Annotated in this window: 56 protein-coding genes, 1 pseudogene and 1 riboswitch (1 of these 58 cut by a window edge); of the genes and pseudogenes, 27 read left to right on the forward strand and 30 right to left on the reverse strand. The window is 61.9% G+C overall.

Annotated features, from left to right (window positions below):
- Window positions 1-186: 186 nt before the first annotated feature.
- The 7 genes from HMPREF3175_RS05960 to HMPREF3175_RS05990 all read left to right on the forward strand — a co-directional run bounded on the left by HMPREF3175_RS05960 (window position 187) and on the right by HMPREF3175_RS05990 (window position 4,418).
- Complete coding sequence (locus tag HMPREF3175_RS05960; RefSeq protein WP_070491226.1) at window positions 187-906, forward strand: DUF8175 domain-containg protein; 720 nt, start codon at window positions 187-189, stop codon at window positions 904-906.
- A 152-nt stretch (window positions 907-1,058) separates the two neighbouring features.
- On the forward strand, window positions 1,059-1,565 hold the full coding sequence (locus HMPREF3175_RS05965; RefSeq protein ID WP_370991834.1) for a recombinase family protein: 507 nt from the start codon (window positions 1,059-1,061) through the stop codon (window positions 1,563-1,565).
- Window positions 1,566-1,638: 73 nt separating this feature from the next.
- Window positions 1,639-2,097, forward strand: coding sequence for a hypothetical protein (locus HMPREF3175_RS05970; RefSeq protein ID WP_035755841.1), 459 nt, complete (start codon window positions 1,639-1,641; stop codon window positions 2,095-2,097).
- Window positions 2,098-2,145: 48 nt separating this feature from the next.
- Window positions 2,146-2,259: a helix-turn-helix domain-containing protein gene (locus HMPREF3175_RS10645; RefSeq protein ID WP_141742486.1), complete on the forward strand. Its 114-nt coding sequence runs from the start codon at window positions 2,146-2,148 to the stop codon at window positions 2,257-2,259.
- A 68-nt stretch (window positions 2,260-2,327) separates the two neighbouring features.
- Window positions 2,328-2,786, forward strand: coding sequence for a helix-turn-helix domain-containing protein (locus HMPREF3175_RS05975; protein WP_035755838.1), 459 nt, complete (start codon window positions 2,328-2,330; stop codon window positions 2,784-2,786).
- 154 nt (window positions 2,787-2,940) lie between these two features.
- Window positions 2,941-3,324 carry a helix-turn-helix domain-containing protein gene (locus HMPREF3175_RS05980; RefSeq protein WP_070491231.1) on the forward strand — a complete coding sequence of 128 codons (384 nt, stop codon included), beginning with the start codon at window positions 2,941-2,943 and terminating at the stop codon, window positions 3,322-3,324.
- A 314-nt stretch (window positions 3,325-3,638) separates the two neighbouring features.
- A complete protein-coding gene (locus HMPREF3175_RS05990; protein ID WP_070491234.1) occupies window positions 3,639-4,418 on the forward strand; it encodes an alpha/beta fold hydrolase in 780 nt (259 codons plus the stop codon).
- 45 nt (window positions 4,419-4,463) lie between these two features.
- Here the strand turns inward: HMPREF3175_RS05990 and HMPREF3175_RS05995 are convergent, their stop codons facing one another.
- Together HMPREF3175_RS05995 and HMPREF3175_RS06000 are read right to left on the reverse strand one after the other, a co-directional pair.
- A complete protein-coding gene (locus tag HMPREF3175_RS05995; protein WP_070491236.1) occupies window positions 4,464-5,369 on the reverse strand; it encodes an MBL fold metallo-hydrolase in 906 nt (301 codons plus the stop codon).
- Window positions 5,370-5,396: 27 nt separating this feature from the next.
- A complete protein-coding gene (locus HMPREF3175_RS06000; RefSeq protein WP_070491238.1) occupies window positions 5,397-6,770 on the reverse strand; it encodes an aldehyde dehydrogenase family protein in 1,374 nt (457 codons plus the stop codon).
- 247 nt (window positions 6,771-7,017) lie between these two features.
- Here HMPREF3175_RS06000 and HMPREF3175_RS06005 point away from each other — a divergent pair, with 247 nt between their 5' ends.
- Window positions 7,018-7,863, forward strand: a complete 846-nt coding sequence (locus HMPREF3175_RS06005) for an SDR family oxidoreductase (protein ID WP_070491240.1) — start codon at window positions 7,018-7,020, stop codon at window positions 7,861-7,863.
- Window positions 7,864-7,865: 2 nt separating this feature from the next.
- Window positions 7,866-8,672 carry an IclR family transcriptional regulator gene (locus HMPREF3175_RS06010; protein ID WP_052048398.1) on the forward strand — a complete coding sequence of 269 codons (807 nt, stop codon included), beginning with the start codon at window positions 7,866-7,868 and terminating at the stop codon, window positions 8,670-8,672.
- Here HMPREF3175_RS06010 and HMPREF3175_RS06015 read toward each other — a convergent pair.
- Window positions 8,669-9,841 carry an MFS transporter gene (locus tag HMPREF3175_RS06015; protein ID WP_176745140.1) on the reverse strand — a complete coding sequence of 391 codons (1,173 nt, stop codon included), beginning with the start codon at window positions 9,839-9,841 and terminating at the stop codon, window positions 8,669-8,671. The two genes, HMPREF3175_RS06010 and HMPREF3175_RS06015, sit on opposite strands and share 4 nt — an antisense overlap.
- A 349-nt stretch (window positions 9,842-10,190) precedes the next feature.
- Here HMPREF3175_RS06015 and HMPREF3175_RS06020 point away from each other — a divergent pair, with 349 nt between their 5' ends.
- The 11 genes and pseudogenes from HMPREF3175_RS06020 (at window position 10,191) to pcaC (ending at window position 21,452) form a co-directional block, all read left to right on the forward strand.
- The gene (locus tag HMPREF3175_RS06020) at window positions 10,191-11,171 is read left to right on the forward strand and encodes a PDR/VanB family oxidoreductase (RefSeq protein ID WP_070491243.1); all 981 of its coding nucleotides are present in this window, start codon (window positions 10,191-10,193) and stop codon (window positions 11,169-11,171) included.
- A 37-nt stretch (window positions 11,172-11,208) separates the two neighbouring features.
- On the forward strand, window positions 11,209-12,408 hold the full coding sequence (locus tag HMPREF3175_RS06025) for a cytochrome P450 (protein WP_070491245.1): 1,200 nt from the start codon (window positions 11,209-11,211) through the stop codon (window positions 12,406-12,408).
- 79 nt (window positions 12,409-12,487) lie between these two features.
- Window positions 12,488-13,864, forward strand: coding sequence for an MFS transporter (locus HMPREF3175_RS06030; RefSeq protein WP_070491247.1), 1,377 nt, complete (start codon window positions 12,488-12,490; stop codon window positions 13,862-13,864).
- Window positions 13,865-14,139: 275 nt separating this feature from the next.
- Complete coding sequence (locus HMPREF3175_RS06035; protein ID WP_070491249.1) at window positions 14,140-14,955, forward strand: aldo/keto reductase; 816 nt, start codon at window positions 14,140-14,142, stop codon at window positions 14,953-14,955.
- Between the two features lie 11 nt (window positions 14,956-14,966).
- Window positions 14,967-15,749 (forward strand): IclR family transcriptional regulator, encoded by a 783-nt coding sequence (locus HMPREF3175_RS06040; RefSeq protein ID WP_070491251.1) that lies wholly within the window; start codon window positions 14,967-14,969, stop codon window positions 15,747-15,749.
- Window positions 15,750-15,916: 167 nt separating this feature from the next.
- The gene (locus HMPREF3175_RS06045) at window positions 15,917-17,110 is read left to right on the forward strand and encodes a 4-hydroxybenzoate 3-monooxygenase (RefSeq protein ID WP_070491253.1); all 1,194 of its coding nucleotides are present in this window, start codon (window positions 15,917-15,919) and stop codon (window positions 17,108-17,110) included.
- A gap of 59 nt (window positions 17,111-17,169) precedes the next feature.
- Window positions 17,170-17,982, forward strand: a complete 813-nt coding sequence (gene pcaH, locus HMPREF3175_RS06050; protein WP_070491254.1) for a protocatechuate 3,4-dioxygenase subunit beta — start codon at window positions 17,170-17,172, stop codon at window positions 17,980-17,982.
- Window positions 17,975-18,583 (forward strand): protocatechuate 3,4-dioxygenase subunit alpha, encoded by a 609-nt coding sequence (gene pcaG, locus HMPREF3175_RS06055; RefSeq protein ID WP_070491256.1) that lies wholly within the window; start codon window positions 17,975-17,977, stop codon window positions 18,581-18,583. The genes pcaH and pcaG overlap by 8 nt, the downstream gene beginning before the upstream one ends.
- A 218-nt stretch (window positions 18,584-18,801) precedes the next feature.
- Window positions 18,802-20,223, forward strand: a complete 1,422-nt coding sequence (locus HMPREF3175_RS06060; protein ID WP_256276298.1) for a lyase family protein — start codon at window positions 18,802-18,804, stop codon at window positions 20,221-20,223.
- Window positions 20,220-20,966: pseudogene (locus HMPREF3175_RS10505) on the forward strand (alpha/beta fold hydrolase); the annotation flags it as partial. The gene HMPREF3175_RS06060 and the pseudogene HMPREF3175_RS10505, both read left to right, overlap by 4 nt.
- A gap of 81 nt (window positions 20,967-21,047) precedes the next feature.
- Window positions 21,048-21,452 (forward strand): 4-carboxymuconolactone decarboxylase, encoded by a 405-nt coding sequence (gene pcaC, locus HMPREF3175_RS10510; RefSeq protein ID WP_232219271.1) that lies wholly within the window; start codon window positions 21,048-21,050, stop codon window positions 21,450-21,452.
- A gap of 61 nt (window positions 21,453-21,513) precedes the next feature.
- On the opposite strand, the gene HMPREF3175_RS06070 is transcribed toward pcaC, so the two are convergent.
- The 4 genes from HMPREF3175_RS06070 to HMPREF3175_RS06085 all read right to left on the reverse strand — a co-directional run bounded on the left by HMPREF3175_RS06070 (window position 21,514) and on the right by HMPREF3175_RS06085 (window position 25,956).
- Window positions 21,514-22,044 carry a GNAT family N-acetyltransferase gene (locus tag HMPREF3175_RS06070; RefSeq protein ID WP_035755800.1) on the reverse strand — a complete coding sequence of 177 codons (531 nt, stop codon included), beginning with the start codon at window positions 22,042-22,044 and terminating at the stop codon, window positions 21,514-21,516.
- 215 nt (window positions 22,045-22,259) lie between these two features.
- A complete protein-coding gene (locus HMPREF3175_RS06075) occupies window positions 22,260-23,411 on the reverse strand; it encodes a maleylacetate reductase (RefSeq protein WP_070491260.1) in 1,152 nt (383 codons plus the stop codon).
- Between the two features lie 119 nt (window positions 23,412-23,530).
- A complete protein-coding gene (locus HMPREF3175_RS06080; protein ID WP_070491262.1) occupies window positions 23,531-24,877 on the reverse strand; it encodes a CAP domain-containing protein in 1,347 nt (448 codons plus the stop codon).
- 173 nt (window positions 24,878-25,050) lie between these two features.
- The gene (locus tag HMPREF3175_RS06085) at window positions 25,051-25,956 is read right to left on the reverse strand and encodes a DNA-methyltransferase (RefSeq protein WP_256174040.1); all 906 of its coding nucleotides are present in this window, start codon (window positions 25,954-25,956) and stop codon (window positions 25,051-25,053) included.
- A gap of 71 nt (window positions 25,957-26,027) precedes the next feature.
- Between HMPREF3175_RS06085 and glsA the strand changes: the two genes are divergently transcribed.
- From glsA to HMPREF3175_RS06100, 3 genes are all read left to right on the forward strand, one after another.
- The gene (glsA, locus tag HMPREF3175_RS06090; protein ID WP_070491263.1) at window positions 26,028-27,260 is read left to right on the forward strand and encodes a glutaminase A; all 1,233 of its coding nucleotides are present in this window, start codon (window positions 26,028-26,030) and stop codon (window positions 27,258-27,260) included.
- 122 nt (window positions 27,261-27,382) lie between these two features.
- Window positions 27,383-28,396, forward strand: a complete 1,014-nt coding sequence (gene hutG / locus HMPREF3175_RS06095) for a formimidoylglutamase (protein ID WP_070491265.1) — start codon at window positions 27,383-27,385, stop codon at window positions 28,394-28,396.
- A 70-nt stretch (window positions 28,397-28,466) separates the two neighbouring features.
- A complete protein-coding gene (locus tag HMPREF3175_RS06100) occupies window positions 28,467-29,885 on the forward strand; it encodes a S1C family serine protease (RefSeq protein ID WP_070491267.1) in 1,419 nt (472 codons plus the stop codon).
- Here the strand turns inward: HMPREF3175_RS06100 and HMPREF3175_RS06105 are convergent.
- Complete coding sequence (locus tag HMPREF3175_RS06105; RefSeq protein WP_083285456.1) at window positions 29,882-30,616, reverse strand: metal-dependent transcriptional regulator; 735 nt, start codon at window positions 30,614-30,616, stop codon at window positions 29,882-29,884. The two genes, HMPREF3175_RS06100 and HMPREF3175_RS06105, sit on opposite strands and share 4 nt — an antisense overlap.
- Window positions 30,617-30,795: 179 nt before the next feature.
- Between HMPREF3175_RS06105 and HMPREF3175_RS06110 the strand changes: the two genes are divergently transcribed.
- Window positions 30,796-31,695 carry an SseB family protein gene (locus HMPREF3175_RS06110; protein WP_070491269.1) on the forward strand — a complete coding sequence of 300 codons (900 nt, stop codon included), beginning with the start codon at window positions 30,796-30,798 and terminating at the stop codon, window positions 31,693-31,695.
- 47 nt (window positions 31,696-31,742) lie between these two features.
- On the opposite strand, the gene HMPREF3175_RS06115 is transcribed toward HMPREF3175_RS06110, so the two are convergent.
- The 7 genes from HMPREF3175_RS06115 to HMPREF3175_RS06145 are packed head-to-tail and all read right to left on the reverse strand — an operon-like array spanning window position 31,743 to window position 39,060.
- A complete protein-coding gene (locus HMPREF3175_RS06115; protein WP_218078891.1) occupies window positions 31,743-32,384 on the reverse strand; it encodes a GntR family transcriptional regulator in 642 nt (213 codons plus the stop codon).
- A gap of 2 nt (window positions 32,385-32,386) precedes the next feature.
- On the reverse strand, window positions 32,387-34,147 hold the full coding sequence (locus HMPREF3175_RS06120) for a 5-oxoprolinase subunit B/C family protein (RefSeq protein ID WP_083289452.1): 1,761 nt from the start codon (window positions 34,145-34,147) through the stop codon (window positions 32,387-32,389).
- Window positions 34,144-34,899, reverse strand: a complete 756-nt coding sequence (locus HMPREF3175_RS06125) for a LamB/YcsF family protein (protein WP_083289453.1) — start codon at window positions 34,897-34,899, stop codon at window positions 34,144-34,146. Before HMPREF3175_RS06125 ends, HMPREF3175_RS06120 begins: the two co-directional genes overlap by 4 nt.
- 21 nt (window positions 34,900-34,920) lie before the next feature.
- Entirely contained in the window at window positions 34,921-36,249 is a 1,329-nt protein-coding gene (locus HMPREF3175_RS06130) for an MATE family efflux transporter (RefSeq protein WP_070491272.1), read from the reverse strand.
- Between the two features lie 54 nt (window positions 36,250-36,303).
- Complete coding sequence (locus tag HMPREF3175_RS06135; protein WP_070491376.1) at window positions 36,304-37,539, reverse strand: MFS transporter; 1,236 nt, start codon at window positions 37,537-37,539, stop codon at window positions 36,304-36,306.
- On the reverse strand, window positions 37,536-38,513 hold the full coding sequence (locus HMPREF3175_RS06140) for a CPBP family intramembrane glutamic endopeptidase (RefSeq protein ID WP_083289454.1): 978 nt from the start codon (window positions 38,511-38,513) through the stop codon (window positions 37,536-37,538). Before HMPREF3175_RS06140 ends, HMPREF3175_RS06135 begins: the two co-directional genes overlap by 4 nt.
- 37 nt (window positions 38,514-38,550) lie before the next feature.
- Window positions 38,551-39,060: a hypothetical protein gene (locus HMPREF3175_RS06145; protein WP_141742481.1), complete on the reverse strand. Its 510-nt coding sequence runs from the start codon at window positions 39,058-39,060 to the stop codon at window positions 38,551-38,553.
- A 441-nt stretch (window positions 39,061-39,501) separates the two neighbouring features.
- Between HMPREF3175_RS06145 and HMPREF3175_RS06150 the strand changes: the two genes are divergently transcribed.
- Together HMPREF3175_RS06150 and HMPREF3175_RS06155 are read left to right on the forward strand one after the other, a co-directional pair.
- A complete protein-coding gene (locus HMPREF3175_RS06150) occupies window positions 39,502-40,287 on the forward strand; it encodes a LysE family translocator (protein WP_070491276.1) in 786 nt (261 codons plus the stop codon).
- Window positions 40,288-40,362: 75 nt separating this feature from the next.
- Complete coding sequence (locus tag HMPREF3175_RS06155) at window positions 40,363-42,396, forward strand: lamin tail domain-containing protein (RefSeq protein ID WP_070491278.1); 2,034 nt, start codon at window positions 40,363-40,365, stop codon at window positions 42,394-42,396.
- 109 nt (window positions 42,397-42,505) lie between these two features.
- Here HMPREF3175_RS06155 and HMPREF3175_RS06160 read toward each other — a convergent pair whose 3' ends face one another.
- From HMPREF3175_RS06160 to HMPREF3175_RS06190, 7 genes are all read right to left on the reverse strand, one after another.
- On the reverse strand, window positions 42,506-43,579 hold the full coding sequence (locus HMPREF3175_RS06160) for a DUF2891 family protein (RefSeq protein WP_070491280.1): 1,074 nt from the start codon (window positions 43,577-43,579) through the stop codon (window positions 42,506-42,508).
- A gap of 110 nt (window positions 43,580-43,689) precedes the next feature.
- Complete coding sequence (locus HMPREF3175_RS06165) at window positions 43,690-44,298, reverse strand: biotin transporter BioY (RefSeq protein WP_256174045.1); 609 nt, start codon at window positions 44,296-44,298, stop codon at window positions 43,690-43,692.
- A gap of 3 nt (window positions 44,299-44,301) precedes the next feature.
- Window positions 44,302-44,937, reverse strand: coding sequence for an energy-coupling factor transporter transmembrane component T family protein (locus HMPREF3175_RS06170; protein WP_083285460.1), 636 nt, complete (start codon window positions 44,935-44,937; stop codon window positions 44,302-44,304).
- Window positions 44,934-45,719 carry an energy-coupling factor ABC transporter ATP-binding protein gene (locus HMPREF3175_RS06175; protein ID WP_256174046.1) on the reverse strand — a complete coding sequence of 262 codons (786 nt, stop codon included), beginning with the start codon at window positions 45,717-45,719 and terminating at the stop codon, window positions 44,934-44,936. Before HMPREF3175_RS06175 ends, HMPREF3175_RS06170 begins: the two co-directional genes overlap by 4 nt.
- A gap of 73 nt (window positions 45,720-45,792) precedes the next feature.
- Entirely contained in the window at window positions 45,793-47,112 is a 1,320-nt protein-coding gene (locus HMPREF3175_RS06180; RefSeq protein WP_256174048.1) for an MFS transporter, read from the reverse strand.
- A gap of 64 nt (window positions 47,113-47,176) precedes the next feature.
- Window positions 47,177-47,911, reverse strand: a complete 735-nt coding sequence (locus tag HMPREF3175_RS06185) for a hypothetical protein (protein WP_070491284.1) — start codon at window positions 47,909-47,911, stop codon at window positions 47,177-47,179.
- Between the two features lie 158 nt (window positions 47,912-48,069).
- A complete protein-coding gene (locus HMPREF3175_RS06190; protein WP_141742482.1) occupies window positions 48,070-48,762 on the reverse strand; it encodes a hypothetical protein in 693 nt (230 codons plus the stop codon).
- Between the two features lie 176 nt (window positions 48,763-48,938).
- Here HMPREF3175_RS06190 and HMPREF3175_RS06195 point away from each other — a divergent pair, with 176 nt between their 5' ends.
- Window positions 48,939-50,060 (forward strand): EamA family transporter, encoded by a 1,122-nt coding sequence (locus HMPREF3175_RS06195; RefSeq protein ID WP_070491287.1) that lies wholly within the window; start codon window positions 48,939-48,941, stop codon window positions 50,058-50,060.
- A gap of 62 nt (window positions 50,061-50,122) precedes the next feature.
- Here HMPREF3175_RS06195 and dnaB read toward each other — a convergent pair whose 3' ends face one another.
- The 8 genes from dnaB to HMPREF3175_RS06235 form a co-directional block, all read right to left on the reverse strand.
- Window positions 50,123-51,526, reverse strand: a complete 1,404-nt coding sequence (gene dnaB / locus HMPREF3175_RS06200) for a replicative DNA helicase (RefSeq protein WP_070491289.1) — start codon at window positions 51,524-51,526, stop codon at window positions 50,123-50,125.
- 492 nt (window positions 51,527-52,018) lie between these two features.
- Complete coding sequence (locus HMPREF3175_RS06205) at window positions 52,019-52,651, reverse strand: PepSY domain-containing protein (RefSeq protein ID WP_070491291.1); 633 nt, start codon at window positions 52,649-52,651, stop codon at window positions 52,019-52,021.
- 118 nt (window positions 52,652-52,769) lie between these two features.
- Entirely contained in the window at window positions 52,770-53,294 is a 525-nt protein-coding gene (locus HMPREF3175_RS06210) for a flavin reductase family protein (protein ID WP_070491293.1), read from the reverse strand.
- A 40-nt stretch (window positions 53,295-53,334) separates the two neighbouring features.
- Window positions 53,335-53,448: riboswitch (SAM riboswitch) on the reverse strand.
- A 197-nt stretch (window positions 53,449-53,645) separates the two neighbouring features.
- Window positions 53,646-54,107 carry a 50S ribosomal protein L9 gene (gene rplI, locus HMPREF3175_RS06215; RefSeq protein WP_070491295.1) on the reverse strand — a complete coding sequence of 154 codons (462 nt, stop codon included), beginning with the start codon at window positions 54,105-54,107 and terminating at the stop codon, window positions 53,646-53,648.
- Between the two features lie 23 nt (window positions 54,108-54,130).
- Window positions 54,131-54,370, reverse strand: coding sequence for a 30S ribosomal protein S18 (gene rpsR, locus HMPREF3175_RS06220; RefSeq protein ID WP_035755765.1), 240 nt, complete (start codon window positions 54,368-54,370; stop codon window positions 54,131-54,133).
- Between the two features lie 70 nt (window positions 54,371-54,440).
- Window positions 54,441-55,040 carry a single-stranded DNA-binding protein gene (locus HMPREF3175_RS06225; protein ID WP_035755763.1) on the reverse strand — a complete coding sequence of 200 codons (600 nt, stop codon included), beginning with the start codon at window positions 55,038-55,040 and terminating at the stop codon, window positions 54,441-54,443.
- Between the two features lie 53 nt (window positions 55,041-55,093).
- Entirely contained in the window at window positions 55,094-55,393 is a 300-nt protein-coding gene (rpsF, locus tag HMPREF3175_RS06230) for a 30S ribosomal protein S6 (protein WP_035755761.1), read from the reverse strand.
- Between the two features lie 252 nt (window positions 55,394-55,645).
- A protein-coding gene (locus HMPREF3175_RS06235) for an acyltransferase family protein (protein ID WP_070491297.1) crosses the window boundary here: on the reverse strand, window positions 55,646-57,507 show its 3' portion. It continues 388 nt past the right edge of the window; the window shows 1,862 of its 2,250 coding nt (coding positions 389-2,250); its start codon lies beyond the right edge, outside the window; it ends in the stop codon at window positions 55,646-55,648.

Here is a 57,507-nt window from a genome sequence, read left to right on the forward strand (position 1 = left end):
AGTTCCCCGCGCCTGCGGGGATGATCCGTTTCCTGGCGTTCGCGGCCTTCACTGGACGGGAAATCAACGGATTCAAGGGACTAGTCATCTCGCTGATCGTCTGCGTCCTGGCGATTAGCGCGGGAACGATCATCAACGTCTTCGTCTAAGCACCGGTGAACCGTCTGAGAGAAAGAGAAGATCCTCATGGCTGAAACTGATCCATTAGGCAGAAGCTGGAAACTCTGGGGCGGTATCCTCGCCTTCATCGTGGTCATTGTGATCGCGGGGCTAGTCATCTTCCCCCGCGTCAACTCTGAACCAGGAACAGCTCCGACCGCTGCTGCCCCGTCGGTACCAGTTGAGTCTGTGTCCCCGCCCTCCCCTTCGAATTCGCCTTCGGCTTCGGCTTCCAAGCCGGCTTCTGGGGATTGCCCTGCGCTAAGTACCGACAATTCGTTCCCGAACGATGCCCCGGAGGCTGAATGGAAGCGGCACCCTGTGGGTATGCTGCTGCCGGTATCTGCGGAGCATGGGCCTGCGAAGATGGATGGGGATTTCTGGCGTTGTTTCAGCCACACACCATCTGGCGCAGTTTTTGCAGGATTGACTCTAAGCCTAGAGTTTTCGGGAGCCGGCATCATCGAAGCCGCAGTTGAATCACCAGAACGCGATCAACTTTTTGAGCAGCAGATGGCCCTGGAAAACGACTTCGAATACCCCGTAATCTCTGGCTACCGCATTATGCATAGCTCAAATGATGCTGCTTCTATCGAATATATCGCCCCAGTGGGCAGTCAGTATGTTTCTATTCGTATAGATCTTCTATGGGATGAAAATGCTAACGATTGGCGGGTGGATCTTTCATCCGGTGAACCGGCTTCGGCCATTGTAAACGATCCCAGCACGTTTACCGATTGGAAGTAGGTGCAATTATGGCCGATTCACAATGCGATTTCTGGGATTTTTTTGCAAAGGCGGCGAAGTAGCAAAGGACCTTGCGGATAGTGTGATTTCTGGCTTCGTGCAGTCGCTCCTTGAAGGTGCCGTGGCCTTCGGAGTTCCCCGCGCCTGCGGGGATGATCCGGCCGAGACCACCGAGAACCAGGTCACCGGCGAGAGTTCCCCGCGCCTGCGGGGATGATCCGCTGCGCGGCCGCAGAGGCTCGCATGCAAGGCACAATTGCAGCCGGGGGGATACGTTAGTCATCCGCGCCCTGGATCGCGTCGCAGGCGAAGAACGAATGACCATCGAGATTATCCGCGAGCTGGCAGAGCGCGGCGTAAGGATCAAAAGTCTTACCGAGCCATTCTTAGACGTGGACATATCTACGCCGATGGGTGAAGCCATTGTGGGCATCATGGCCGTTATGGCGCAGCTGCCCGCCTCTATGATCAGGGAGAACACCAACAGGGAATTAGCGCACGCGCACGCCCAGGGCAGAATCGGAGGGCGGCCGCCCGTCATGGATGCAGACCGCACAGCCATGGCACGGCAGCTGCGCGAGGAAGGGAAAAGCTACGCACAGATCGGCAAAATTCTTGGTGTCAGCGCAGCGAACATTCATAGAGCTTTGAACCTATAACCCTAATAATCGCCTATAACACATATTATAATTGAAGTGCATGGATTCTGATTTCCCGTCTTAGGAGGTAGTCATGAGCCAGGTTCTTGAATCGCCACGGGATAGTGAGATGGCAGCTGATTTACTGCGCGCCAGAGAGCTATCGGAGGTTGCGCTACTGGACTATAAGCGGAATCTGAAGGTGGCCGCTAAACAAATGACACAGAAACAAATTGCGGAAATCGTGCGCTTATCGCAGCCAGCAATTGCTACAGCTTTGAAGCGTGCCGCAAAGGTTCCTGATGCTATTGCGGGCTTCAAAGCCGCGTCACCGCATGAGGTGTGCCAGCGGTACGCTGCTGGGCTGATTAGCCGCAAAGAAGTTGTGCGCCAGTTGGTAGCGTGGCCGTACAACGATACGCCGAAGTTCAATGAATTTGGCGAAGTCCAGGGCGACACCTCCGGTACGTTTACGGACGTGGAGAACGCTGTCATGTTTGGTTTGATTGATGACTCAATCTATGAGGAAGTTTTCAACCAACTGGCCGACTAGTCGCGCGCCCTAAAGGAGAGTTTCCCGCGCCTGCGGGGATGATCCCGGATCGCGACGGCGCGGCAGCTGCGGCAGGAGGGCAAAAGCTATGCGCAGATGGCCAGCATTCTCGGTGTCAGCACCGCCAGCATATACCGTGCTCTGGCCCAGGAAACCCCTTGAAACCACGTGATAACACAAGTTATAATTGGCATGGAGGAAGTCTCCCTTGAGGAGTTGAGGAGGGTGTTATGAGCCAGTTGGTGGAGCGGCCGCGTCATGGTGATATGCGTGCGGAGCTGCTGCGGGTGCGGCAACGGATGGAGGTCGACACGTTGGATTACAAGCGCACGTTGAAGGCCGCTGCGAGGTGCATGTCTCAGCGGGAGATGGCCGAGGTATTGGGTATGTCTCAGCCGGCTGTGGCGAAGGCGTTGCAGCGTGCTGCGTCGGTGCCGGAGGTGTTGGCGGGCCACGAGGCGGCCAGTCCGTACGAGGTGTGCCAGCGGTACGCAGCCGGGTTTATTGATCGTACCGAGGTGGTGCGCCAGTTGGTTGCATGGCCGTATAAGCCGACTCCTTGGGCGAACGAGTACGGCGAGTATGAAGAGAGCATGGACGGAACCTGGGAAGAAGTTGTCGAAGCGGCCGATAAAGGCTTGATTGACGATGCGATCTACGATGAAGTTTTGAAGAAGACGGCCGGTTAGACGCGCGCCCTAAAGGAGAGTTCCCCGCGCCTGCGGGGATGATCCGCATTCACGGTCGTGCTCATGAAACACGTCATTAGCGGTAACGGCTAGTTGAAGCCAGCAAGGCCCCGGGGTGATCCGCTCCGGAGCCTTCGCCTATTGAGAGGAAAGCATGGATAACAGCTTGTTCACCTCAGCGGAATTCAAGACCCTGCGAACCCTCCTGGGGTACTCAATCACTGAAATCAGCCGATACCTCGATATCGGTCCCGCTACCGCCCGCAACTGGGACCGAGGCCGCTATAACCCACCCCCGGGCGTAGGCGAAGAGATGAGGGATCTAGCAGACCACACCGACGAGATCGTCGCGCGCCTGGTACGGCACTATGAGACACACCCGCGCGATTGGCCGATCCGCACGCCGAGGCGCTCCTGCGACATCGCTACCGCGTTCCCCGGTGTCGAGCTGCCACACTATGTGTCTCTTGATTGGTGTCGCATTGTTGTAGCGAGGGTTGCGCGGGAAATCCCAGGGCTTGGCGTCGATTGGTTCTAACTAACACTTGCAGAGCTCCCCGCGCATGCGGGATCTCCGGCTGAGAAACGCGGGAGCCATCAGTTCACAAGGAGCCCCCGGCCCTGTATGCCATAGCTTCCACCCAGAACCTCCCTTGTGACCCCCTGGACTATCCTGAGAGGAACAGTCCACGCATGTTTTGAGACAGTCTTTAAGGGAGCGCTTTCGTGGCCATTTTCGCGGTTGAATACACCCACATCGGCGAGCTCTAAAGCAGCAACCGCAGCGAACAACGACAACCACGCGACCCCCAAGCCGCACCGATTCAGTCGCATAACGAAAGGTAGCCAGCCGTGGTAGCCCCAGCCCTCACAACACAACGCCTCACCGAACCAGCAGCAAACAAGCCGCTGCTGCTCGTCGGTCCCGGAATCGGAACAGGCGTGCAGGAACTGTGGAACACCACCGCACAACATCTCGCCAGTGATTTCGAAGTGATCGGCTACAACCTCCCCGGCCACGCCGGAGCGCCCACCCACACAGATCCCTACAGCGTCAAGGAACTCGCAGACGCAGCCGCCGCACTCGTCGCCGACCAACCCGCGGAGAGGCGCATCTACTTCGCCGGCGTCTCCATCTCCGGCGGGGTAGCCATGGAACTCGCCCTCCACCACCCCGAGCGGTTCGCCGCGGTCGCAGTCGTGTGCTCGGCACCGAAAATCGGTGAACCCGAAGCCTGGGAAGAACGCGCCCAAGCAGCCGCCGCCAACGGAACCGAGATCATGGTCCCGTTCTGCCGCGAAGGCTGGTTCGCGCCCGGATTCATCGACGAAAACCCCGCCCAGTCAGACGCACTGCTCGATAACCTACGGCAAGCTGACCTCGCCTCCTACGTCACCATCTGCCGCGCACTCGGCACCTACGACGTCCGCGCAGATCTCGCCACCGTCACCATCCCCGTACTCACCATCAACGGCGCGCACGACCACGTCTGCCCACCGAGCGAAGGCGCCACCATCGCCGCCGGCGTACCCCACGGCAAAGCCGTTACCTTCAACCACGTGGCCCACCTCGCCCCCGTCGAAGACCCCGAACGCACAGCCGCCGAACTCCGACACTTCTTCCTCGCGTAGGGCTAGGAGACGGCGGGGAGAGTAGCGGCAGCTGGGGAAGCCGGCTCAGTTGAGCACCGGCTGCTCGGCGAGCGTGTAGCGGTTGCCTGTGCGTGCCACTGAGATGGGGCCGTGGTACTGGGTTGCGGCTTGTTCTGCCCACCACTGCTCGGTCGCGACTCCGGCGAGGTGGGACAACACCAAGCGGCCCACGCCGGCTTCCTGCGCCACCGCGCCCGCATCGGCGGGGGATGTGTGGGAGCATGCCTGGTGGTTCAGGAACGCTCCAGAGAAACCTTGTTCCTTATAGAAGTCGAGGTTCACGGCCTCGTGCACCAGAATGTCCGCGCCGCGGGCTAGCTCGACGAGGGCCTCGGATTTAGCGGTGTCTCCCGAGAACACGATGGAGCCTTCGTTTGTGTCGAAGCGGAACGCGAACGCCGGGTAGACCGGCGGGTGCTCCACGAGGGTCGCGTTCACCGTCACCGCATCATCGCGATACACCTGGAATATCGGCTCCTCAGGGACCGTGATTTCCTCGGTCTGCACCAGCTCGTGGAGGTTGGGGCGGGCCTCATCCTGGATCCGGATGTCGATGTCGTAGGAGAACCCCTCGAGGGTCTTGCCCACCAGCTCCGCGGTCCCGGCCAGGTCCTCGCCGCCCTCGCGGTGCGGGTCCTTACCTGGCCCCACAATCCGGAACGGCTCCGTGAACCCCTCGACCGGTTTACCCCAGTTCCACAGCAGGAACCCCGGTAGCTCCACCACGTGGTCGGAATGCAGGTGAGTCACGAACCCGGCCGTGAAGTGCTTGCCTTTCAACCCGGCTTCGGCGGCGGCTCGTGTGCAGCCCAGCCCGAAGTCGATCAGATAAAACCTGTCCCCTACCCGTACCGCGGAGCAAATACCGGGTTCGCTCCCGCGGATTGCCGGGCCTGCAGCCGTGCCTAGGGTGATCAGTTCAACGCTCATGTCAATGTCCTTTTAGTTATGTGCACGTTATTGATATGCACGCCAGTTGACGGTGGTCGGCTCCAGGTAGGCGTCCAAGCCCCAACGGCCGCGCTCGCGGCCAATCCCGGACTGTTTCCAGCCACCGAACGGCGCATCCAGCTCAACAACTGTGTGCTGATTAATCCAGACCGTGCCGGCCTCCAGCTCCGGCGCGAGCTGCCGTGCCCGCTCCATATCCGGCGTCCAGATCGAAGCACCCAACCCGAACTCGGAATCGTTCGCGAACTCGATGGCCTCATCAACCGAGCTGTACGTCACGATCGGCAAGGCGGCACCGAATTGTTCCTCCCGCACGATGCGCATGCCCTGTTCCGCATCCGCCACGATGGTCGGGGTCTGGAAATAGCCCGGAAGTTCGCACCGCTGTTGCCCAGCGAGCACGGTCGCGCCGTCAGCTGCGGCCGCATCGACCAGTTCCCGCACATAATCACGCTGGCTCGCGTTATGCATGGGCCCCAGCGTGGTTGCCGCATCAATTCCGTGGCCGAGCACAAACTTATTGACCTCAGCCAGCACAGCGTCAGTGAAGTCCGCGCGCAGCGCCTCCGGCACATAAACGCGCTTGACCGCCATACACACTTGTCCGGCATTTCGGAAAGCACTGCCGATGATGCCGCGTGCGGTCACCTCGATGTCGGCATCTTCCAGCACGATGGCGGCGTCATTACCGCCGAGCTCCATAGTCACGCGGGTGACATTCTCAGCGGCCTGCTGCATCAACGAGGTGCCCACCTTGGTGGAGCCGGTGTAGGAGATCTTGTTGACGAGCGGCTCGGAAGCCAACGCAACGCTCACGGCGCGGTTAGATCCGGTCAGGACCTGCACAACGTGCTCAGGCAGCACGGTGTTCATAAGCTCAATCAAAGCGATAGCTGAAGCCGGGGTGGTCGGAGCCGGTTTCGTCAGCACCGTGCAACCGGCGATCAACGCGGGCGCCAGCTTGACGCACAACAGGGAGATCGGGAAGTTCCACGGAGTGATGGTACCCACCACCCCCACCGGGCGGTTCAAGACCTCGACGTTGCGGCCATCGCGCTCCGGGAGACTGATCGCCTCATCCCAATCCAAGGTTGCGTAGTACCGGAACAGGCCGGCCGCGACCGCGAACTCCATCTTCGCCTCAGCAACCGGCTTACCCTGCTCACGCGAGAGCACCTCACCCAAAGAATCGAGGTTCGCCTCGATCTTCTCCGCGATCTTCACCAGCGCCTCAGCGCGCGCCCCACGGTCACGCCGCCAACCACGCAACGCCGTACGGGCACGGAGCGCTGCCTGCCGCGTGTCTTCGGCCGTGTTTTCCGGTACCTGCGCAACAACTTCCAATGTTGCCGGATCAAGAACCTCGTAGTGGCTGCTCACGTGTACCTACCTTCGGGGCTAGAACTGGACGGATGTAAGAAGTGGACGGATCTAGAGTTGGATGGGGCTAGAGGCGGAATTGGCGTTAGCGCCGCCAACGCCGCCATAATTTCTCTACATCATGGAAGATTCAGGGCACCCAATGGCGTTAACTTTCCAACCATTGGAAAAAACTCTGCGCTGATGAGGCAGAATGGTGACCATAGAACCAAACGCATGATCCAGCTCACATGAAAGGTTCTATCCAATGAAAAAGACCATTGTTGTCACCGGCGTTTCCTCCGGAATCGGCGCTCAGACCGCCGCGCAACTACGCGAGGCCGGACACCGCGTGATCGGCGTGGACCGCAACCCACCAACCCCCGCCGATACCGGCGCCGCAACCCAAGCCAACGCTGAGGCGGGCACTGCAGGCCAGACCAACGCCGATGCAGGCCAGGATTTTGTGCAGCTGGATCTCTCTTCAGCCGAATCCATCCAGGCGGGCGTCACGCAGATCGCCGAGCTGGCTGGCGGCCCCATCGACGGGCTCGCGAACATCGCGGGCGTCCCCGGCACCGCACCGGCCGAGGCGGTCATGGCTGTGAATGTGCTCGGCCTGCGCGACTTCACCCAGGCGCTGTTGCCACAGCTAGCAACCGGTGCCGGGATCGTGAACCTCGCCTCGTCCGTGGCCTTTGACTGGCGCAGCCACGTCGAACAAGCCAGCCGTGCCGTGCAGGCCGAAAACGTCGAGGAGCTGAAAGCCGATGAGCAGGTGTGGGCCCTGGTTCAGGATGAGTCCTACCTGTTCTCGAAACAGTGCGTCCGCCTCCTGACCGAGAAGCTCGCCACCTCCCTCCTGCCGCAGAAAGTCCGGGTCAACAGTGTGAGCCCCGGCCCCGTATCGACCCCGATCTTGGAGGACTTCAAGACCGACCACGGCCGCGAGAAAGTCGAAGGCGCCTCAAAACTGCTCGGCAAATTCGGTGAAGTAGCCGAGATCGCTGACGTCATCGAATTCCTCCTCAGCGACTCCGCCCGCTGGGTCAACGGGACCGACATCCGCGTAGACGGCGGCCTCGTGGCGTCCCGCCGGAGCGGAAACCTCTAACCATGGCTAACCGTGCACCGCAGCGGCAAGGCAACCCGGCCGGCCGTTCGACTACGCAAAAGTCGGAGGCACCGTCCATCTCGGTGACCTCGCGGGCGCTACGGATCCTCGACACCTTCGACAGCACGCAACGGGAACAATCCCTCAGCGGCATCGCCCGCCGCGCAAACCTACCGTTGGCGACCGCGCACCGGCTCGTCAACGAGCTCACGATGTGGGGCGGCCTGGAAAAGAAATCAGGCCGCTACCGCATCGGCCAAAAGCTGTGGCGTATCGGCCTGCTCGCTTCTGCCCAGCGGGATGTGGCCGAAGTCGCCTCCCCCTACATGCAGGACGTCCTGTTCGTGACCCACAACGTGGTCAACCTGTTCATCCTGGACCAGCAAGAAGTGCTACTGGTGGAACGCATCTCCGGTACCAACACGGGCGCCCCGTTCCGCAGGGTCGGCGAGCGCATGGACCTGCATTCGAGCGCGGCCGGTAAGTTGATGCTCGCCTACGGTTCCCCACACCTACTGGATGATCTACCGGCGGAGCTACCTCGGCACACGAGCCACACGATCGGCCGGAAAACCGAGCTGATCCAGCACATCGCCCGGATCCGTTCGCAAGGATTCGCGACCACGCAACGGGAAAGTGGGGAGAACAACTTCGCGATCGCGGTGCCGGTTTTCTCGCCGGCCACCGGGCACATCATCGCAGGGCTGGGGATCGTGACCCAGGATGCGATGGCGCCCATCGGCAACGTGGTGCCCGTGTTGAAGATCGCGGCGCGTGGCATCTCTCGAACACTCGAAGTCGGCGACTAGCCCTCGCGTTCAGGCTTCTCTTTCAGCAAGATCATGGTGCCCACAATGCCGAGCAGGCTGAATGTCCCTGTGAGCATCCAGGAGCTCTCCCAGCCACCGGTTTGGACCGCGAACCATGCGATCAGGAACGGGCCCAGGAAGTTTCCGAGGTTGAAGATCTGCTGCATGAGCCCCATCACCACGGCACTTGAGCCGTTTGGTTGGGCTAGCTCGCCGATCATTCGCGTCAACAGCATGGGTGCTGCGCCGCCGATCGCGGAGAACGCGACCGCGAAGAGGAACGTCGCCAACGCCGGGTGGGATGTCTGTTGCCACGGGATCGCGAAAAGCCCGAACGACGTCACCGCCATGGCACCCAAGGCCCCGACCAGCAGGTGCTTTTCCTTCACGCCCTTGTGCGCCAGCACGCCAGCCCCCAGAGCGCCGACGATGTTGACCCCACCCACGAACGCGGACATGAGCCCTGCGCCCGGTTGCTGGATCCCGTACTGCTCATAGATACGCGGCAAGAAGCCCAGAACCGCCATCCACTGGATGCTGTAGCACGCGAAAATGGCGCCGGCCAGCCACGGCCCTGGCCTGGATATGGTGACGCGCACCAGCTGCCACGTCTTGGTTGCACCGGACGCGGCCGCATCGCCGACGCTGCCCGCCGGGTCTTTCGGCACCAGGAAGATCACGAACGGGATCAAAAGCACGGTGATGCAGGCCGCGCCAATCCACATCGGCCGCCAACCGAACTCCGGAACCACGAACGTACCCACCGTGAAACCGATGAACGCCGCAAGCCCCTGAAAGGTCGCCCACGCAGTCAAAGCCCGATGCACGTGCGGCGGTTCGAACCGATCCCGAAGTAGCGCTGGCCCCAAGACCACGCAAAACAGGAAGCCGATCCCCTCGACGGCCCGCGAAATGAAGATCATCGCGGGCGAGGACGCCAGCGCGCCCAGTATGGAGCCGAAGCTCAACAGGACCATCCCTGCGAGGATGACCCTGCGTAGCCCAAGCCGCTCCCCCATCCACGCCGTTGGCAAGCCACCAATGATGCTGGCCACCTGGATGATGCCGATGAGGATTCCCGCTTGCACCAGCTCGATGCCGAGCTCTGAGCTCAGCGAATCCAGGGAAGGCGGCAACTTCCAAATGTGGACGGCACTGATGATGCCCATCAGGACTATGCACAGCCATGAAACAGTCTCACTGTGAGAAGAACTCTGCCTGCGCATCGTTGTCATGGCCCCACCTTCAATACCGCTGATTGCCTTATCTTATTCCGACAATCATGCACACCTTGACTCATCAACAGGTTAGATCTTCCATTAGCCGGAAAGCATGGCTCCAGGCGGCGAACCGCAACACCACACCGGTGTTTCCATTGGATGGAATGTTTTGTGATGCGTGACACAACTGGTCCTAGGGTTGCTTCACGAGTAACCGCCACCCCGCGTATCAAGGGGTAGCCCCGACGAATCTTGTTCCCCACTGACCCACGAGGCTTGTTCTAGGAGTGAGCTCATAGTGACACCCACAGCTACCGAAGTAACCCCAGAACTCATCGACGTTGTGGTTGACGAAGTCGATGACATTGCTGAGGGCGTTCTGTCACTCGTGCTGCGCCGCCGCGATGGCCAAGAGTTCCCGCACTGGACTCCGGGCTCCCACATCGACTTGCATCTAGGTAATGGTCTGATCCGGCAGTACTCCCTGTGGTCACCCATGGATGATTTGACCCAGCTACGCGTTGGCGTGCTGCGGACCCTCGATTCACGCGGCGGCTCCGAATGGATCCACGACAACCTGCGCGCCGGCGAGCGCCTCAGCATCTCAGCGCCGCGGAATAACTTCCCTCTGGTTGATTCCCGTAAGTACATGTTCGTGGCCGGCGGCATCGGCATCACGCCTCTGGTTTCGATGATCCAGCAGGTTGAGGAGCAGGGCCGGGAATGGCAGCTGTACTACGGCGGCCGCAGCCGGGCATCGATGGCGCTAGTTGAGCAGCTGGAGGAGCAGTACGGCACCGAGAAGGTGCATATTTTCGATGAGGATGGCCGGGGTCGCCTGGATCTGGAAAGCATCCTCGCTCTGCCGCGGGCTCACATGCTGATTTATGCGTGCGGCCCGGGCGGGATGCTGGAAGCGATCGAGGATTTCTGCATGGGTTGGCCTCCAGGCTCGTTGCACACCGAACGGTTTGTTGCCGGCACGCTGGGTGCGGCCGGAAATCAGGATCCGTTCTCTGTGGAGCTTGCCCGCAGCGGTAAAGAGTTCACTGTTCCGCCTGAGAAGTCCGTTCTCGAGGTCATGGAGGAAAACGGCACCCGGGTGCTTTCCAGTTGCCGCGCTGGCCTGTGCGGTACGTGTGAAACCCGCATCATCTCAGGTGAGGTTGAACACCGCGATGCCGCACTCACCCAGGAAGACAAGGACGCCGGCGACGTCATGATGGTGTGCGTTTCACGTGCAGCGGCCGGCTGCAACCGACTCGTTCTAGACCTGTAAACCCTGTGCTGGCTTTCTAAACCTTGGGAGTAGAGCAATGAAGACGTTAGAGAACGTACCTGTTTTCACCGAAGACCCCTACAGCGAATCAGCGCTGCTGGACCCTTACCCCTTCCTGGAACGGCTCGCAGCAGCTGGGCCGGTCAGCTACCTCGAAGCCACCGGGATCTACGCGATCACCGGTTATGAAGAGGTCTATGAGGTGCTCAAGGACTTCGAGACCTACGTTTCCTCCGGCGGCCTCGGCCCTCGCGACATCCGCAAAGACGAGGGTTGGCGCCCGCCAAGCATCCTCGAATCCGACCCACCCATCCACACGCTCATGCGGCGAGCGCTGACCGGGGTCATCAACCCTGGCACGGTACGTAAGCTGCGTGAACCGTTCACCCCGCCAGCGGCGGAACTGGTTTCCGAACTTGCGCATCGTACCCATTTCGATGCGATCAAGGACCTCGCTGAGCTCTACCCCATCCGGGTCTTCCCAGACGCGGTGGGTATTCCGGAAGGGGGACGCGAGCATCTTCTGCCGTACGGCAACATGGTTTTCAACGCTTTCGGCCCGGAGAACTACATCTACGAACAAGCCTTCGCGCACGCGGATGAACACTCCGCGGTCGTGATGAAGGCCTGCGAGCACGAGTCCCTCTCCCCCGGCGGTTTCGGCGCCAAGATTTGGGAACGCGTCGAGGATGGGCTGATTACCGAGCAGCAGGCAACCCTGCTGGTGCGTGCGTTACTGTCTGCGGGAGTGGACACCACCATCTTCGGGATCGGCAACGTTCTCTCCGTGCTCGCCGGCGAACCGGAAGCCTGGCAAGAGCTACGCAAGCAGCCGCATCTAGCGAAGTTCGCGATCGATGAGGCGCTGCGCCTGGAATCGCCGTTCCAGAAGTTCCACCGAACTGTCAGCACTGACACGACACTGGGCGGAGTGGACCTTCCGGCCGGGACTAAAGTGCTCGTGTTCTTGGGTGCCGCTAACCGTGACCCGGAGAAGTGGGGCTCAGACGCAACCAAGTTCAGCCTGGACAGAACGTCCTCTGGACACGTCGCTTTCGGTATGGGCCTGCACCAGTGCGTCGGCCAGCCGATTGCGCGACTAGAAATGGAAATCGTGTTGCAGCAAATGCTGGAACACGTCGAGACCATCTCCCTGGCAGGAGAACCACAACCGATCCTGCACAACGTACTTCGCGGTTTCGAATCGCTGCCAGTAGAGATCAGCGCCGCTAAGTAAACCTTTCCCTCACCCCATCACAGCCTGCGCGAGCCGTGCGGGTTATCACCCCCTGCCCAAAAGTAGAGATAGGAAAGACATGTCAATCGATGCGAAAAAAGTCGAGGTGAATACGCTCCCTCCTCTCGATGCCTCGGACCCTGCCAACTGGACCGCACGCAAACGCAACGCTTACGGCTGGTCCATCGCAGTCATGTTGCTGATCCTGATGATGATCAGCTGGGCTGATAAAGCGATCCTCGGCATCGTCGCGATGCCTTTGATGCGTGATCTGGGTATCACGCCGGCACAGTTCGGCCTGTTGGGTAGCGCCGTCTTCATGCTCTTCGGTGTAGCCCAGTTCGTGGCAGCACCTATCGCAAACCGGATCCAAGCCAAATGGATCCTGCTCGTGTTGTGCCTGGTTTGGTCGCTCTCCCAGGTTCCAGTCATCCTGTTCGCATCCCTACCGGCACTGTGGATCAGCCGCCTCCTGCTCGGTGCCGGCGAAGGCCCGCTGGCCCCGATCACGATGCACGCCGTCTATAAGTGGTTCCCTGCCAAGCGTTCCGCGACCCCAGCGGCACTGGCTTCGGCTGGCGTGACCCTCGGCATCGTCGCTTTCGCACCAGTCATCGCGTGGATCACCGCCGCGCACGGCTGGAAAGCAGCCTTCGTTTTCGTAGCCGTCATCGGTGTTGTCTGGGCTGTTCTCTGGCTCTTCATGGGCAAAGAAGGCCCCTACACCTCGGTTGAGGCCGAGCACCGCATCGAAGGCACCACCCCTAACGAAACCACCATCGCTACTGACTCGAAGGTCAAATACCTCAAGTCCTTCCTGACACCGAGCTGGCTGCTCGCCGTCCTGTGTTCCTTCCTGGGTTACTGGACCTTCACCGTGGCAATGACCTGGCTGCCGGCATACTTCGAAACCGTGTACGGAATGTCCACCCAGAAAGCCGGCTCGATGATCGCGCTGCCAGCGATCTGGGGAACCATCTGCACGGTCGGCTTGAGCTGGCTCACCGAATACCTCGGCAACCGCGGAATCGCCACCCGCTTCTCCCGCGGCTGGGTGCTCGGCCTTGCAGCAGCCTTCTCCGGCATCATGGTCCTGGCGGGCACGTGGGCACACAACCCGACGCTTGCGCTGGTGTTCTTCACCTTCGGGTTCGGTACCGCCCCAGCCTTGTTCGCTGTCACCTACCTCGTCGCCGCTGAGACGACGAGCATCGCCCAGCGCGGCGCCGTACTGCAGATCACTAACGCATTCCTGACCTCGGGCGGCCTGCTAGCCCCAGCGATCGTCGGGCTTCTCGTCAGCGCGGCAGCAACCGAGGCGATCGGCTACGAGAACTCGTTCCTCCTGACCGGCGCGATGATGGTCATCGCCGGCATCATCGGCTGCCTCGGCATCAACCAGCAGCGCGACCGCCGCAAGCTCGGCCTCGACGCGCCCGTACCCGCCGCTAAATAGGCCGCCGCTCAGCAGGGCCTGCTGAACTAAACCGTGCTGGGTTGAATCAAAACAACGTTGATTCAACGCTGGGCTAGATTGACGCGACGCTGCGCTAGGCATACATGCAGCGCAACCCAGCCGCACTGCCGCCGCTGACAACCATCTGGTTGTCAGCGGCGGCTTCCTCATACTTATTAATATGTCGCCCATTGAAGTGGGCACCCTGTTCTCGCTCTGGGTTCGGCCTTTATGATCGAATGTGAACCGAGACACACGCGAACGGAGGCCCTCTCATGGAATTGACCACCGCCAACGGAACATTGATCCCCGCGCTCGCGTTCGGAACGTGGCCGCTCCAAGGCGCGGAAGCCACTGAAGCGGTCCGCCACGCCCTCGAGCTCGGCTACCGGCACATCGACACCGCCGAAGCCTACGAAAACGAAGAAGCAGTAGGGGCAGGCCTGCGCGCGAGCGGCCTCGACCGGGACGAGGTCTATCTGACCACCAAATTCCAGAAGAAATGGCACGGCCGCAACGAAGTCCGCCAAGCACTCGAAGCCACCCTCTCACGCTTAGGCGTCGACACCGTCGACCTGTACCTGGTGCACTGGCCCAACCCGGACCAAGACCGCTACGTTGAAGCCTGCCAAGGCCTCGAAGACCTCCGCACGGAAGGCAAAATCCGCAACTGGGGTGTCTCCAACTTCAAGCCACACCACCTCCAGAAAGTGCTCGATGCGGGCCTGGCCCCGCAGGTCAACCAGATTTCCGTCAACCCCTACGGCGCTCAGATCGAGATCCAAGAACTCAACACCCAGCACAACGTGCTGACTGCGGCCTACTCGCCCCTCGGGCGAGGCGGCGAACTACTCGAAGACGCAACGCTGACCCGCATCGGGCAAGAACACGGCAAAACCCCCGCCCAAGTGATCCTGCGTTGGCATCTGCAGCATGGCCGCATCGCCGTCCCACGTTCATCCAACCCGGAACGCCAAGCAGAGAACCTGGCCGCCCTCAACTTTGAACTGACCCCCGCTGAGATCGAGGCGATCGACGCCCTCAACCGCAACGATCCTCCACGCCTCGACGCCGACGAGTTCGGCCACTAGGCCTACAAAGCATGGCTAATTCTCCCTCCGGGGATTCGATGCTGGAGAGGATCATCCGGATCCTCTCTGCTTTCGATGCGGACCGTTCTTTGCTCTCGGTCGCGTCCCTAGCCAGCCGCGCCGAGATCCCGCTGGCTACGTGCTACCGGCTGGTCAATCAGATGTGTGCCACGGACCTGTTGCGCAAAGACGCGGACGGCAACATCAGCCTCGGTATGCGGCTGTGGGAGCTGGCTTCCCGTTCCTCACCCGCGCGTGACTTGCGGGTTGCGGCGATGCCTTTCCTCGATGACGTCCAGGCGGTGTTCCGCCAGCACACCCAGCTAGCGGTGCTAGAGGGCGATGAGGTGCTCGTTTTGGAGCGGTTGTCCTCCCGTAACTCGGTGGTCAACCAGGCCACCATCGCGGGCCGCATGCCGATCCATCAGGTCTCGCTCGGGCTGTCGATGCTGGCATTCCAGCCTTCGGCCGTCATCGACGCCTACGTGCAACAGCATCCGGAGGCCGGAAACATCGCGTACTCGAATACCGGGAACCTGCGCAGCACGTTGGCGGCGATCCGCCAACGCGGTTACGCGCAACTGGACGGGGTCATCGATTACGACACCGCGGGCGCAGCCGTGCCCGTCTTCGCGGCGCTCACCGGGCGTGAGCGCTCCAAGGTGATCGCGTCCATCGGTGTTGTGGTTCCCATCGATTTCGAACAACGCGCCGCACTCGTACCCGTGCTTTTGGCGGCGAGCCGCGGCCTGACCCGCGCGATATCAGCGCCGGAGCCTGAAGACAACCCGTAACGACCCATAACGACCCACACGAATTTTCATTCAATGAAAACGACTATTGAAGTTTGTGTCTACTAGATCACACTAGTAGAACTACAGAAAGACACTGCCCGGCGCCACTACTTGGCCCGCGCAGATCTGACTCTCCCACTCTTCCGTTATTCCCAGGAGCTAACTTCGTGGCACCAACCATTGAGAAAACCAAAGTCGGCATCGTAGGTGGCGGCCCAGCCGGCCTCATGCTCTCCCACCTGCTCTCCCAGCAGGGCATCGAGAACATCGTGATCGAAAAACGCGATCACGAAACCATCGCCAACACCCACCGCGCCGGTATTCTCGAAACCGGTGCCGTGAAGATGCTGACCGAAACCGGCGTGGACTCCCGCGTGAAGACCCACGGCTACGAGCACGAAGGCATCGACCTGCGCTTCGGCGGGGTCTCCCACCGCATCAACTTCAAAGAACTCATCGACGCGACCGTATGGCTCTACCCGCAGAACGAGGTTTTCGTTGACCTGGCCGCAGCTCGCAAACGCGATGGCGGCGACGTCCGTTTCTCGTGCGAGGTCACCGAGGTCCTCGATCACCTGACGGACACCCCTAAGATCCGCTACACCGACACCGAGGGCGGCGAACACGAGATCCACTGCGACATCCTCGTCGGTACCGACGGCTCCCAGGGCATCTGCAAGTGGTCCATCCCACAAGAGAAACGCACCGATAACTTCATCGAGTACCCGTTCGCTTGGTTCGGCATCCTCACCGAAGCCCCACCGAGCGCACCAGAGCTGATCTACGCGAACTCCCCACACGGCTTCGCCCTGATCTCCCAGCGCAACGAAGACGTGCAGCGCATGTACTTCCAGTGCGACCCAGAAGAGAACGTGGACGAATGGGATGAGGAACGCATCTGGGCTGAACTGCAGCGCCGCGTTGACGGCCCGGACGGCTTCCAGCTCAAGCGCGGCCCGATCTTCGAAAAGGTCGTTCTGAAGTTCCGGTCCTACGTGTGCGAGCCGATGCGTTACGGCAACATGTTCCTCGCTGGCGACGCCGGGCACACCGTCCCACCAACCGGTGCGAAGGGCCTCAACCTCGCCTTCGCTGACGTCCGCGTGCTCTTCGACGCTTTGAAGGCCTACTTCATCGACGGCAACAATGAGGGCCTGGAAGGCTACTCCGAGAAGGCCCTCAAGCGCGTATGGAAGGCCCAGAACTTCTCGTTCTGGATGACCCAGATGCTGCACACCCGCAAGGACGCCAACCCGTTCGAAGCCAAGCGTGCACTCGGCGAGCTGAACACCGTCGTCAGCTGCAAGTACGGGCAGGCCTATCTCGCTGAGTCCTACACCGGCTGGCCACACGAAGACTGAATCCACGCCCCAGGCTCACCGCTTACGGTCTGGAACTAAGACGAGAGAAGGAGCAAAACATGGCAGAGGAAAACTTGCCCGTGCTTGACCCGCTGGCCTCCAGCGACTCGCAAGAGCAGATCAGCCAAGAGATGGCAGACATCCACGCCAGCTACGAGGCCGCCAAAAAGGCAGACCCAGCCAAGGAAGAAACCCAGCCACGGGTGAACTTCCCGCCGTACCGGTCCTCGCTGCTGCGCCACCCAACCAAGAACATGCACCACGCTGACCCGGAAACCATCGAACTGTGGTCCCCGGCGTTCGGCCACCGCGACGTTCACCCGCTCGAAGCCGACCTCACCATCCAGGGCAATGGCGAACCTATCGGCGAGCGCATCAAGATCCGCGGCAAGGTCCTCGATGGCGACGGCCGCCCGGTGCGTGGCCAGCTGATTGAAATCTGGCAGGCCAACGCTGCGGGCCGGTACGTGCATAAGCGGGATCAGCATCCGGCGCCGATCGACCCGAACTTCACCGGCATCGGCCGCGCCATCACCGGCCAGGACGGCTCCTACGAGTTCACGACCATCAAGCCGGCACCGTACCCGTGGAAGAACCACCACAACGCGTGGCGTCCGGCGCACGTGCACTTCTCGCTGTTCGGTACGGACTTCACGCAGCGCATGATCACCCAGATGTACTTCCCGGGGGATCCGCTGTTCTCGCTGGACCCGATCTATCAGGCGATCACTGACCAGAAGGCTCGCGACCGCCTGGTCGCTAACTATGACCACTCCGTGACCAGCCACGAATGGAACACCGGATACCAATGGGACATCATCCTTACCGGTTCCAACCGGACCTGGATGGAGGACGGAGACGACCATGCCTAAAGAGAAGCTTGTACCTACCCCCGGCCAGACGATCGGCCCGTTCTTCGGTTACGCGCACCCTCACGAGCAGGTTCACTTGCCGTGGTGGGATGGCCAGAACCTTGTTCCGCCGGGCCACGCGAAGGCTGTCCGCCTGACGGGCACGGTTTACGACGGCGCGGGCGACCCGATCCCGGACGCGATGCTGGAGATCTGGCAGGCCGACGAGGACGGCAACATCGTGCAGAAGGACGGCTCGCTGGTGCGTGATGGCTTCACGTTCACTGGTTGGGGTCGCGGAATTGTCGACAACGTCGGAACCTACACGTTCTCGACCGTGAACCCGGGCCCTACCGAAGAAGGCAAGGCCGCTTTCATTGCGGTTGTCGTGTTCGCGCGCGGGCTGCTGAACAAGCTGCACACCCGCATCTACCTGCCAGAAGATGAAGAAGCGCTCGCGAATGACCCGGTGTTGCAGTCCCTGGATGAGGAGCGCCGCAAGACGCTCATCGCCACCCGCGGTGAGGACGGGTCCCTGCACTTCGACATCCACTTGCAGGGTGAGAAGGAAACGGTGTTCTTCCAGTTCCCAGGTATCGATTACCCGGTCAACGAAAACTAGAACCCCGCTCCCCCGGTAAGAGACACTGCCGCGGTAAAAACACTGCCGCCGGTAAGTAACACTGCCTCCGGGTTCCAATAAAGCAAGGGCCATAGTAAACCGGGGCCTCGAATAAACACTAGTACTGTCCGCCTACGTCTGCCGTGGGCGGACATACTAGTGTTAGAAGTAATCAACCAGCTCACAATACGAGCTACCTGATGTGAGGAGTGATGCGCGTGCTGCACGGCGATTACGGAGTGCTCAGCCCCGCGTGGGCCGGCAGCCAGGCGGCCGCGATCACGAGTGATCACGCGTTCGTTCAGGCCCTGCTCGATGTCGAACACGCGTGGTCTGCCGTGCTGGCTGAGGCGGGGCTCATCCCGCAAGAACACCTCGGTGCGATCACCGACGCCGCTGACGCTGACGATTACGATCTAGCCGCGATCGCCGCTGAAGGTGTGGGCGGCGGCAACCCGCTCATCCCCCTGCTGGGCGCCTACCGAGCCAACGTAGCGGAAACGAACCCAGCGGCGGCATCGAGCATCCACATTGGCGCCACGAGCCAAGACATCATGGACACCGCGATGATGCTGATCATCAAGCGTGCCGGAGAGCAGACGTTGGCGACCATCAGGAGTGCGGCGGCCGCGCTCGTGGACCTGGCCCGAGAGTACCGGGACACCCCGATGGTGGCCCGCTCCCTGACCCAACACTCGCTGCCGGCCACCTTCGGGTGGCGGGTCACCCACTGGCTCCAAGCCCTCGCCCAAGCAGGCCAGAACCTCGAACAAACACTGACACAAACCGCCCTGCAATGGGGCGGTGCCGCAGGCACGCGGGCCTCCCTCCAAGACTTCCTGACCCGAACCAACACCACCGTCACCGCCGATGAGCTGGTGGCTAACCTCGCGAACAAGCTGGGTCTGCAGAACCCGCCGCCGTGGCAAGCGAACCGGATTCCGGTTCTGGTGCAGGCGGACTCGTTCGCGCAGGTGGCGGCTGCGTGCGGCAAGATCGCCAACGACGTGCTGATCAGCGTGCGTAGCGAGAACGGCGAGCTCGGCGAGCCTCTCGCCGCCGGCCGCGGGATCTCCTCAGCGATGCCGCATAAGCAGAACCCGGTTTTGTCCGTGCTCATCAAGAACGCGGCCCTCACCGCCCCGCAGCTGCTCGCCCAGGTCTATACCGGGGCGGTGGCCAACGTGGAGGAACGCGCCGATGGCGGCTGGCACACCGAATGGGAGGCGCTGCGTGGACTCGTGCGCACCAGTGGTGCGGCAGTAGAGAAGACGCACGAGCTGGTCTCTGGCCTGCGTGTTTTCCCGGACCGTATGGCACAGAACTTGGCCCGCCACGGTGAGCTGCTGGCGACCGAACGCATGGTCGCGCATCTTGCGCCGCGGCTCGAAGAGCACGGTGTTGCCGATGCGGGGCAAGGCAAGAAGTACCTGCAGGGTCTGATCTCGCGCGCGCTCACCGAAGGTGCGTCCGCGGCCGGGGAAACCCAACTGAAACCTCTCTTGCTGGCGGAGTTGCCGGCGGAAGTTGTGACCGAATCAGAACTGAACAACTTGCTGGACCCTTCGGCCTATACGGGGGATGCCGCCATGCTCGTTGACCAGATCACCTCGACCTATATTGACTGGAGTCATTCATGAGTGCACCGAACATCGTTGCCGTCCAACTCACCGAAGCCGACGAAAACAAGCCCCTCCTGTTGGTAGGGCCGGGTCTAGGTACGGGCGTCGAGGCGCTCTGGAACCTGTGTGCCGAAGAACTCGCTACCGATTTCGAAGTGATCGGCTACGATCTGCCAGGGCACGGCCGCTCACCTGCCGCATCGGACGAATTCACCCTCGAAGAACTCGGGGACGCCGCCGCTGAGATCATCGCCGAACAGGCCGCTAGCGGCCGGAAGGTTTTCTTCGCCGGGGTTTCCGTCTCCGGCGCGGTTGCGCTCGAGCTCGCCCTGAAGCACGGCGATAAGTTCGCTGCGGTCGCACCGATCTGCTCGGCAGCTAAGCTCGGCACCGCCGAAGCGTGGCAGGAACGCGCCGACCTGGTCTCTCGGGCGGGTACCCCGACGATGGTGACCGGTTCCGCGCAGCGCTGGTTCGCCCCAGGCTTCATCGAGGAGCATCCGGAGCGGACCACCAACCTGCTGCACACCCTGCAGAACGCTGACCGGTTCTCCTACGCATACACATGCCTCGGTTTGGCCGGCTACGACGTGCGTGACCGTTTGGGTCAGATCAAGATCCCGGTTCTCGCTATGGGTGGCGCGGTGGACCCGGTGTGCCCACCGGAAGACATCGAATTCATCGCCGCCAACGTCCCGAACGCTACCGCCGTGATCATCGACGACGCCGCCCACCAGGCACCACTCGAGAAGCCGGAAGAGACCGCGGCCGCCCTGCGCGAGCACTTCCTCAGCGCTGGCAAGAACGGTGCGGCATCCAACGGTGGTACGGCCCAGGATGGCGTGGCGAAGAACGGTGACGCGACGTTGCAGGAAGTTTTCGATAACGGCATGAAGGTGCGCCGCGAGGTGCTCTCCGATGCGCACGTGGACCGCGCGAACGCGAATAAGGACGAGTTCAGCGAGGACTTCCAGGACCTCATCAGCAAGTATGCGTGGGGCACCATCTGGACCCGCCCTGGCCTGGATCGGCGCATGCGTTCGGCCGTGACCCTGACCGCGATGGTCGCTGGCGGTTACTGGGAAGAGCTCGCGATGCACGTCAAGGCCGCCCGCCGCAACGGGGTCACCGTCGAGGAGATCAAGGAAATCCTGCTGCAGACCGCGATCTACTGCTCGGTACCGGCCGCCAACGTCGCTTTCAAGACCGCGAAAGAGGCCCTCGCTGAATACGACGCCGAACAGTAGGCCTGCCGGAGGCGACGGCGGCTGCTGAGTAGGCCTGCCGAAGGGGCGCAGGCCGCGGCTCTTAGGGGATCGCGGAGTACACAGCTAGGTCGCGGACCTCACCGCGCAGAACTTCGCCGTTGCGGCGAACGCCTTCGTAAGTGAATCCGGCTTTCTCTGCGACCCTGCGGGAGGCGCGGTTGCCCGGGTGAACACACAGTTCGACCCGGGCGGCCCCGCGCTCCAGAGCCCATGCCGTCACCAACCGGACAGCCTCCGTCATGAGGCCGCGTCCACGCGCCCACGGGGCGGTCATGTAGCCCAAAGAAACATGGTGTTCGTTGTGGACTCGTAGCTCGATCTGCCCCATCAACCGGCCGCACTCTGGCCCGTCGGGGACGGTGATAACCCAACGCGTTCCCGGCAACTGGGTGCACCATTCCAGCGCCATCTCGCGGGTATAGTCCAGCGGCACCCGCGTCCACTCGACCACCGCAGGGTCTTGGCATGTGGCTAAAAGATCGTCCACATCGTCAGCTCGGAAATGACGTAGCACCACACCACCGCCGGACAGCTCGGCAGATTCGGGAAGAAAACCCTCAGTACGTTCCATGAGCCACTAGTTTAGAGACCTTGAACACGCGTACGTCGCGAAAACGGTTGTGCCCGGGGCGTAGCTCACATACGCCCCGGGCACACACCGTCAGCTAGCGCGCATCACGTGATCCTGCACGTGCGCCGGCGTTGCACTTGCCGCGGCGCCGCCCCTAGTCGCCATCCCCCGTGCTTTCCGCAAGCATGATGTCGAAACGGGCCTTCGTCCAGGTCTTATCGCCTAGGTCGCGGCCGTTCGGCGTCGGGGTTCCGGCTGGCTGTTCTTCCCTGCTCGGCTGCCTCACTCTGGGTGTGGTCGCCGTTCAGGGCCGCGGTCAGAAGCTCGGTCATGTTCTGTTCGGTTACAGCCACAGGGTTCGATGCCGGGGCCGCCTTGAGCACGCGCTCCACGGCCTCCGGAATGCCTTGGGCTGTGAAGCCGTAGTCAGCCAAACGGGACGGCGCATCCACTGCCTCATACAACTCACGCAGAGCATTCACCGCGGCGGCTGCCGGGTCACCCGACACTTCTCCGCCGAGTGCCGCCGCCAAGCGGCCGGCAAGCTCCGGCACCGCTGGGGCGTTGAGCTCCAAAACATAAGACAACACGGTCGCGTGGGTTTGGGCGTGCGGCAGATCGAACGTTCCACCCAGCACGTGGCAGATCTTGTGATGCAGACCAGAGCCCGCGCCAGCGAAAGACACCGCCGCCAAATAACAGCCGTAGAGGGCCTGCTCGCGCGCATCCATGTCATCGGCATCGGCCACAATCCCACGCAGAGCCAACGCCAACGCACGCGCACCCTCAAGCGCAAGCGCCTGGTTGATCGGGTCAGTGCGCGGAGCCCACAGTGAATCCACGCAGTGCGCCATACCGTTCAAACCAGACGCGACCGACATCTCCACCGGCAGGGTCTTAGACAGCTCGGCGTCATAGATGACCGTGAGCGGCAGAACCTTATCGTCCACACCCGTGGTCTTGGTGCGGTCCTCGGTCAGCCCCCACACGTTGGTCGCCTCAGAACCTGCATACGTGGTCGGGATCGCGATCACAGGGATCCCGGTCGTCAACGCGACAGCCTTCGCAAGCCCGGTCGTGGAGCCGCCACCCACCGAAACCAGAACATCCGCATCCGCCTCATCGGCCGCGGCGCGTGCACGTTCAGCAACCTCAACCGGAACGTGCATCACCACCTCATCCCACCACACGGCGGGGGTGACCTTAGCGGTTGCTGCCTTAGCGAGTTCGGTTTCGAATTCGCCGGCGATCACCATAGGACGGGACGCGCCCAGCTGTTCAAGCTCGGCCGCCAAGTGTTCGGCGGCCTGGCCTGTACCGAACAGCACACGCTGCCCCAAGGTGGTGTGTTCAAAACTCATAGACATGCTGGAAGCCCTCTCGAAACCCTACATATAGGTCTTCAATATTCCAGCAGACTCTGCGCTTATCTGGCACCCCTCGAAATCTTTAGCGCTCTCAGAACCGCTAGCAGCCCTCGGAACCTCTAGCAGTCCTTCGAAGCCGCTGCCTTGGCCGCCTTGAGGGACTTCTCTGCGGCAGCCACATCGGCCTGAGCCGCGCTCAGCGCCTTCTGAGCTTCAGCGACCTTGCCCTTGCCGCTCACAAGATAGTTCTCGTACGCGGAGATCAACGCGGCGTACTCGCCCGTGGTGTAGGACGGTGCGTTGCGGTCAGCGTTCATGTAGTTCTTGGTATCGAAAACCTGGCCATGCGCGATGCGGTAGGTGGTTCCCGGCTTATCGACAACCGCGAAGCCCGTCACCGTGTACCGGCGGTCCGTGAGGTTCAGGTAGTGCCCGACGTCGTGGAACGCAGCCTTCTTATTCTTCTTGTACAGCTCTTTTTCCTTGCTGTACCAGCCCTTGAACGGGTCACTGCTTCCCCACGAGAGGTTCTCGGCAGGGACAATGTGGCCCCGGTGGCCCATATGCGCGTGGGAGGCGTTGGTCTGAACCTGGGAACCCGCCATCAGTAGTGAGTTGATCTTCAGGCTACCCCCGCCCGGGAAGACCTCGTCGCTACTGCGCAAAGCGTTACCACGGTCGATGTGCCGCAACGTGGCCTTGAGGTTCTTCAAGGTCGTGGCGTCACCCGGCTTGTTCAGTTCGGTCTTTGCGAGGAACTTGCCCGCTTGGTCGGTCTTGTTGTTGAAGTTGTGCTTCTTGCCTTTGGCGTCCGTGTACCCGCCGGTGGTCAGCAACTGGTAGGCGCGATTCGCATCAGCATCGTTCTTTTGAGCGCCAAGCCAACGGAAGAAACCGGCGGTACCCAGCTTCTCGTCCTGGATGGCCTGCTGCGCGCTCTTCTGCGCGGCACCCACAGAAGCCTGGCGCGAGTTCTGCGCCGCACGTGCGTTATCGAGCTTCTTCTGCGCGGCAGCTACCGCAGACTTACCCTCAGCCGCATCGCATGTAGCGCCACGCTGGGCCTTCGGCTTGCTCGTAGACTGCTGGGTTGTACCGGCACTCGACTGCGGTTCATCAGACTTCTTCGCAGCGTTGCCCTCAGACTTTTTCTCAGCCTTTTCCCCAGTGGCCTTCTCAGAACCCTCCGCCGCGTCGCCGTCCTTGGCATCATCGGCGGCATCCGGGCTCTTCTTCGCCTCGGTGCGCTGAGCCTGGGCCTCGGAGGCTTCCTCAGCGGAAGTCTCCTCCGCCAGTGTTTCCTTGGCCTCAACCAGATCATTCTCCGACGGCTGAGCGTCAGCCTTCTGCGTGTTCGCAGCAGGCGAGTTCCCATTCGAAACGGCAATGGCGATTCCGCCGAATGCCACCCCACCAATCAATACGCCAGCGGTAATCGCGCCAGCAAGGCGTTTAGAGATCGCCACAGTTGTTCCCCTTCACAAAAGTTCGCAGCACAGCCATCATCTATAGCACCCGAAACAGGCATAACGCCAGGCGTGTCCGTGATCTCGGACAGGGGCGAAAATCTGGGGATATTTGTAAGTTCAGACCTATCTTCAGCTCAGCAAACGGCCATACTTCTTGGGGTGCGCATAGCTTAAAAATCGTCCAGGGTCACGATGCGTACCGCGCCTTCCTCAGCGGTGTCCACGAGCCGCTTGCGCATCACTTCGATCGCTTCCGGATTCTGGTCAACCAACAAGAACTTCCGGCCCAACTCCCGCGCCGCAGCGCCCGTCGTTCCGGAACCGCCAAAGAAATCCAGAACCGTATCGCCCGGCTTGGAGCTCGCCGCGACAATACGCCGCAAAACACCCAACGGCTTCTGCGTGGGATACCCCGTTTTCTCTTTACCCATCGGAGAGACGATCGTGTGCCACCACACGTCGGTAGGTAGCTTCCCGCGTTCCCGCTTCTCCTGAGTCACCAACCCAGGCGCCATATACGGTTCACGGTCAACCTCATCGGAATCAAACCAGTACCGCGCCGGATCCTTGACATACACCAGGATGTTGTCGTGCTTAGCGGGCCATCGTTTAGTGGTGCGCGCCCCATAGTCATAAGCCCAAATGATCTCGTTCAGGAACCCCTCACGCCCGAACAAGCCATCCAATAAAACCTTCGCGTAATGCACCTCCCGGTAATCCAGGTGCACATACAACGTCCCGTCCGGGCTCAACAACCGGTACGCTTCCGCGAGCCGCGGGCCCAGAAAATCCCAATACTGTGCAAACGCATCGTCATAAGCCAACGCCGCCCCGCGTAAGGTCACATACGAATGCCCTCCAAAACCGACGCGGTCCCCCACCTCATCCGCACCCGCTCGCTGAGTACGCAGCGACTGCCTGGTCTGCTTACGGCCCGTATTGAACGGCGGGTCCACATAGATCAGCCGGAAACTCTCATCCGGTAGCTGCCGCAAGACCTCGAGGTTATCCCCCAATACGATCGTGTCTGGATCCCCCGGCTCCCACACCGCGCCGCCATCAACTTGTTCCGTCACCTACACGCCCTTCGCCGCCGCACACGCCACTGCAGATCCGCTGACACTGCACAACTGCTAGCTTAGACACCATGCGTACCCCCGTACCGGATTACCTCCACGACATCATGGAGTCCTGCATCGACGACGGCGAAGTCGCCGGCTACATCCCCGAACTCGCCAACGCGAACCCCAACACGTTCGGTATCGCGTTGTGCATGGATGACGGCACCGTGTATGAGGTCGGCGATTATCAGCATGAATTCTCGCTGCAATCCGCCGCTAAACCTTTCGCTTACGCGCTCGCTGTTGAACACCTCGGGCCCGATGGGGTCGAAGAGCACGTGGGCGTGGAGCCGTCCGGTGACGCGTTCAACTCCGCTTCGGTTGACGCTAAAACGGGTAAGCCCAGCAACCCGATGATTAACATCGGCGCGATCACCACCTACGCGCTGACTGGGCCAATCAGCCTCACACCTGAGGAACGCTACGAGAACGTGCGCCTCGGGATGTCCCGCTTTGCAGGGCGTGAACTCGAACCGGACATACCCGTCTATGAATCGGAGATGGCCAACGCGTGGCGCAACCTCTCGCTCGCCTATCTTGTGCGTTCAACCGGGCACTTCACGCTGCCACCGCACGATGTTGTGGACGGCTACACCAAAGTCTGCTCCCTTAAAGTCACCCCGCACGACCTCGCCGTGATGGGCATGACGCTTGGCAACGGCGGGATCAACCCCATAACCCAAGAACGCGTGGTCAGCGAAGACACCGCCCAACGCGTGCTGTCCGTGATGTCGACCTGCGGAATGTATGACGCCTCAGGCGACTGGATGACCGACGTCGGCATCCCCGCTAAATCCGGGGTCTCCGGCGGCATCGTCGGCGTGCTGCCGGGCCAGGCATCGCTCGCGACGTTCTCGCCGCGGCTAGACACCTACGGCAACTCCGTGCGCGGCCTGCAAGCGTTCACGCGCTTGTCTCAAGATCTGGGCCTGCACATCATGTCGCTACCACCCACCGGCGAATCCACGGTCCGTTCCGTGGCCCGCCACGACCAAGGCGACGGCCCCGAACTGCATGTTGACATCCAAGGCCCGCTGCGGTTCTCGTCTGCCGAACGCGTCATGCGTACCCTTGCGGCCCTCCCGGTCGGTGAGGAACCCGTGGTCCTCGATGTCTCCCGCGTCGGTTCCGCCGACCGCATCAGTGTGCGCATGATCCACGAATCCATGCACCGCCTCCACACCGACGGCCACCAAGTTATGGTCCGCGACCCCAACGGCGTACTGCGCGACCGCTGGGACTACAACTGGGAAGAATAAACCGCCCACCCATCAACCGTCCGCCTACAAGCAGGCCGTCCACTGAGTCAACCAGCCAGTGAGTCAGCCAACCGCTGAGTCAGCCAACCCACTGTGTCGGTCAATACAGAGAGCAGGTCACGATGTTCCACATCCCTCCGCAGCCGTGGACCGGCCGCATCGACGGTGACGGCCCCGAACACGCCCGCTGGCACTCCACCATCCAGCCGCTCCACATGCACGATGTGCCGTGCACCTCGGAACCTGGCTTGGTAGAGCCCGGCGTGGTAGAACCCGGCACCGTGTTGCTGGGGTTCGCATCGGATGAGGGGGTGAGGCGTAATCAGGGCCGCGTGGGTGCCGCGGAAGGACCGCAGAAACTCCGCGAGATGCTCGCCTCGATGGCGGTGCACCCTAAGTCCGGCCAACCGAACTACCCGAGATACGACGCCGGGAACATCAACGTCACTAACAGCGACCTTGAGAGCGGTCAGGCGGCTTTCGGCGAGCGCGTCACGGAGCTTCTGGACGCTGGCCATTTCACGGTGGGGTTGGGTGGCGGTCACGAGATCGCGTACGCGAGCTATCTGGGGGTGGCTGACCACCTGGCCCGGGTGCATGGCGGGGAGCCGTTCACGCTCGGGGTGCTCAACCTGGATGCCCATTTCGACCTGCGGGAGGCTGAGCAGCCCACGTCGGGGACGGGTTTCCTCCAGATGTATCAAGCGGAAGCCGCTGCGGGTAGGGCGCTGCACTACGGCGTCGTAGGTATCAGCCCCGCGTCCAACACCACTACTTTGTTCCGGCAGGCTAAAGCGATGGGTGCTGAGTTCCTGCTCGATACCGAATGCGCCCATCGTGAGGAAGTCACCGGTTTCATCCGCGATTTCAGCAGTAGCGTCGATTACCTCTATCTCACAATCGACCTCGATGTGTTGCCTGCCGCGACCGCTCCCGGGGTTTCAGCGCCGGCCGCCTACGGCGTTGATCTGCCCACGATCCACGCCGCGGCCCTCACTGCGGCGCGCACCAAGAAACTCGTGCACCTCGATGTAGCCGAACTCAACCCGAGCCTGGATGTGGATAACCGCACCGCCCGCACGGCAGCGCGCCTCATCGACGAAATTGTGCGTGCCCACGAAAGCACCCGCAAGTAGGCTTTAACCCAAACAGGCACGCTCGCGCCAACACGCACATAAACGTAAGCGACAATGTAGGAGGGCCAGCATGCACCCGGTCTTTGGGAACGCACCGCCACCTGGTGGCGCCCCGCAGCTCGCCCCTTATATGCGCGCGCCGCAGCACCCTGCCTATTCTCGCAACGCCGCTTACGGTCACAGCCCTGCTTATCCGCACGGTTCTGCTTACGGCCAGCGTCCAGGCTTCCCCGGGCCCCACCGTGGGCGTCCGGCGCGCAGGCGAGGCCGTGTCGGAAGCAACATCGCGGCCCTCTTGGTGGTCATGCTGGCGATCACCGCGTGGCTGGTGCCCAGCATCGTGCTGGACCCATCCACCATCAGTAACCCCGGGCCTGACACCACACAGCAACAGCCAGGGCAACAAAAGCCTGATCCGGGGGCGCAAGGCGAAGCCGCCGTCCCCGCTCAGCCGGGGAACCTCGCGAAAAGCCTCAGCGAGGCCAAGCTGCCCACGGTTCGTTTCCCACCCGAACCTAAAGGCCCAGAACCCCGTGAAACCGGCCCCATCAAAGAAGGCACGGTACTGAATAAGGGCGTACCGGGGCTCGTCATCGTTGAATCCACCATGCCCGGCTATCTCGCCGGCGGCGGGACTGGGCTCATCGCGACACCGGACGGCTACGTCATCACCAACTACCACGTGGTGCAAGGCTCCAGCGGGATCACAGTCCAAGACACCGACACAAAGAAACGCTACGAAGCCACGCTCGTGGGGCATAACGCGCTCAAAGACATCGCGGTCCTCAAACTCAACAACGCCTCCAACCTGCGCACCATCGCAACCCGCTACGACGAAAAAGTCACGCTCGGTATGCGCGTCACCGTGATCGGTAACGGCGGAGCCAAAGGCGTGCTTCAGCAGCTCTACGGCAGGATCACGGACCTCAGCGTCAACATCAGCACCCGTGCCCAAGGCTCAGTGCCGGGTGGTTCCCTCAAGAACCTGCTGGCCACCAGCGCCGACGTGGTCCAGGGCTATTCGGGTGGGGCGATGATGAACCGCGATGGCCGCGTGGTTGGTATGACCGTCGCCGCTTCCGAAGGCCCCAACGCTCGCATGGTTTATGGTTACGCGATCCCTATCAACACCGTGATCGATGAAACCCAGCGCATCCTCGACGGAAACGGCGGAGACGGCACCGTGATCGGCCGGCCGGCTGCCTTCGGCATCACGATCCGCACCGACGAAAAACCCAATCCCCGCGCACCCGGGCTCATCATCGAAAGTTTCCTCGAAGATTCGCCGCTACCGGCGCTCGGCATCAAAAAAGGCGACCGGATCACGAAGCTCAACGGCAAAACCATCGAAAGCTACACCGACCTCAAACGCGCCTTAGCGCCGCTGGAACCCGGCCAGAAAGTCAGCATCGCCTGGAGCGGCAAAGGCGGCGGGAAAGACGGGGCCGGGCAAGGAACCGTAACCCTCATCCGCTCGAGTGTGAACTAGTGTGCGGCGGGCAGCGGGCGCGCATACATCGCCGTGAGCTCTGCCTCCGACAATGTGGAACCGTCTGCGGCGATGCCGGCTCCCGCATCGTTGATCTCGACGCGGGCACCCGGCTGGACACCCACCGATTCCAGCCTGCGCAGAACCTGCGGGTCATCGTCAGCGATGCGCACCACCTCATACATGCCCGGGCCCAGCTCAGCGAGCGCTGCGACGTCATCCATGGGCGGCATCGTGAGGTCCGCGCCGGGGATCGGGTCCCCGTGAGGGTCCATGCGTGGATGCCCGAGTAGGGCGTCGATCCGGTCCACGAACCGCGCCGATGCTGCGTGTTCGAGGCGTTCGGCATCCTCGTGCACTTCGTCCCACGTGTAGCCGAGCGATTCAACGAGGTAGGTTTCGATGAGGCGGTGGCGGCGCACCATCATGAGCGCAACCGCACGCCCCTTCTGTGTGAGAACCACAGGCTTATACGGCTCGTACGTGATAAGGCCCTGCCGCGCCAAACGGCGCAACGTCTCAGACACATTAGGCGCAGAGGTTTGGAAACGCGAAGCCAACATGGACGTGGAGATCGGTTCCCCACCCCACTCGATGGATGCCCAAATCTCCTTGACATAGTCCTGGGCGACCGGTGAAATCTGATCCAGCTCAGCCGGGGACAGCCCGTTTGGCGGCCGTTCAGCCGTAGCTCGCTCAGGTGAGGGCACAGCGTTCTCGCCAGAACTCATGAGTTGCACTCCCCTCGCCCCAAACATCTAAGCCAGCCACACCACCGACGCGGCATCACGGCCACGGCACTACTGCTACGTGCAACCCTATCGTTCCTGCCGCCCCGGAACCCACCGCCAGCAATGCAAGATGCTACAAGCTATGCGAGATGCTGCCACCCGTGCGAGATACTAGGGACATGAGCCACACGCACGATCACGAGCACAGCCATCAGAACCCCGGCCATCAGAACCCCGGCGAGAACAACCCGAGCCAGCCGCGGATGAGCGATACCCGCAGCGAGGCCGCGATCGCGCATCAAGAGAAGTTCCCGCGCCCGGAGAAGGACCAGCCGGGCGGGGCGCTGTTGCGTTCCTATATCGCCTACGATCAGGGCCCCAACGGGGACACTCTGCTCGCGTTCGGTTCCGACTTTTTTGGCACCAAGCTCTACGTTCCGGTGGCGGCCCGTAGCGCATCGGGGGCTGTGACCCAGCTGGTTGCGCACGGCTTCGAGGAGCTGCGGGTGGTGGAGGCCGCGTTCTCCGAAGAGGAGGCACGCAGCCTGTGGACGCAGATCCGCCCCGACGACGAGGTGCCCGAGTTCGCGGGCCTGTACGGGGATGAGCTCGCCGAGATCGCGTTCAAAGACACCAGCTTTGGCGCAAGCGGAATCACCGGGATTGTGGTGGACCCGATGGACACGGGGATGCTGATCCGTCCCGAAGACGAAACCATGCAGTTCCCTCTACGCAACGGCCGTCTGCGTGCCGCGGTGCTTGCAGGCCACGACGATGCAGTCCAGGCCCTCATGGGTGAGGGCGAGGTGGTCTTGATAACGCAGAAAACCGGTGAGGATGAACGCGAGGGCGTTGCGTTCATGAAGAATAAAGAGACCGGCGAGATGATCCTGCCGGTGTTCTCCTCAACGCTTGAGGTGTTCCGGCACAACCCTGACGCCGGCTCCGTGATGGTGCCGCTCACCAGCCTGCGCACCACCGTGAAACCTGGGATGGGCATGGTCATCGACCCAGCCAGCCCCGAAGCCGTCGAACTGCCGAGCGCCGAGCTGGAAGAGGTCGGCTACTACCAAAGCTAGGCTCGCGTGGCCGGGCGCCGGCGGTCGCACGACGCTCAAGTGGTCAGCTAGGCGGTGAGGTGCTTGAGGAGTTCTGCTTCTGCGTTCGCAAGCACTTCACGCCACGCTTGGGCCGCACCGAAAGGCTCCCCCGCATCGAGTAGCTCGGCTACTTTTCGGTGCCCTTGAACATACAAGGCATGGAAGGCCGGGACGGCGGACATCGAATCGAAAAGCAACCGCATCGCCGCCTGGATCCGCCCCATGAGGCCATTCAGAATATCTGAGCCGCCAGCGAGCATCAGCACCGTCTGGAACGCCTGGTTTTCGGCCGCCATCCCGTCCAGGTCCCCCCAGCGTTGGGCAAGTTCCGCGCGTTCGGCATGCATGCGTAGCGTATCCAGCTGCCCGGAATCGAACTCGCCCCACGCGAGCGCGGCAGGCTCCATGAGCCTGCGGGCGGCGAAGATGCGGCGCACATCGTCGGCTTTCGGGACCGCAACGAACACGCCGCGGTTCCGTATCCGTTCAACAAGGCCCTCCCCGGCGAGCGCGGTGAACGCTTCACGCAGCGTGTTGCGTGAAACATCGAGTTCGGCCGCCAACGCGACCTCCCGCAGCTGATGCCCCGGCGGCATCTGCCCGGCGGCGATCAACTCCCGCAAGCGCGCGGCCGCGGACGCCGCCGCTGAAACGCCGTATCCAGCCACTGTCAAACCCTCTCGAATTGAACTACCCGTTCGAACTGCACCCTGGCGCCAGGCGGTAGTTGGGCGGCGAGGCGGATATCGGCCTCGATCACCACGCCGATCACCGGATAGCCGCCCGTGACCGGGTGGTCGGGCAGGAACAGCACCGGCTCACCATTCGGTGGCACCTGGAGCGCGCCCGTGATCATGCCTTCGGTCGCCAGCTCGCCTGAACGCACGCGCTTGAGCGGCTGGGCATCCTCAGCCGGTTTCAGGCGCGCTCCCACACGGTTCGAATCCGTGGAAACCTCCCACACAGTCTCTTCTAGATGCTCAAGCCCCTCGGGCCCGAACCAATCATCGCGTGGGCCCGGCGAAAACCGCAGAACCGCGACCTCGCCGGCGACCGGATAATCGATCGGCTCGATCACCTCAACGGTGTGGACTGCTGTGGCGGCGGGGTCTGGTGCTGGGTCTGCATTCGGCCCGCCGTCGCCTTCTCCCGCGAGCACACCGAGCACATCGCCTGCGGCGAGTGGGGCGGGGCCTAGCCCCGAAAGCGTGTCAGTCGAGCGCGATCCCAGAACCTCTTCGGCCGCGAAGCCGCCCTTGACCGCGAGGTAGCCGCGCACCCCTTCTGGAGTGAAGCCGATGTGCAGGCTCTCCCCCGCCGCGAGCTCAAACGCCTCCCCCACAGGCGCCTCTGTCGCCGGTTGGCCCATCGATGCGCCGCCCCGCACTATCTGCGCGGGGCCAACGGCTCCACCGAGGGCGATCGTCACGTCGTCCCGGGCCGTGAACCGTGCGTTACCGAGCAGGAACTCGATCGCGGCGGCGCCCGCGTAGTTGCCCACCGCGTTATTCGCCTCCGCAAGCCCCCACACGTCAGCCGCGCCGGCCTGCCCCACACCCAGCGAACCGACCGCTGGCCGGCCCACGTCCTGAACCAAAGCCTGCGGACCCGGGGCATCCACCACGATGCGCGCCACCACAGCGTCAGCACCCCTGCCAGCGTCGGCACCGGCGTCAGCGTCGGCCCCGGCGTCCACGCGAGCAGCCGCGTCGGCCCCGGTATCAAGGTCGGCACCGGCTTCAGCGCCGCGCGTTTCGCTCGCGGATATGTGTTCGCGGACGGCCGCGAACCGGACCGTGTCGCCGGGGACCAGCAGCGAGGGCTGCTCACGCGAAACATCCCACATGCGTTCGGTAGTGGACCCGATGAGTTGCCAGCCGCCGGGTGTCGGTTGCGGATAGACCGCGCTCTGTTGCCCGGCCAACGCGACTGAGCCTTCCGGGACGCGGGTCCGTGGGGAATCTCGGCGTGGAACCTCGATCACGGGTGCGCCGTTGAGTTCGCGCGGCTTGAGATACATGAATCCCGGCGCGAATCCGGCAAAATCGGCGAGCCAATCAATGCGGGTGTGCGCGTCGATCAACGCATCCACGCTCATACCGGCAAGTTCGGCGGCGTGGGCGAGGTCCTCGCCGTCATAGACCACCGGGATCGTCACCAGCCGCGCGGCATCCGCTTCCAAGGGCTCCGGTTCCCGGCCCTGCAAACTCACCCCGGCGAGCATCAACGAAACCGGGTCAACAAACGTCAACAGGATCGACTCAGCCGCCATGACCGCATCCACCATGCCGTGCACGGGCTCGCGCTGGATCTCGCGGTTCCACGCCATCCGCGAGGCCGTGTCATCAAACTCCAGCAGCAAGCCCGAGAACCCCATCCGCAGCATCCGCGGGCGGGCCACAGCGTCTGGGCTAGCACCGGAGCTAGTCATGCGAACGCCTCGATCTTCACGCCGGCCTCGGTGAGCCCGGCCCGGACTTTCGCCGCGATCTCGACAGCGCCCGGGGTATCGCCGTGCAGGCACAGCGACTCCGCCGCAACCTGAACCCGCGAACCATCCACGGCAGTGAATTCGCCCGTGCGTGCCCAATCCACCACCCGCTCAACAACGGCCTGCGCATCATGGATCACAGCACCAGGCTCCCGGCGGGACACCAGCCGGCCCTCCGGCGTATAGCCGCGGTCAGCGAAGGCCTCCCCCACGCCACGCACACCCTTCTGCGCGGCAATATCCAACGCGACCGAACCCGGCAACAACAAAACCGCCAAGTCAGCGGAGAAAGCGCGCACCCCATCGATCACTGCACGCGCCTGCTGCTCATGATGCGCAATCGTGTTATACAGCGCGCCGTGCGGCTTCACATACGTGAGCTTCCCGCCAGCGGCACGCACCATCGCATCCAACGCACCGATCTGATACAAAACATCATCCGCGAGTTCCCCCGGGGAAACATCCATGAACCGGCGGCCAAAACCAGCCAAATCCCGGTACGCGACATGCGCACCCACCGCAACGCCGGCTTCAACCGCGGCGCGGGCCGTGGCGCGCATATGCGACGGGTCCCCCGCGTGGAAACCGCACGCAATATTGGCCGAACTCACGTGCTGCAGTAGCGCGGCATCGTCCCCCATCGACCACGAGCCGAAAGACTCGCCCATGTCACCATTCAAATCAACACGCACGCCACTGCCTCCTTCACACCGTCAGCCGCTCACGAGCCACGCACCTGAACGTGACCGCACTTCCAACGTAACCCACCGCGCCACCATATAGATGCCAAACGCAACCCAAATCCACGCCAAAACCACCCCCGGCAGCGAAACCAACGCCGCAACCGCCAGAAACGGCACGTACACGGCCAGTTGAATGCACGATGCGATCGCAAGGTAGCGGTGGTCCCCCGCCCCGATCAGCACCCCGTCCAGAACGAACACGATCCCGGCTATCGGCTGCATCACCGCAAGAATCACGAGCGCGATCGTTGCGGCGTGTGCGACCTCACTTGAGGGGGTGAACGCTCGCGGCAGCCACACGGCTGTTGCGGCAAGCACTGCGCCGACGATGGCGCCGAACCAGAAACCCCACCGCACCATCGTGGTGGTCAACGCCTGCGCCCGGTCCGTGTTGCCTGCACCGAGTTCTTTACCGATGAGTGACTGCGCGGCGATCGCGATCGCATCCAACGCGAACGCAAGCGTTGAGAAGAACGTGAACGCGAGCTGATGCGCGGCCAGCGTCACGGCGCCGTGGGCAGTGGCGGCCCACACCGTTAGCAACAGGGCGATCCGCAACGCCGCGGTACGGATCATGAGCCATCCGCCCGCCTGGGCTGAGGCCCGCAAACCTGCCCGAGATGGAGCCAGCCCCACCCCGCCTGCACGGATCCGCGGAACCAGCAGCACGAGGTAGACGCCCGCCATGATCCATTGAGCGATCGAAGTCCCCAGCGCAGCGCCCGCAACCGACATGCCCGCCAGATACACGAGCGAAAAATTCAGGACAATATTCAAGCCGAAGCCCGCGCTCGCAACGATCAGCGGGGTCTTGCCGTCCTGCAGGCCACGTAAAACACCGGTCGCAGCCAGCACCAGCAGCATCGCCGGGACGCCCGGCATGGACCAGCGCACATAATCGATCGCGAACGCGTGCGTGGCCTGATCCGGGCCGAACATCCCCGTGAGCCACGGCGCCGAAACATAACCCAGGAGTGCAAGCCCTACACCTAAGAACAGCCCGAGCCACATCCCGTCACGGCCCGCGGCGAGCGCCTTCGGCATATTCCGTGCGCCGTATGCTCGGGCGACGGCGGGGGTGGTCGCGTACGCGAGGATAATCATGAGCCCCACCGCGGTGTGCAGGATCGTGTTGCCCAAACCTGCGCCGGCGAGTTCCCCCACCCCGAGGTGCCCGATGATCGCGGTATCAGCCAGAAGAAACAGCGGCTCCGCGATCAACGCACCCAACGCAGGCAGCGCGAGCGCGATAATCTGCCGCGCCAAGCCGGGGAACTCAGCTGTTTTCTTCACGGGCACGGCCTCCTTCACGGGCACAGTTTAGTTGGCGGCGGCTGAGTCGCTAGCGCCGCGTCAGGCGACAGTGGCGCCGTCGCGTGGCGGTAGATCGCGTGGCAGGAGCTTGACGGCGGCGAACACGGCAACGCAGATGAGCACGCCCACGAAGATCACGACCCCGCCCCAGTTGGCGGCTTGGAACGCGAACCCGACGGCCCACCCGAACAGGGATGAGCCGGTGTAGTAGACGAGGTTGTAGAGGCTTGAGGCTTGAGCTCGGCCGCGTGTTGCGATCGCCGGAACCCAGCTGGATGCGACTGCGTGTGCGCCGAAGAACCCGCCGGTGAAGATCGCAAGCCCCACGATGATGCCCGGGATCCACGGAATCAGGGTGATCAACAGCCCCGTGAACATCACGAGTGCCGCACCGACCAGCACCACGAACCTGCCTTTGCGGCTCGCAAGCCGCCCCGCCCACGCGGAGGTGTATGTTCCGGCGAGGTAGGTCAGGAACACGAGGGAAGCCAACGATGTGGGAACCAGGTACGGCGGGGCCTCGAGCCGGAAGCCCATGTAGTTATAGACGGCGACGAACCCGCCCATAAGCAAGCCACTTTGAACGAAGAGCGCTAGGAGGTGTGGGTTCTTCAAACCCCAACCGAGTTTGGTGATGAGCCGGATATCGCGCGCAGATTTACGTTGCACGGGCTCGAAACCGCGGGGTTCCGGCGCAGTCAGGAAGAACACGAGCCCCGCAACAGCGGCACTCAACGCAACGGAGAAGCTACCTGCCCGCCAACCGAAGATTTCGCCCAGCGGCCCGGCGAGCATCCGTCCGAACAGGCCGCCCAACGTCGTGCCTGCAATATATGTTCCGGCAGCCACCGAGGCGACGGCCGCCTCAACCTCATCGGCAAGATACGTCAACGCGACCGCGGGGATACCACCCAACGCGAGACCTTCAAGGAACCGCAAACCCAACAGGACCTCGAAAGACGGAGACCACGGAACCAACAGACCCAACGCAACGGCCGCGACGATCGCCACACGCATCGTCGCGCGCCGTCCACGCCTATCCGCCACGATCGACCACGGCAACACCGCCACAGCCAAACCGAGTGTGGCAAGCGAAACCGTCAGAGCCGCGCTCGCCTCGGAAGCGTTCTGCTCTTGAGAGATCTGCGGAAGAACACCCTGGAAGGAATACAGTTGCGAAAACGTCGCGACACCGGCGGCGAACAGCGCGATGATCATCCGCCGGTACCCGGAAGAACCGCGGCGATGTCCATTAAAGGCGGCAGATGCGCTCATGCGTGCATCAGCCAACCCATCCACAGCGTGCTCGGGGGAACATCTGTGAGGCCGCTGGGCTCCACGAGGTATATGACCGCTAAAGAAACCGCGTTATTGAGCGTGTGCAAAACCCACGAATACGCGATCGATTTACCGCTCAAAATATATGCGGTGCCGAAAACCAGGCCCATCACCAGGTACGGCGCACCTGTGGAAACGGTCGGGACCTCGCCGGCACCCACAAAGTGCAAACCCATGAACAGTACGGAGGAGCCCACCAGCAGAACCCACTGGTTGACCCAGCGGGATAGTTTGCCGATCATCAGGTGCCGGAAGAAATACTCTTCAACGAGCGGGCCCAACGGAACGATCGCAAGCCCGATGAGCCACCACGGAACCGCGGAAGCGAGGCCTTCAGCGATCTGCTGATTCTGCGACTGTGTGGGCATCTCGCCCGAGATGTGGTTCCACACCGCCTGGATCATGACGTTCACCAACTGGGTCCCCAGCCACAAACCCGGGATGCACAAGTACTTAACGAGCGGATACCACCGGAACGTCTTGAAGGACTTCCACAGCTCGTTGCCCAACGCGATCATCGCGAGCACCGCAACCACCGCGTACGTGAACAGCAAAACCACAACGTTCGCTAACGCCTCGTTGCCGTTGAACAGCGGCGCGACACCCGGAATGAACAGGATCAACGCGCCCAGACCAATAAACAGCAGGAGGACGTAGGCGATAGCTGCCCCGAGGTCCCACCACGTGAACCCATCCAGTTGCGCTACAGGATGCGGGAAACGCTTACGCTTACCCTGCGGCTGTTGATGTGCCGGGTGGGGTTGTTGCGGCTGCTGTTGCGGTTGTTGCGGCGGCTGACCGCCCGCCTGCTGGTATGCAGGCCCAGGTTGATAAGCGGGGCCGGGTTGATAGGCAGGGTGGTACTGCGGTTGACCGTGCGGCGGTGGGCCTTGCGGTGGGGTTGAAGACATACCTTTAACCCTAAACCCCGTCCTCTCAAGCCCGTCCCTAGGAGATGCTGACCTCCGCGACTTCTTCCCAGCCTGCCTCGGCGAGCGCTTCTTTCTCGCTGGTTTTCACGACTGTATAGACTTCGTCTGCGCCGGCGTTCCACGCTTCATCCGCGGCCGCGAACCGCAGTTGCTGCACCACGGCCTGCATCTGTTGCCGCGCGGCTTCCGCGCCGTCAGCGCTCTCCGCCGCGTCGCTCGCGTTGCCTGTCCTGAAGTGATTGCCGGGCAGGGCTTTGACGGCGCCGATCATGCCGGCGCCCTCGTCGGGGTCGGCTACCCAACGGATGCGGGCGGCGGGCTGGTCGAAGATCGCGACCTCCACGACGTCGTAGTCCCCCATGGGTGCGTGTGTGATCACGCTGTTCGATACCGCGGCAGGCTCGGCAAGCTCCTGCGGCAAAACCTTCATCACAACGTGGCTCGCGCCAGAGGATGCTTCCTCGATGCTCTCCGGCTTAGCGCCGTTCAACACCGCCCACGCGTTCTTCCAATACTCGCTACTCACGCTCATCACCTCACCCATACCTAGTCACTACGCCACACCAGCACTGGGCCACATCACATCAACACAGAACTGCGCCATACCAAAACAGAACTGCGCCATATCAACAGAGTTCTGTGTGTGCACTATGCGCCAGTTTGACGACTCATGCCCCACACCGCCTAAGCTAAGGGGGCACCTTCTAACAATAGACGCCCGCTTGGAGCGCCGAATCAGGCAGCACCCACGAATGCGTGGCGTCACCATAGAATCAGTGCATCGTCATCACTTTCACGGCCGGCCCCGCGTCCCTCGAGAGCGGGGCCGCTGCCCTTAACCCCGAGTTCACCTTTGCGGGGACGATGGCGGGCGTGCGGCGACGCTGGACCTGGTCGCGAGGCTTGGTCGCGGGGCTGGACCTGGTTTCGAGGCTGGACATGGTTGCGAGGATCTAGACTTGCTCAAGTGGAAACTACGGCATTTCTCGCTTCTTTGCTCCCGTTACTTGTGACGTGGGCGGCCGGACTCATGTCCCCTGGGCCGGATCTGTTCGTGGTTCTGTACCGTTCCTTGGCGGGCTCGCGGCGTGAAGGTATCGCCGCGGCACTCGGTATCACTACGTCCGTTGGGTTCTATCTCGCGTTAGCGTTCGCGGGCCTCGGTCTATTGATGCGCACCGTCCCGTGGCTCGGATCCGCGCTACAGATCGCCGGTGGCGCCGTTCTCATCTGGATGGGCTGGGGCGCCCTACGCGGCTGGTATGCAGCCCGCAACAACCCGGCCATCATCAACGCCGGCGGCGACTGGGAAAAGCGAGCCAAGGAACAACAGGACGCCGCGGATCAAGCATCGAACGCCGCCCCGTCCGCTAACCCAGCGCACTCTTCCAGTACGGCGCAACCGTCTCGTACAGCGCCCCAGGGTGGGCCGGCCGTACTGGGTTTCTGGGGTTCGTGGTGGCGCGGCTGTGTCACTAACCTCGCCAACCCTAAGTTCCTGATCTACATCACCGCGATGTTCGCGCCCTTCATCGCCATCGAGCGGCCGCTGTGGCAGGTCAGCGCACTACTCGTGTTGTTGCTTGCGTGCACGTTCGGTTGGTTCGCACTCATCGCGTTCATCGCTGGCGCCCCGGCCCTGCGTACGCGCATGGAACGATGGTTGCAACACCTCGACCTGTTCGCTGGCCTGGTCTTTTGCGCGCTGGGGCTGTGGTTCATGATCCACGGGATCATCGAGGTTTTCTCCTAACGTTTTCTAGCCGCTCCAACGCTTAGAAACCCAGCGTTAACCCGCAGTTTCCGCCGCTACAGCATCCTGGGTGGCATGGCTACGTCTCACACCTCTGAAGCATTCACCAGAAAGCGGGCGTTCGCGCGGAAGCTGACCGCGGCATCGTTCGCAACGGCTCTGGCAACCACCCTCACGCTCTCGCTCAGCGGCGGCTTCTCCCCTGCGTACGCAACCGCCGCGCCGGAAGCCCCAGCGTCGGAATCCGCGGCAGCAGAGTCTGCCGCCCCGGAAACAGGTGCGGCTGAAGCCGCTGAGCTTGCCGTGGTTGTCAATGAGGTTGAGTCCAACGGGGATGACACGGACTGGGTTGAGTTCGGCAACCCGAGCGGCCAAGCTGTGGACCTCACCGGCTACATCTTCACCGATAATGAACCCACGAAGGCCGGCCACACCTATGTTCTGCCGGAAGGCTCCGTGGTCCCAAGCAACGGATTCTTTGTGCTTGACCAAGCGCAGGGTTCCACCCCAGGGTTTGATTTCGGGCTCGGTAAAGACGATTCCGTGAACCTCTACGCCCCACCCGCTGAGGGTGAATCGGTCGAGGACGCGATCGCGAAAGACCCTGTCCTGACCTACAGCTGGACCAGCCACGCCGCGATCACCTACGGCCGCTGCCCAGACTTCACCGGCGAGATGATCGATACCTTCGCATCCACCAAGGGTGCCGCGAACCAGTGCGAAGAACCCCCGGCAGAGCCAAGCGAGTCGGCTGACCCATCGGACCCATCCACCCCTGCCCCGCTGAGCCCGTCGGCGTGGCCGGGCGGGCAGACCGTCAAGCCACTGCACGATGCCGATGAGGCCCGCGGCGACTGGTCCGGCCTGTTCTGGGAAGCGGCCGGCGCGTTCGGTAGCGACAAGCCATACCTGTGGGTTGCCGAAAACGGCAACGGAACGCTGCTGCGCCTGGACGGCACCGAAGCTAACCGCGGGGCTGAACTGCAGACGTTCACCCTCAAGTACGCTGACGGCACCGGAACCCCGGATGCCGAGGCCGTGACCCGCGCAGCCGGCGCCCCGAACAGCATCTTCGTGGGCACCGAACGCGACAACTCCAAGAAGGGCACCTCCCGCCCGTCCGTGCTCGCGTTCACCACGCCATCCATCGACGATGCCGACGGTGAGCTGAAAGCCGCGAAAGAGTGGAACCTCGCACCCGACTTCCCGGGCCTGGGCGCTAACTCCGGCATCGAAGGCCTCACCTGGGTTCCGGACTCCTGGCTCGTTGAGAACAAGATCCACGACGATTCCACTGGCAAGCCATACGACCCATCCGCTTACCCCGCCCACCACGGCGGTGTGTTCGCGGTCGGCATCGAAGGCACGGGCCACGTCTACCTCTACGTCCTGAACGAAGACGGCGGCTTCCAGCGGATCGCTGACATCGAAACCGGCCTCGACGTGGTCGCCGAAGTCCTCTTCGATGCGCACCGCAGCCAACTGTGGGCTATCTGCGATGACGCATGCGAAGGCCGCATTGCCGTCCTCACCCCGGAAGCGGGCGCTGACACCGCAAGCGAGACTCACGCCGCAACAGACGCTGACAAGAAGGTGAGCGCTCGCTCGGCCACCACACAGTCCGCTGACGATGCGGCGGTAGAGCTCGCTGTGAGCCAGGTTCTGAACCGTCCAAGCGAAACCCAGAACTACGCTAATGAAGGCTTCGCGATCGCTGACATGAGCCAGTGCAAAGACGGCGCGCTCCCGGTGTTCTACGCTGACGACAACAACACCGACGACGTCTCGCTGCGCGAAGGCACCCTCACCACGAAATGCCCAACCGAGCAGCCACCAGTAGAGGAAGCTCCGAGCGAAGACGCGCCGAGCGAGGCTCCATCGAACCCGGCACCATCCTCGCCAGCACCTAGCACTCCGGTTCCAGATAACGCTGCCGTAACCACCCCAGGTAGCGGTTCCACGGATGCCGGCGCCAACACCGGTGGCGGTGACCTGGCTCGAACGGGTGCTGATGTGAACTCGTGGATGATGTTAGCCGCCGCGGCGATGCTGGTCGGCGGAGCGCTCACCCTGGCCCTGCGCCGTAAGCACGGCCGAGCTACGCGGTAGGCACGCACCTCGTGGAACCAAGCAACGATGAGCTTGCCGCGAGCCTGCGCGCCAACGGGTTACTCACCGACTCAGCGACGTCCGGCTGAGTTTCCGCCCGGCGCAGTTTTCACCGACTCAGCTCGGTGAGGGCCTCCCACCCGAAGGTTGCGAGCCAGTGGGAGGCCATGAACTCGTCCGTGGTTGCCGCGGCCAGGCCGTTGCGCATGAGCCGCGGGGCGGCGGTACGCAACGTGTCCGCTAGCTCGGGTTCGGCATCGAGGGCATCCAGCGTCCGCGCTACGCGCAGTCCCGATGCGGCGAGCGTGAGCCCTAGCCCGTCCAGGTGGGATTGGTGGCCGTCGCTCGCATCGATCGGCGCGACCGCCTGCAGAACCCGCGGCAACTTACCCTTACCGGCTTCAAGCGAGCCGGCATCAAGCGAGCGGGCGTCCTCAGCAAGCTCCGCCATGAACCCAGGCAACCAGCCGGCAAGGTCGGCTGTGTTCGGCGCCAGTACCTCGCACATGAGGTCGGCTTCGCACATCCCGGCGGAGAGGAAGTCGTGCCCAGAACGTTCGAAAGAGAACGGCCACCGGGTATCTGCGCTGTAGAAACGCCGAGCATGCTCGACAATCAGGTCCGCGACATCCGCATAGCCGCACCTCCGGCCAACCAACAGGAGCCGCCGCAAACCGAACGCCGTATTCGAGTGCACGCCGTGGCGGACCGGCTCCGGCATCGCCGGCAACCACGCCCGCACCGCGTCCATGACCGCATCCAGTAGCGGCCGGGCGCCCTCGGCGAGCGCGTTGACCTCCGGCACGCGACTGTCATGGAGCGCATCGACCAGTTGCGCGGCCCACGCCCACCCGTAAGGGCGCTCCCACGAGGGGTTCGCGGCCACATATTCGGCCTCAGCGCGCATGTTGTCGGCGCTGAGATGCTGTTGCAGCACATCCACGATGCGGCCGGAGGTCTCCGCCTCCACATGCTCGATGAGCTGCGTGCCAAGCCAGTGCATGTGCACGCTTGAATGCCAGTCGAACGAGTTCGCGAACGCGGGATGCATCTGCCGGGGCTGCAACAGGTCCGCTGAGTCGCGTTGCACGTGATGCGCGGCGTAGGGGAACTCGGTTGTGAGGTTATCGATCACAACCTGAGCGAACGGTTCGGCATAGTTTGGCAACGCGAATTCAGGCATACAACAATTCTTGCACTGGCGGCGGCGAGGCAAGAAGCAGGGTTGCCCGCGCCGGACTCACCGGCCTGGCTTGCCCCGCCAGGACTTCCGCCAGGCCAGGCCCTGCCTCTCTATTTGGCGAGGAGGCCGCGATAGGAGCGGTGCACCAGCAGCGCTACTGCGGTGGCGATCACGGCTTTAGCGGTATCACCCGGGATGAACACGACGTTGCCTTTCAGAGCGGTACCGATGTCCATGCCGGTGGTCATGCTGAGCCACCCCGAACCCATCAGGTAGACGACCAGCACGCCACCTACGATGCATGCCGCGAACAGGATCACGGCGTTGATCCAAGCGGTCCGGGCACGGTCGTAGAACGTTACCGTGATCAAACCGATCACGAGCGCGCCGAGGACCCAACCGAAAATGTAGCCGCCCGTCGGGCCCAATAGGGCACCCATACCGCCGCGGCCACCGGCCAGCAGCGGCAGTCCAGCTGCGACCAGTGCGATCAGCAGGACCTGCGAAAGCGCGCCGCGCCAGGGGCCTAAGAGCGCGCCTGCGAGCATGACCGCGAGGGTCTGCAACGTGATCGGGACAGGCAAAATACCGACCGTGATCGGCGGAATGAGCCCCATGACGGCGGTGAGTGCGGCGAACATCGCCACCAAAACCAGGTCCAGCGTCGGGTTAGAGCGGCGAACGTTACGTACAGGCTCACCTGTTGCAGTGGTCATCATCGGTTACCGGTTCCTCTCTCGGGTGTTGAACGAGCGGGCATCAAGGGCTTGAGCCACCTGTTCAGATGTTTTCAACGTGCGGAAAATCATGGGAACAATCAGCGCGAGCGGTCTGCGTTCCAGGCCGCGGGCGATCTGCGCTTCGCGGACCTCCTGGTACATCCCCATCAGGTGCGGGACAAAGCGGATGGTCAACGCCATCGCCATCGAAATGTTCTCCGTGTTGACCCCAACCCACCGCAGCGGAGACACGATCTTCTCGAAGACCCGCAGCATCTGCGGGAACGTGGTCGATGCGGTCACAGCGAACGCGAGCAAAACCAGCGTCAACAGCCGCATACCGAAATGCACGCCGCGGGCGAGGTCCTGTTGCCACGCCATGATCGCCACCACGAGCCCCACAATGACCACCGAAAACAGCAGCGACTTCACGAGGCGCATCAACGGGACCCGCGGCAGCAACGCGATCACGAACGCTGCGATCAACAGGCCCAGTTGCACGCTCATCCACGGGATCAGGTAGGTCACGATGCTCAAAACGAACAGTGCCGCGAATTTGAAGCCGGCCGGGAGCCGCTCCAGCACTCCGGGGTTGTGCGGTGCCGCGCCCGTCTGGATCAAGGAATAGGAACTGTTCACAGCTCACACATCCTGCGGTAGGCCGCAATGCTGTCAGCGGGCGTCCCGTCCTCAACGATCCGGCCCTCATGCACCACCAGAACCCGTTGCGCATCCGCTGCAAGCTCCAGATCGTGCGTCACCACGATGCTGCGCTGGCTAAGGCCCGCGATCACCGAACGCATCCGGTGTCGGTTCAGTAGGTCCAGCATCGTGGTCGGTTCATCCAAAATGATGGTTTCGGGGCGCATGGTCAGCACGGAAGCCAACGCGATCATCTGCTGCTCGCCGCCAGAGAGCGCATGCGTTTCACGCTCGTAGAACTCCCCCATCCCCAGCTGTTCCAGAGTCTCGCGGGCTCTCTCAACGCGCTCACCCCGAGGGATTCCGATGTTCTTCAACCCGAACAGCATGTCTTCGCCCACGGTGGGCATGATGATCTGGTTCGCGGGATTCTGGAACACGAAACCGACTTTGCGGCGTACCCTCTTGGTTTCTTTCATCGTGCACGCCCCACCCACCGTGACGCGGCCGTAGGTGGGCATCACGAGGCCGTTGATGAGGCGCACGAGCGTGGATTTACCGGAGCCGTTGAGCCCGATGATCGCGATCCGCTGCTCATCCAAGGTGAGCGAAATATCGTCAAGGACCCGCCGGTCATCGTATTCGACAGAGACGCGCTCCATCTCGATGCGGTTGTCGGCTGTGCTGTCCGCGAGGCTGCGCTGTGCGGGAACGCTCGCTGACAGATCACTCGCTGGCAGATCGCTCGGCGATGGCTCGCTGGTTGGTGGGTTGTTCACTCGGTTCGGCTCACTCGGGTTGGGTTACCCACCTATAGTGCCCCAGATTGTTCAACAATGTCTACATGGGTATCTATCTGCGCTTTTTGAGCGCGGGATCGCGGTCCACTTCCTCCAGCGATTTACCCGCCATATCCCGCATGAGCCACAGCAACACGGCACCGAACAGCACCACGACCGCCGTGGCATAGTACGCCGGGGCATACAGGTTGCCGGTCGCCTCGATCAACGCTGTAGCGATCATCGGAGAGAACCCACCGAAAACCGCGGCAGCGATGTTGTAGCCGATCGCCATCCCTGCGAAACGCCCCAGCGCACTGAACTGTTCTGGGATCGCTGCCGCCGCGACCGCGGACCATCCCGCCGCCGGCACCGCAAGCAAGGCAACACCTGTAGCGGCACCCGCGTTGCCGGAGCCGGCCAACAGCAGGTATGCCGGCAACGTCGTGACCACAAGCACGAGCCCGAGCGTGAGCATCATCGCGCGCCGCCCAAACCTATCTGAAAGCAGGCCTATGAACGGGGTCGCGATAATCGCAGCGACCATCGCAATAGCGCCCAGGTTCAGCGCGAGCTGATTGGAAACCTCCGCCGTGGACTCAAGATAGGTGGGGATGTTGGTGATGTTGAGGAAATACGTGACCGAACCGATCGAGGAAAACAGGAAAGCGACCAGCACCGCTTTGGGTTGGTGCTTCAAAACGTCGATGAGGGGCGATCCTTTGCGCCGCTGTGTAACCCCGGCTTCCTGGAGTTTTTCGAAGGTCTGCGTCTCATCCATGAACCGCCGCAACGGAATCATGACGGCCGCTAACAGCCCGCCCACCACGAACAGGATCCGCCAACCCCAGCTATCCATCTGATCAGCGGTGAGCCACTGCGCTAACAGTGCCGCCCCACCCACGGCAAGGAGGGAGCCGAGTTCAGAGTTCGCTGCAGCCCAGCTCGCGGCGACTCCGCGCCGGTTCTGTTTCGCGGACTCCATGAGGTACACCATGATCCCGGTGTATTCAGCGCCCACCGAGAATCCCGCGAGGCATCGCAGAGCCACCAGCAGGATGCCTGCCCACACCCCGAGCACGTCATAGCCGGGCAGGGCCGCGATGCCGAACATCGCTACCGCCATCAGCATCGCGGAGATCACAAGGGCTTGTTTACGCCCGATGCGCTCCCCCAGATGTCCGAAAACCATGGCTCCCAGCGGGCGGAAGAGGAACCCTGCCGCGCCAACACCGAGGGTGAGCAGGAGCGAGGAGGTATCCCCGTGGAAGAACGTGCGGGTCAGCGAAGTGGATACATAGAAGAAAATCGAGAAGTCGTACCACTCGACGACCGTCCCGAACGCCGCTACCGCAAGCGAGCGTTTACGCCGCTTAGGCGTACGGGAAGCCAACGGCCTGTCCACATCTACCGGATACCGAGTGTGAACAGGCCGTTGGTGCGAAGCGCTGGGCTGGTTATGGGAGCGCGTCGTAAACCTTCTTAGCGTCGCCAACCATCGATACGACGTAGTCGCCCTTTACTGCGTAAACGTATTCGACGTTCGTGCCTGCGAGGTTCGTTGCGAAGCCTGCAGTCTCGTCGAAGCCGAACTTGTCCTTGATCGGCTTGATGGCCACGGTCTGGCCCTGGATCTCGATCTTGCTGCAGACCGAGTTCTCGTTTTCCTTCCGGACCCGCTCCAGAACGTTCTCCGCCTGGTCACCGGAAGTGTACTTGATCACGTTGATGCCCTGCATCGCGACGCCAGACTTGGATGAGGACTGTTGCTTCAGGGCAGTCACAATCTGGGAGCCGTCTTCAACGAGCTCTGCTGCACCGAAGGCGGAAACTGGGCATTCCTTGACAGCCTTGCTGTTACCCAGGTCAGGCTTCTGCAGGTAGGGCTTGAGGTCTGCGACTTGGTAGTCCTTGCCGACGTTCTTCTTCACGAGCTGAACGAAATCACGGTCGGCATCCTGTACGTCCGCAATGCCGTCTGGGGTCTTCTCAGAGCTTTCCGAAGACGACGGGGCTGCGCTCTCGGTAGGCGTTGGGGTTTCCGAGTTCTGTGGCGCGGCCTGCGTGGTCTCTTCTGCTGGCTTTTTGTCGCCGCCATCGTTGCTGGAGCAGCCGACTAGCGCCGCCGCGAGCAGCGAAGGCACAGCGAGAATCGCCAGGGTACGGCGCGCGGTTTTTGTCTTGTTGAGCACTGTGAGAATCCCTACATGTCAGAGGATTGTGTGGAGCCTAGTGAGACACTAGCTGTGCTTAGCCTTGCGCAGATTGCCCGCGATCGCAACATCACTTCTAGGTTGCTAAAAGCTCACCGATCCACTAGGGGCGTTATGAAACCGAAGCGCTGGGTTCGCTATGGCAACGCGTCATAGACCTTCTTGCCGTCAGCAACTACCTCGTCGAGGTCTCCGATCATGATCACCATGAATTGACCCTTCGTTGCGAACAGGTTGTCGATGTCTTCACCCTGGACATCCAGGGTCATCCCCGCGGCCTTATCAAAGCCGTACGTATCCTTGAGCGGTTCAATCTTGATCGATTTACCGTTGATCGGGGTTTCCTTACATTCCGGCTTATCCAGTTCCGAGTTGACCTGATCGAGGGCAGCATTCGCCTTATCAGCCGATCCAAACATGAGCACGGTGACGGCCTTCTGCTTTGGGCCCGACTGCACAGCAGTGACGACCTGAGCTCCGTACTTGGCAAGATCCGCTGCGCCATAGACCGTGGCTGCGCATTGATCTGCGGCTGCGCCGGCACCGACGTCCGGCTTCGACAGCCTCGAACTAAGATCCACGACCCTATAGTCGGAGCTCACATTGTTTTTCATGAACTCCATGAACTTCGGGCTTGCAGGCGACGCTCCGGATGCCGATCCACTGCCTTGTGAATCCTGCGGGGCCGGCGAGTTCTGCGGTGTTGACACCTCAGGGCTCTGAGACTGCTGACCCTGAGACTGCTCGCTCGAGGCGCCTTCCGGGCTCGTCTCGTTGCCGTCGCTCTTATCGCCGCAACCCACGAGCGAGGCTGCAAGCAGTGGTGGCACAGCAATCATTGCTAATGCGCGTCGTACAGTCCTCGTTTTATTAGTCATTGCTAGCCCTTACGTATCGTCAAGCTTCTAGTGAGACACTAGCTTTGCCTACCTTTGCGCAAATTGCCAGTGATCGCAATAAATTTTCTAGGCTGACTTATAGCTCGTCCATCCACTAGGAGGTGTTTATGCAACCGAAGTTCCTTATCGGTCTTCTCTTTGCTTTGGCGTCGTCCTTTGCATTCGCTCTTCCTGGACCGGTGGGGAAAGCGCTCTACGGTTCCGGCTGGTCGCCAGGTTCTGTGACTTTAGTGCGTTTGACCGGTTGCGCGCTCGTCCTCCTAGTGCCCACCTTGATCCAGTTGCGCGGTAAGTGGGGTGAAGTGCGTGCGCACTGGCGGCTTGTAGTCGCGTTCGGCCTGTTCTCGATGACCGGCGTTCAAGCCACGTATTTCGTGGCGGTGGAACGCCTGAATGTCACGATCGCGATCCTGCTTGAGATGACCGCACCCATGATGATCGTTTTCTGGCTGTGGGCCCGCACCAAGGCCCGCCCTTCCGGGCTCACGTTCTTTGGGCTTGCGATCTCGATGATCGGCCTGGTTGCGGTGCTCGATGTGGGCTCGGTCATCGGCGAAGGCTCAGGTTCCCTCGACGCACTCGGCGTGGTCATGGGGCTGGCCTCAGCGGTGTGCCTGGCCGTGTACTTCATGATTTCTGCGAACGACTCGGTCCGGATCCCCTCCACCGCCCTGACGGGGCTGGGCTTCGCGGTCGGCGCCATCGGCACGGTCCCGTTCGTAGCACTCGGTTTACTCCCATGGAAGGCAACCACGGATCCCGTTGCGCTCGGCCAATGGAGTGCACCCTGGTTCATCGCCCACAGCATCATCATCGTCTTCACCGTCGCCGCCTACGTCCTCGGTGTTGTGGGCCTGCGGCTCATGGGTGCCGGCGTAGGTTCGTTCGTGAACCTCACCGAGGTCCTCTTCGCAGCCGTTGTGGCGTGGTGGCTACTCGGCGAGACGCTGGCGAGCATCCAGTTCGTGGGTGGTGCGGCGATCCTCGCCGGAGTCGTCTTCGTCAAGCTCGGTGAGCGCCCACGCGGCCGTTCGCCAATGTCCAAGAAGATGCCAGGCATCGAGCCTCGCCGCCGCGTCAAATGGCGGCCAACACGGAAGAAGAACCACAAACGCAAAGACGGCACGCCTGGCAACAAGACCCAGAACGGCGATAAGGGCCAAAGCCAGAAGAAGGTGCAGGAGGGCAACCAGAAACGGCCTCAACGCCGCGAGGTTACCCCGCTCTAAAGTCAGCCCGCTCTAAAGCCAGCCCCCGCTGATGCGCTGATGTCTCCCGCTCTAGCGCGTTGCTAGATGCCGGCGTCGGCGGATTCATAGGCCATGTTGTTGAAGCGCGAGTAGTGGCCCTGGAACGCGACCACGATCGTCTTGGTCGGGCCGTTTCTGTGCTTAGCCACGATTACGTCGGCTTCACCTGCGCGTGGGGACTCTTTGTCGTAGATGTCTTCGCGGTGCAACAGGATGACCATGTCGGCGTCCTGCTCAATCGAACCGGATTCACGCAGGTCGGAGACCTGTGGGCGTTTATCGGTGCGCTGTTCGGAGCCACGGTTGAGCTGCGAGAGCGCGATGACCGGAACATCGAGCTCTTTAGCCAACAGTTTGAGCGCACGCGAGAACTCAGCGACCTCTTGTTGGCGCGATTCAACGCGTTTACCTGATGACATGAGCTGCAGGTAGTCCAGCACCACGAGCTTGAGGTTGTGTTGCTGCTTGAGGCGGCGGCATTTCGCGCGGATCTCCATGAGCGTCATGTTCGGTGAATCGTCGATGAAGAACGGCGCGTTATTCAGTTGCGGGAGGGTGCGGGCGATCTTGGTCCAGTCCTCGTCGCGCAAGTCACCTTTACGCAGGTTTTGAAGCCCGACGGCGGTCTCAGCTGAGAGCATGCGCATCGCGATCTCGGTGCGGCCCATTTCTAGCGAGAAGAACACGGTGGTCATGCCGTTTTTGATCGCCGCGGAGCGGGCGATATCCAGCGCGAAGGTCGATTTACCGACTGCGGGGCGGGCCGCGACCACGATCATCTGGCCACCCTGGAACCCCTGCGTCAGTTCGTCAAGCTCATAGAAGCCCGAAGGCACACCGGTGATTTCGTCGCCGGTCATCTGCCCTGCGGCCTCGATCTCATCGACCGTGGACTCCATGATCTCTGAGAGCAGCACGTAGTCTTCCGCGGCGCGCCGTTCAGCAACCTGCATGACCTCGGACTGGGCGTCGTTGACGATCGCGTCGACCTCACCGTCGGCTGCGAAGGCCATCTGCGTGATGCGATCGCCCGCGTAGACGAGGCGGCGCAGGATGGCGCGCTCCCTCACGATCTCGGCGTAGAAGCTCGCGTTCGCGGCCGTCGGAACGGATTGGATCAGCTCGTGCAGATAGGCCGCGCCACCGGCACGGTTGAGCTCACCGCTCTTGGTCAGGTGGCTCGAGACGGTCACCGCATCAGCCGGTTCCCCACGGCCGTAGAGATCGGTGATCGCGTCAAAAATGATCGAGTGCGCGGGCTTATAGAAATCCGATGAGCGCAGAATCTCTACACAGTCGGCGATCGCGTCCTGGGAGAGCAACATGCCACCCAAAACCGACTGTTCAGCCGCTACATCCTGAGGCGGGACGCGCTCAGCAAGTGAGGACGCACCCGAGGATGATGCGCCTGCATCGCTGTAGTCGGCGTCGCTGTACTGATCCACTGTGCTCCTTCAACCTGTACTGTCCTCAGGCTCAGTGTAGGGCGAAATAGACACAACACAACCCGAGTTATCCACAGCCCCTGTCGATAGTGTGTGGACTATTGTGGAACACACCGGTGGATATCCACTACTTCTGTGGATAACCTGGGGAAAACATCGCTGTGATTTTGCTTAAAATTAGCTGTATCCCGCGAGATTCCGCGGTTTTTTCTTGTGGATTATGAAGATGCTCTAAAAACTTTTCCCCAACCTTCAAGCACACGTGTCATGTTGACAAGAGGGATATCCACGCGATACATGCCTGAAACGCTAAGTTATCCACAGGTTTGGGCTAGTTACCCACAGACTCGCCCGAGTAGAGGTTGAAGGTTCGCCAACTCACCCTCGCGGAAGGTTGACCGCCCCCACAAATGGGGCTACATGCACATGGGGCGAGCCCGAAAGGGCCCGCCCCACAAACTACCTTGCACTATTGCTTATGCTTTTGCGTGCTTATTTGTCCTTCTTGAGGACCTGTCCGCTCTTGACGTCCACATAGACCGTCACGTCGGCGCCGCCACCCTCTGGGTAGATATCAACTTCCCACATGATCTGGCCTTGCTCCTCGTCAACGCTGACGTCATCGAGGGTGCCTGGGGTGTCCTTGAGCGCGGTCTCGATCGCCTTAGCGATTTCTACCTTGATCGCGTCATATTCGCGGCGGTCATCGCTGTCTACGTCTTCGACTTCATCCTGGTTGGTGACCTTGGATCCGTCAGCGGCTACCTCGAGCTCGTGACTCTTATTGCCCTTGACAACATCTACGCTCCAGCCGCTCTTATCGTCATCCCAGTCGAGGTCAACGGCCTTGCCGCCAACTTCCTTTTCAGCGGTCTCGATCGCCTTGAGAGCGTTCTGTTGGCTACCACCCTTGGTTGGGGCTTGCGCGTTGTTGTCTGCAGAGTCCTTACCATCAGCGTCATCGGCGTCAGTGTTCTGCGCCTGCTGAGTCTCAGTCTGCTGAGTTTGGGTCTGCTGGGCGTCCTGGGTGGGTTCGGAGGTTTTGTCCTCCGTTGGAGCACCGCAAGCGGCAAGAACCAGCGCGAGGGTTGCTACGGACGTGAGGGCTACATGTTTCTTCTCCATGGCCTCAATATACGCAGATCGGGACTCAGATAGCACTGCTTTTTTTGCTCAGCTCTAAGCCAACCTAGATTAACTGCCCGCGTTTGTCCTATGATCAGCGCCTTCCAAACAGCAGGCTTTAGGCGGTTACGAGTGCGCGGTCTGGAAGCTGCGCAAGGTCGCGGAACGTCTTGCCGTGCAGCACGATCGGCTCTCCGTGTTCCTCGCCGTGAGATACAGCGTGGACCTTCAACAGCACGATGGTGTGGTCGCCTGCCGGGACCGTGTCATAGATCGAGGTCTCAAGCCACAGGGCGGCGCGGTCCAGGAACAAAGCACCGGAGTCAGCTAACGTGACGTCGAGGCCGCTGAAACGCTTGGATGCGTCGCGGGAGGCGAGCTGATAGCAGACCTCGCGGTGTTCATCGGCCAGAATCGAGACGCCGAGCCGATAGCCGTGCTTGAGGCGCTGCCATGTGCGGGATTCGTTGCGAACTGAGAAGGATACGAGCGCTGGCTCATATGAGATGCCGACCGCAAAGCTCGAGGAGACCATGCCTTCGTGGTGGCCTCCCACGCGGGAGCAGAGAGCTGCCACGCCTACAGGGAAACGGTCGAATGCCGAACGCAGGGTTGCCTGGTCGATGGTGTGGGTCAGGGACATAGCGATTCATCCTTCGCAAGTATCGGCCGTCCACAATGGCCGGCGCAGCTTGCCGCCGGCATTCCCGACGGCCGAATCGTCACCTGGGGCACCCCACCTACGCGAGAGGGTTGCCGACGGATTAGCCAGGGCCTAAAAATCCGTACTCATGATTCGTGTGTTAAACGATAAACAGTTCAGCGCACGCCGTGCAACTGAATGTGTCATGTAGTTCATTTAATGAGACGAACGCCGCACCCTTTCTCGGGTGCGGCGTTCGTTCACGCCCCTCGCGGGGCGCGTCTCAGACTGTTTCACACGTGAGCTGACACGCGGTTCACATTATGGTTCCGCGCGCTGAGTGCTTGAGTGTTACTTGCCCTTTGGTGCTGCAACAACGTGCAGCGTGGTGTTCGCGAGAACGTCTTCGTGCAGGCGGACGGTGGCTTTGTAGTGGCCAGTGGTCTTGACCTGCTGTGCGATCTCGATGGTGCGCTTGTCGACCTTGCCCAGGCCGGCAGCCTCGATTGCTGCTGCAACGTCGGCCTGCTTGACGGTACCGAACAGGCGGCCGGTGTCACCAGCTTTAACCTCGATGCGGATCTCAGCGTCCTTGAGGCCGTCTGCGATCTTCTGTGCTTCTTCGAGGTTCGCGATGCGGTGGGCCTCGCGAGCAGCCTTGATGGACTCGATGTCCTTCTCGCCACCCTTGGTCCAGGTGATCGCGTAGCCGCGTGGCAGCAGGTAGTTGCGTGCGTAGCCGTCGCGTACTTCGACGATGTCGCCCGCAGCACCCAGGCCGGTTACCTCATGCGTGAGAATAAGCTTTGCCATGTTTCTTCTCTCCTCCTTCTTGCTTAGCCGCGGCCAGCGCCGGAGTATGGAAGCAGGGCAACTTCGCGCGCATTCTTGATCGCCTGAGCGATCTTGCGCTGCTCCTGCACGGTAACGCCAGTTACACGACGAGCGCGGATCTTGCCGCGGTCGGAGATGAACTTGCGAAGAAGGGCGACATCTTTGTAGTCAATGTAGTCGATGTCGGCGGCCTTGAGCGGGTTGGCCTTAGGCTTAGGCTTGCGAATTTCAGGCTTAGCCATCGTGGAGCTCCTTAGTTTGTTTTGGAGCCCGCAGTGTCAGCTGCGGGATGGGTATTGGTTTGAAAACGATTTAGAACGGTGGTGCGGACTGGCCGGGGTTTGCGCCCCAGTCGCTTGAGCCGCCAGAGTTACCCCACGGGTCGTTAGCTGGAGATTGCTGAGGCGCACCCCAGTCTCCGCCGCCGCCCTGGTTCTGCTGGCCGCCGAAGCCTCCGCCTTGGTTGCCGCCACCAAAGCCGCCGCCGGTGTTTCCACCGAAGCCGCCCTGGTTGCCGCCGAAACCGCCTTGGTTACCCCCGCCGCCTCGCTGGTTGCGGGTGACTTGTGCGGTTGCGTAGCGCAGGGCTGGGCCGACTTCGTCGACGTCCAGTTCCCATGCGGTACGGCGGTTGCCGTTCTGATCGTCATAGCTGCGGGCACGGAGACGACCCTGGGCGATGACGCGCATGCCCTTGGTCAGTGATTCCGCCACGTTTTCGGCGTGTTCACGCCATACGCTGCAGCGCATGAAGAGGGCTTCGCCGTCTTTGAACTCGTTGGCCTGACGGTCGAAGATCCGCGGCGTAGAAGCGACCGTGAAGTTCGCTACCGCGGCACCGGAGGGCGTGAAACGCAGTTCCGGATCAGCGGTGAGGTTACCCACCACAGTGATGATGGTTTCTCCAGCCATGATTCCCCTTAGCGTGAAGCGTTGAAACGTGGTTGTGCCCGCTGAGGACGCGCTTACTTGATGCGCTGGTCCTCTGGGCGGATGATCTTGGTGCGCATGATGGACTCGTTGAGGCCCAAAACACGGTCAAGTTCGGATGCGGTCTGTGGCTCAGCGGTGAAGTTAACCACTGCGTAGATGGCCTCAGCCTTCTTGTTGATTTCGTAGGCCATGCGGCGACGGCCCCAGATGTCGATGTTCTCGACGGTTCCGCCGTCCTTGGTGACGACCTCGAGGAACTTGTTGAGCGTCGGTTCAACGGTGCGCTCGTCGACCTCGGGGTCAACCAGCAGCATCAGTTCGTAGTTACGCAAGTGAACCCACCTCCTTTGGACATAAAGCGGGCACGGTCTTTCCGTACCAGGAGGTTCTATTGCGGTAGCCCCTACCCTGCCATGCAGGGCGTGCAAGCCTGCTGAAGTGCGCATCACGATGCGGTTGCCAGCAAAACTTGAAAGTGGGCAACAGCACCAGTCTACCCGCAGTACGGCTCAAGCCATAACTCTTCACTGTGCGTGTGGGTGCCATCATGCACTGCGATGTGCAGCGCGCGTGGGCGGGAGGAGTCAGTCCTTGTGGTCGCGTAGCTGTTGAGGGAGGCGGCGCTCCAGGACGGGTGCGAGGCTTCTCAGGTACGTGTTGGTCACGTGATTTCCATCCCTGTAGATCAGCGTGTTGCCCGCGACCACGGAGCATTCGTCTTTGCTGCAGAAGTAATCGGTCATATCAAGGAAGTAGACGTCATCGAGCCGCCCGGCCGCCTCTACCGCCGGGTCATCAAGCAAACCTTGTTCAACACTGAAATCGCACTCGTGTGGCTTGTCCATGCTCCCGGAAACGCACGTGCGTGGAATCGGAATATCGTCATCACGCGACGGGACCGGGGTGTCTCGAACCACCACAAGCTGCGCCCCGCTCTTCTGCAGTTCCTTGAACGTGCGTTCGTAACCGTCCGCCGCATCGCCGCGGAATGTTGATCCTGCAAAGTTCTTGGTGATGATCACATCAGGCTCATCCTCAATTACCCGCTGGATGGATTCCTTATTCGGTTCAACGCACCGCTCATCAGCTTTACCGAGCTCACGAGGTTCAAGTGACATGGGGCATGAAGCCTTGGTGTAGGTGATGATCCGCCAATCGTGGTGCTTCGCTAGCTCCTCTAGCGGCTCCACGAGCATCCGGGCGTGAGAATCACCCATTATCGCGATCGTCTTCTCGCCGTCTTCCTTACCCTTCACGCAGCGCGGCGTGTGTTTCTTGCCGTTGCCCGCGAAACACTCCTGATCCGTGCGCGCATCGTCCTCAGCTTCCGCAGGGGTGGGCGTGATGACCGAGCCATACGTGAGCGCCGCTGGAAGCTCGTCTGCGCGCTCCCCTTCAGTGACCAACCGGCCGCCCGGGCTATCCGGATGCCCCGCATCGAGCTTTTGAGCCCCGGACTTCTTGATGACCGGGTCCCAACTACCGGCAGCGAACTCCGGCCGCTCACCCTTCAGAAGCTCCGCAGCGAGCTCCTTCTGTTCCCGATTGATCGCATCCGCACGCACAATCGGAGTCACAGCAACCGCAACAGCAACGAGCGTTGCCACGCCACCTGCAATCCACGCTGGCGCGGGCGAGACCTTCAAACGCTTCCACTGGCGTGCAGGCTCCTCAACCCAACGCCACGAAACGTGCGCGAGCACACACGAGATCAGCATCAGCACGGGCACTTGCCACCAATACGGCTTATGCTCCGTGATCTGCACGAAAACCATGTACACCGGCCAGTGCCACAAATACAGCGAGAAAGACACCTTGCCCAGCCACTGAACCGGCGCCCAATCAACCAGCCAATTCAGCGACAACGCACCACTGGTACGGCCCGCGATGATCACCGCCACAGCCCCCAGTACGGGAACCGCCGCGCTAGCACCCGGGAACGGGGTCGCGTGCGTGTATGTGAGGATCGACCAGCACATCGCCGCAAGACCTGCCAACGCTAGCACCGCACGCCACGAAACGCCGCTGCCCATCCGTTGCTTGCCCTTGCCGGAATCGTCCTTGAGGATGTAGGGCGCCAGGGCTGCGATCAAGCCGCCTAAGGCGAGCTCCCACACGCGCGTTGTCGTGATGAAATAAGCCGCCGGATCGTTTGAACGGACCCTATATTCAGCCCACACGAACGAGGCGAGGATCACCGCCGAAAACAGGACGATCGCATAGGCACGCACAGTGAGCCCGATGCGGCGGGCGAGCAATACGGCCAGGATCACCACGAGCGGCCAGAGAACATAGAACTGTTCCTCAACGCTGAGTGACCAATAGTGTTGGAAAGCGGTCGGCGCATTGTCTGAGGCCAGATAATCCACGGAATCAACGGCCAAAACCCAGTTCACGATGCTCAACAGGCTCGCGATGCCTTGCCGCGAAACCTGTTCCCACTGCT

This window comes from Arthrobacter sp. HMSC08H08, from assembly GCF_001807575.1.
In the GTDB taxonomy this organism is placed as follows: domain Bacteria; phylum Actinomycetota; class Actinomycetes; order Actinomycetales; family Micrococcaceae; genus Pseudoglutamicibacter; species Pseudoglutamicibacter albus.

Coding starts and splice junctions, on each gene's coding strand:
- HMPREF3175_RS05960 (WP_070491226.1), top strand. CDS start 187: ATGGCTGAAACTGATCCATTAGGCAGAAGCTGGAAACTCTGGGGCGGT.
- HMPREF3175_RS05965 (WP_370991834.1), top strand. CDS start 1,059: ATGATCCGGCCGAGACCACCGAGAACCAGGTCACCGGCGAGAGTTCCC.
- HMPREF3175_RS05970 (WP_035755841.1), top strand. CDS start 1,639: ATGAGCCAGGTTCTTGAATCGCCACGGGATAGTGAGATGGCAGCTGAT.
- HMPREF3175_RS05975 (WP_035755838.1), top strand. CDS start 2,328: ATGAGCCAGTTGGTGGAGCGGCCGCGTCATGGTGATATGCGTGCGGAG.
- HMPREF3175_RS05980 (WP_070491231.1), top strand. CDS start 2,941: ATGGATAACAGCTTGTTCACCTCAGCGGAATTCAAGACCCTGCGAACC.
- HMPREF3175_RS05995 (WP_070491236.1), bottom strand. CDS start 5,369: ATGAGCGTTGAACTGATCACCCTAGGCACGGCTGCAGGCCCGGCAATC.
- HMPREF3175_RS06005 (WP_070491240.1), top strand. CDS start 7,018: ATGAAAAAGACCATTGTTGTCACCGGCGTTTCCTCCGGAATCGGCGCT.
- HMPREF3175_RS06010 (WP_052048398.1), top strand. CDS start 7,866: ATGGCTAACCGTGCACCGCAGCGGCAAGGCAACCCGGCCGGCCGTTCG.
- HMPREF3175_RS06015 (WP_176745140.1), bottom strand. CDS start 9,841: ATGGGCATCATCAGTGCCGTCCACATTTGGAAGTTGCCGCCTTCCCTG.
- HMPREF3175_RS06025 (WP_070491245.1), top strand. CDS start 11,209: ATGAAGACGTTAGAGAACGTACCTGTTTTCACCGAAGACCCCTACAGC.
- HMPREF3175_RS06030 (WP_070491247.1), top strand. CDS start 12,488: ATGTCAATCGATGCGAAAAAAGTCGAGGTGAATACGCTCCCTCCTCTC.
- HMPREF3175_RS06035 (WP_070491249.1), top strand. CDS start 14,140: ATGGAATTGACCACCGCCAACGGAACATTGATCCCCGCGCTCGCGTTC.
- HMPREF3175_RS06040 (WP_070491251.1), top strand. CDS start 14,967: ATGGCTAATTCTCCCTCCGGGGATTCGATGCTGGAGAGGATCATCCGG.
- pcaH (WP_070491254.1), top strand. CDS start 17,170: ATGGCAGAGGAAAACTTGCCCGTGCTTGACCCGCTGGCCTCCAGCGAC.
- pcaG (WP_070491256.1), top strand. CDS start 17,975: ATGCCTAAAGAGAAGCTTGTACCTACCCCCGGCCAGACGATCGGCCCG.
- HMPREF3175_RS06070 (WP_035755800.1), bottom strand. CDS start 22,044: ATGGAACGTACTGAGGGTTTTCTTCCCGAATCTGCCGAGCTGTCCGGC.
- HMPREF3175_RS06075 (WP_070491260.1), bottom strand. CDS start 23,411: ATGTCTATGAGTTTTGAACACACCACCTTGGGGCAGCGTGTGCTGTTC.
- glsA (WP_070491263.1), top strand. CDS start 26,028: ATGCGTACCCCCGTACCGGATTACCTCCACGACATCATGGAGTCCTGC.
- hutG (WP_070491265.1), top strand. CDS start 27,383: ATGTTCCACATCCCTCCGCAGCCGTGGACCGGCCGCATCGACGGTGAC.
- HMPREF3175_RS06100 (WP_070491267.1), top strand. CDS start 28,467: ATGCACCCGGTCTTTGGGAACGCACCGCCACCTGGTGGCGCCCCGCAG.
- HMPREF3175_RS06105 (WP_083285456.1), bottom strand. CDS start 30,616: ATGAGTTCTGGCGAGAACGCTGTGCCCTCACCTGAGCGAGCTACGGCT.
- HMPREF3175_RS06110 (WP_070491269.1), top strand. CDS start 30,796: ATGAGCCACACGCACGATCACGAGCACAGCCATCAGAACCCCGGCCAT.
- HMPREF3175_RS06120 (WP_083289452.1), bottom strand. CDS start 34,147: ATGACTAGCTCCGGTGCTAGCCCAGACGCTGTGGCCCGCCCGCGGATG.
- HMPREF3175_RS06135 (WP_070491376.1), bottom strand. CDS start 37,539: ATGAGCGCATCTGCCGCCTTTAATGGACATCGCCGCGGTTCTTCCGGG.
- HMPREF3175_RS06140 (WP_083289454.1), bottom strand. CDS start 38,513: ATGTCTTCAACCCCACCGCAAGGCCCACCGCCGCACGGTCAACCGCAG.
- HMPREF3175_RS06155 (WP_070491278.1), top strand. CDS start 40,363: ATGGCTACGTCTCACACCTCTGAAGCATTCACCAGAAAGCGGGCGTTC.
- HMPREF3175_RS06160 (WP_070491280.1), bottom strand. CDS start 43,579: ATGCCTGAATTCGCGTTGCCAAACTATGCCGAACCGTTCGCTCAGGTT.
- HMPREF3175_RS06165 (WP_256174045.1), bottom strand. CDS start 44,298: ATGATGACCACTGCAACAGGTGAGCCTGTACGTAACGTTCGCCGCTCT.
- HMPREF3175_RS06195 (WP_070491287.1), top strand. CDS start 48,939: ATGCAACCGAAGTTCCTTATCGGTCTTCTCTTTGCTTTGGCGTCGTCC.
- HMPREF3175_RS06205 (WP_070491291.1), bottom strand. CDS start 52,651: ATGGAGAAGAAACATGTAGCCCTCACGTCCGTAGCAACCCTCGCGCTG.
- HMPREF3175_RS06210 (WP_070491293.1), bottom strand. CDS start 53,294: ATGTCCCTGACCCACACCATCGACCAGGCAACCCTGCGTTCGGCATTC.
- rplI (WP_070491295.1), bottom strand. CDS start 54,107: ATGGCAAAGCTTATTCTCACGCATGAGGTAACCGGCCTGGGTGCTGCG.
- rpsR (WP_035755765.1), bottom strand. CDS start 54,370: ATGGCTAAGCCTGAAATTCGCAAGCCTAAGCCTAAGGCCAACCCGCTC.
- HMPREF3175_RS06225 (WP_035755763.1), bottom strand. CDS start 55,040: ATGGCTGGAGAAACCATCATCACTGTGGTGGGTAACCTCACCGCTGAT.